Origin of the sequence: Anabaena sp. PCC 7108 (assembly GCF_000332135.1) — a bacterium.
In the GTDB taxonomy this organism is placed as follows: Bacteria; Cyanobacteriota; Cyanobacteriia; order Cyanobacteriales; family Nostocaceae; genus Anabaena.
Map to the genome: position 1 here is coordinate 1,089,465 of NZ_KB235896.1, position 57,671 is coordinate 1,147,135.

Consider the following 57,671-nt stretch of genomic DNA (forward strand, 5'->3'; position numbering starts at 1 on the left):
TCATCCCAACACTTCCCACCACATCCCAGCACTTCTCGCCATTCACCAATCCATCTGTCATCCTACACTCTGCGGTTCGTTTATTCAATTAAATTTAACTCAAAAAAATCGGAAAATTCACCAAATAACTGAATTATAAAATCCCATAATTATTTTATCTGCTGTAATTAAATCAGCCTGATATTTTTCAGCTAAAGCAACAATAAACCTGTCTGCTGGGTCTTTATGACTCCATTCTAAAGCAACACTTTCTAATCATCAATTTTTATCAATGGGAATTATTGTAATCACATCAGATTTTTGTAAAGTCTCCAGATAAGTTGTTAAGGAAACTCCTAAATCTAACTTTTGATTTTTAATTTTAATAGCTATTTCCCAAAGTGAAATAGAAGCAACAAAACCATTTTTTTCAACTTCCATCTTTTCACAAGCTGATTTTGCTAGAAGAGAAAGTTTATCTGGATCAAGACTCCACCAAATTAAGGCACAAGTATCTAAAACAACAGTCATATTTCGCCCCATTCGTCAGTTGTGGGGGTAGTTATATCTTCAAAATATTTAACCTTACCGCGAAGGGGACTAAATAATTCTGCTGTTGAACTTTTTACACCAATATTTTCCGGTGTTGTAGTTTCTATAAAAGTGATTAAAACTTGGCTTTCTAAGATATTGGGTGGAATTTCAGCTAACTCAATTGTTCCATTTTTGTAAATTCCTTTCACTGTTTGTAACATAATTAATTATTTCTTTTTTCGTGTTGTTTATATTATAACTCTCTGTGACTCTGCGTGAGAAATTGGGTGTTGTGGTTGTCAGAATCAGGATATCCAGGATTTGAGGATTTACAGGATTTTAATTGTAAATATCCTAAAAATTCTTCATTAAAGCTACTAAAATTTTCATTAAACTTTCTAAATCATTTGGTACACGATAAAGGTTTAAATCTTGAGTAATTTCTTTTGATTCACGATGTAAAATTACAAATTGCCAAATATTACCAATAGAAACTGCACCATAAAGGATAGGATTATCAATAGGAGACCAATTATCAAAGGCAATTAATTCTACAGCTAATTGGACAATTCCTCTTTCTAAATCGGCATTTTTAGCTTCAATAACTAATAATTGATTGTCAGCTTTAATATAATAATCAACAACTCCTTTTAATTGATTATTGATATTTAACCCATACTCTACTCTAACTTTAGCATGGGTATAGTGAATTAGTTCCATAATTACAGGAGCAATTAAAAATTCTCTCCTGGCGATTTCACTGGTTAAACTAATATAGGGTAAACTTTCTTCAATACGATTTTTTAGGTCTGTTAATCTTTCTAAGTTTTGTTGAGTTGTTGGTAAAGTTAGAGATTGTAATTGAAATTTATACCCAAAATATCCTATAATTTCATCTGGTTCATAATTCAATTTGAAATAATCAGCAAAGGTGTAGGATTGATTAGAGTCAATTATTGGCATTTTTCCCATAATTCCTACCTCAATAACAATTATATTGAAATGTTAGCGGGCAAGATGCCCGCACCACAAGATTGAGAATCTTAAAGGCTGTATTTCTTAACCTACCTTAGCAACATAAGGACTCGTCAATTTATCCAACTGCTGAGTTAACAGACTGAGGAACAAACCGACATCAGTCACCACACCTACAGATTCTATTGAACCGCGATCGCTCAATTTAGTCACTACCGCAGGGTTAATATCCACACAAACCATCTTCACACCCGCAGGAGTCATATTTCCCACCCCAATAGAATGCAGCATGGAAGACAGCATCAGAATCATATCCGCACCTTGGATGATTTGCGAATATTCCTGTTGTGCTAAAATCAGGTTCATTTGGGTATCAGGTAAAGGTCCATCATCCCGAATTGAACCAGCGAGGGAAAAGGGAATGTTATTTTTCACGCATTCATACATCACCCCACTTTTCACAACTCCCGCTTCTACAGCTTTAGCAATGCTACCAAACCGGCGAACGGTATTAATGACTTTTAAATGATGTCGGTGGCCACCTCTGACAGCTACACCCCGCTTCATGTCCACACCCAGGGATGTACCCAGCAGGTTTTGTTCCATATCATGGACAGCGATCGCATTTCCGCCTAAAAGTCCTTGTACGTAACCTTCTCGAACTAACCGTGATAAATGTTCACCGCCACCAGTATGAATTACCACAGGACCAGCAGTGACAACTACTTTACCACCGCTATCCTTAATTTTACGTAATTCCCAAGCCACTTGTTCAACGACTAATTCCACCCGTCTTTCACTGGAAACACCAGAAGACATAAAGCTGAACTCTTGGGAATTGCGTTGTTCTCGTGATTCAGCTTTGCGGATGGTGCGGATACCTAATACATCCACAACTACTTTGTCGCCTATTTCTAAATCACGCAATAGTTTACACTTAGCTACTATACCATTGGCAGTTTGAGAAATAGCGATCGCCCCATCCATGCGTTGATTCTGCACTTTCAGCCATTCCCCATTTACCCGGATTTCAGTGGGATAAATCGTGCTGACATAGAAATCATCAGGAGCAACACCCGCTTGGATCACAGGTTCTAATTTAGCATCCCGTTCGTCTTGGGGTAAATCAACCGCACCCAAATCAATCAACTGAGATATAATCTCTTCCATCACCTCATGGGATGGTGCAGATACCCTTACCTCAGCTGCAGATGTACTTTGACGTTGTTCTCCCAAGTTGAATTTGAGAACTTGGAAACTTCCCCCCATTTCCACAATTAAATCTAAAGCGCGGTTAATCAAACCTGCATCCAGTAAGTGTCCTTCCATGCGGATAACACGACTTTCTACAGATGCGATCGCGTGAATTTCCTCACCAATAGGTTCTGTTACCCGCAAAGTCAAGCATTTCGCCGCACCACCAGCTTTGAGAAATTCGGTTAAAGGTGTTTCAATGACTTGGAAACCAACTTCAGCCAAACGTGATTTTAAATTATCACTGGCTTTGTTCATAATCACGATGCTTTCCACATTCACCGCATTACAAGCGAAGTTGACAGCATCAGCTTCTTCAATAGCAATCCGCTTTTCCGGTGCAACGCGCATTTCAATCACACGGTTAGAGTAGGAATCAAACGCACCAGGGTAATACAGCAAATAACCATTTGCCAAAGGACAAAAGCAGGTATCAAGATGATAAAAACGCTCATCCATTAAGCGCAGAGAAATCACCTCAATGTCCAGCCATTTAGCCAGGTAGGGGTGAGAATCTAATTCTGACCGAAAACCGTATCCAGCCCATAACCAACGCCCTTCTCGGTCTAGGAGTGCGTCACCAGCACCTTCAAAGGGTAGGTCTTTGGGAAGTGTGTAAACATTAAAACCATTGTTTTCAAACCACTGTTGAAAATACGGTTCTTCACCTTGGCGTTCTTTATGTAAAAAGCGGCTGAGAACGACGTTCTCACCGAGAACTAAACCCGCATTGGCACTGAATACCATATCAGGCCAGCCTTTTTCTGGGGCGACTAAATCAACAATGGCATGATTTTTGATAACATTGTATAATTTATTCCATTGCTCCACTGCGCGATCGCGTGATGACTTGTGAATATTCCCTTCCATCCAAGGATTAATCACATAATCCACATCATAATGGTCAGGAGCGCACATCAAAAACCGAATTTGGGAAACCATAAAAATTTTTACTTCGCTTTTCAGTAATCTCTTCTGGATACAGAGTTTTGGTGTTCTACTTCTGTCAAATCTGCTACTTAATCGCTACCTTCTGTTTTTGGTAGGCTTTATAAGGCGATCGTTATTATTCTATTACTGCTGGGGACAATGTGAGGACATGAAGCAAAAAATGTGTTATGGGGGATGTTAGAGTGTGGCTAATAAGCGTGTAGGAAAGCATATTTTATGTAACAACCTAACTATAGCTTTTTACTCAGAATCATCAACTAAAACTTATTAAGTTTGTAAAATCAAACTTAGTGATATCGAAATTAGAGATAAAATGAAATAGCATATCCTCATATACTTTATCAGTAAACAACATCATTAATAGTATTTTCTATATTGGAATATAGGCGAAAAATGAAAATCAAATTCTCAAACTTAGGATGTATTAAAGAAACAGAGTTAGATTTGCGTCCTCTGACAGTAATTATTGGACCTAATAACTCAGGTAAAACTTATATTGCTTATTCTATTTATGGTTTATGGCAGCGTGTTGCTAGAAATATACGCATCAACGAAATTCAAAACTTAGACTTTAGGGAAGAACAAGAAGGTAATTGGTCAATACCGATAGATGAGAAACTATTTGAATTCTTCATAAAAGATGCTGAAGAAACAGCAAAAAAATTTCAAGGAAGTTTATTAGAATCATTTTTTCAGGATTCCAGTAATAAACTTTTTTCCCAAACATCATTTGAAATGATAATTGATCCACAAGACGTAAGAAAGGCTATAAATAAATTAATTCAACAAGAAGTTTTTTCTTTAGAACCTTTTTTTAGTACAGATGAAATTTCTCTAAAAATTAGTCAAAAAAATAATTTTTTATTGTTTCAAATGCAATCTAAAAATAAAGAGGAAAGCATAAATTTTAGGGAATTGTTTCTACCTTTTCATAACAGTCCAGAAATAGTATTTATTTATCTCTTTAAACAAGCACTTTTTTCTAATTCCTTACCATTGCCATTACCTGCTGAACGAAACGCATTTATAAATACATATAAAATGCTGGCAAATAGGCGCTACAAACTTCTTAAAGAAACTCAAAGGGAATTATTTAGTATTAGTAGTAGTTCTACAAGACAACTTGATCTACTAAAAGAACAAGGTGATATTCGTTATCCACAACCAGTAGAAGATTTTTTAGATTTTCTATCGGACATAGAACTTCAAAAAATACCGAAGATTAATCCAATAAATAAAAACGAATTTCAGAAATTAGCTGATGAAATTGAAAAACATCTACAAAACAAAAATAAAACTAATTTAAAACCTACTAAGCTGGGTGGAAAAGAAATAAAAGTTTTAGTTAAAAAAGGTTTAGAAATTGATATATATAATGCTTCATCTTCTATAAAACAACTTGCACCATTACTGTTATATTTAAGATATCGTGCAAGTAAAGGTGATTTTCTGGTAATAGATGAACCAGAGATGAACTTACACCCAGAATCACAAGCGAAGCTACTGGAAGCATTATCTATTCTTGTTAATCTTGGTGTGAGAATTTTACTCACAACCCATAGTCCATATATTATGGCACATCTGAATAATTTAGTTAATGGTAATTATGAAAATCCTGAAATATTAAAACGTCAATCTTCATCTTTATATCTTCAAGATGAAAGAGCATTTTTACCTATGGATAAAGTTAGTGCGTATGAAATGAAAGATAATAAATTAGTTTCATTAAATGATCCAGATTATGGTATAAGATGGGATACTTTAAGTGATGTTTCTGTAGATATTCAACAAAAGTTTTTTCAAATTTATGAAGCAGGACAAGAAAAAGCAGATGAAACAGAAGATTAATCCTGCTCAAATTCTCAAGGATAAAAAAGATAAACTCGACTGGCAAAATTTTAACTTTCTAGAAAATCTCCTAGTGTTCTGTACCGTACCAGGAAGAACTGTTCCTAAAGAAAGTGGTGTACATTTTCGGATAAGTTTAGATTCTCAAAATCAAGCTATATGTATTTTGTTTGAAATAGATAGAAGAAATGATCCTCTTATTAGAAATCAAGCATTAAAGCGTCCAGATTATATGTCTCTTTATATTGATTAAAATTCTTGCATTTGCACTATTATTGAAATGAAAGGTAAGAATCACAACTCTTTAGAAAATGGAATTGAACAAATTTTAAGATTGAAGGAAATTTTACAAACTGAGATATCTAATCATTTACCATATAAACTTAAATTTCAATTTCAAGGAATTTTATTGACTCCACATAATTCACAAATTCCATCAAAAAAAATAGCAGAGGTGGCTTCAAAAGGTTTTATTATTTTACCAATTCAATATGATAATAAAGCAGAATTATATCCTTATGTTGCAAAGAAAAACAAACTAACCGAAAAATATAATCATCAAGAAATTACTGAATCAACAGCTTTGTTTATTGAACAAATTTTAACAACAAGAGCATTACCAAAGCGTATACATGATGACTATTATTCTAGCAATTTTCTAGTTAGGAATGATAGAGAAGGGATTTATATCAACTATTTATTGCCAAATGACACCGATTATATAACTTTGTCATCGAATACCAAATATACTGAAATTAATATAGAGGAAAATGAAGATAAGGAAAAAATCAAAGCCGAATTAGAGTTACTCAATCTGATAAATAGATTAGCAATAAAGTTTTCAAATAACCAAATATCAGAGTCTAACGACTAATTTACCTATTCTCCAATAATATCATGATAAATTGTGACAGGGGTAAGCCATGATATTTCTATAAAAATATGCAAAACAGGAATAGTAGCTTTCTAGTTGGTAACACCAACGGCAATAATGTTCTCATCTTCGATGCTGCCACAGGCAACTATACAGGTGAATTTATCACGGCTACTCAGGGTAAACTTAATAGACCTGACACCTTACTATTTGGACCAGATGGAAACGGTGACGGTAAAAGCGACCTTTATATAGCCAGCGGTGTAGAAGCGGGAAGTTCCTCTATTTTGAGATTTGACGGTCAAAATGGGGAATTTATTGATGCTTTTGTGGGAGATGATGCAAATACAGATGAGGATGAAACCGGGGGTTTAATTCGTCCCTATGGTATAGCTTTTGGACCTGATGGTAATTTCTACGTTGCCAGTTTCTTCAGTGACCAAATATTACGATATAACGGTTCAAATGGCGCATTTATTGATGTTTTTGCTCAGGGAAATGGTCAAGCAGGTGGTTTAAATGGACCAAACGGGCTACTTTTTATCAATAACAGTCTCTATGTTACCACCCAAGGTAGTGTAGCCACAGTTAACCCTGATACTGGTGGAATTACCCTGAATTATACCCAACCTAGTCAAGTTTTACGCTACGACTCTTTAACTCCTGGAATAACACCAACAGTATTTGCTACACCTGAACCTTCACCAGATAGCTTTGGTTTTGTCAGTTTGCTCGGTTTAGCTGTTGGTAAAGATGGTGACTTGTATGTAAGTGATTTTGCTAATGACATTCGCCGCTATGACTTAAAAAATGGGGAATTAGTCGATACTCTTTCTACAAATTATACAACTGAAACTCCACCCAGCAATAATTTTATTGGTGGACTTGCTTTTGCTCCTAATGGTGATTTACTGACTGTGGGTTTTGATGTTAGCACTACAGAGGGCGCTATTCTTCAGTATGATACTGAGGGTGGTTCGCCTGTTAATCCAGTTCAGATTTTAGTTCCTACGAACCCAATTCTAGAACGTCCCATTGGTATAACTTTTTTCCCCACAGAAAGCAAATTGGTATTTGGAACTCCCGAACCAGATGATTTAAAAGCAGGTGTGGATTTAGAAGCTGTTGTAGATATTGTATTTACTGGTGCAGGTGATGACAAAGTTGACTTGGCTATCAAAAGCTATGCAAGTAATAACCGCGTCTTCTTAGGTAGTGGTAATGACATTATAGATGTGAGCAAGAGCGATCGCGCCTTTGGTGGTTCCGGTGATGACGTTTTCGATGCTACCGATGGTAAAGGTGATAGTCGGATGTCAGGTGGTGATGGTAATGATACCTTTTATCTGGGTAGTAATGACCGGGCTTTGGGTAGTGATGGTAATGATAAATTCATTGTGCAGACAGGTGGTAATAATTTAATCAGCGGAGGTGCTGGTGCTGACGAGTTCCAAATTGTTACAGTTGAACTACCAGAAACATACAACACAATTTTAGATTTTCAGGTTGGTATTGATGTTATCAGTATCGCTGGTGCAGCTGGACTTGGTATTTCTGCTGCGAGTTTGGTTTTAAATGAAATTGACGGTAATACTGAGATTAGCTTTGGTAATAAAAATATAGCTATTCTCAATAATGTTACAGGTTTAGATGTTAATCTTGTCAACTTTAAAAGCTAAAGCTACTGACATTTGAATAAAATACTCAACCTGAACAATTGTTTACATAAAGTTATGTAACAGTTTTGGCAATTTTCCCCCCATTAGTTAATTTCTATGACACCATGAAATCTGAGAAGTAATTCGGCGACCGCGTTTGTTTTTAATATTGATAGGCTTTCTCCTTTTGGTACTTACAGACTTTTCTCCGAAACCTAAATCTCTACACTCTTATGATTTCGGAGACAATCTATGTCAATTTATGTAGGCAACCTCTCTTATGAAGTTACCCAAGATACTTTATCTGCTGTATTTGCAGAATATGGTTCTGTAAAACGTGTTCAGCTACCTACTGACCGTGAAACAGGACAACTCAGAGGTTTTGGTTTTGTGGAAATGGGTACAGAAGCCGAAGAAACGGCTGCAATTGATGCCCTTGATGGTGCTGAATGGATGGGACGTGACTTGAAAGTAAACAAGGCTAAACCCAGAGAAGACAGAGGTTCTTCAGGTGGTGGAAGCCGTGGTGGTTACGGTGGTGGCGGCGGTTCTCGTAATCGCTACTAAAAATAAAAGACTTAAGTCTTTTAGCTAAAGCATAGGTTTTAGCAAGCTAATTGAATATAAAAACGGCTCAGGTATTAATACTTGAGCCTTTTTGATGAGTTTATTTTGATGAGTTATTGACTAGTTGATGATTAAGTAGCCATCATGAACTGCGTACACCAGGAGGGATGAAAAACTTCTTATTCCCCTCATCGCTTGCGGGGAGGGGTTAGGGGTGGGGTCTTATTTTCAAGTCAGGTAGACTGAATAAAACTAAACTGTGTAAAGAAAAGTAAACAAGGCTAAAACCCTTTTTCTCCCTGCCCCCTGCCCCCTGCCCCCTGCCCCCTGCCCCCTGCCTTATCCCAACGACAATTTTTAACGCCAACCTACTTATGGTTCGGGGGAAACTTGGACAATTAATTTTCCCATTTTATTCCCATCAAAAAGTTTGAGAATCGCCTTGGGTGCATTTTCCAATCCCTCGACAATCTCCTGATTATATTTTATTTTCCCCTGTTGTATCCATTGTCCGATTTCCCGAAAAGCAACATCCCATTGCTGAACATAATCAGAGACAATAAAACCTTTTACCAGTACACGCTTCATTAAAATCTGGCTGAAATTATAGGGGCCAGGTACAGGTTCTTGAGAATTATAAGTGGAAATCAAACCACATAAAGGAATGCGTGCATTTAAATTCACCTGTGTCAAAACAGCATCAAGAATTGCACCACCAACATTCTCGAAATAGACATCAATCCCATTGGGACATGATTTTGCTAAAGCTGGGATTAAATCTGCGGTTTGATAGTTAATTGCAGCATCAAAACCGAGTTCTTCTAACAACCATTGACATTTCTCGTCTGAACCAGTGATTCCCACCACACGACAACCTTTAATTTTGGCGATTTGTCCAACTAGAGAACCAACCGCACCAGAGGCCGCTGATACAACTACGGTTTCTCCAGCTTGGGGTTTTCCGATATCCAGCAAACCAAAATAAGCTGTACAGCCAATAAAGCTGAGGGGACCCATAAAGCCTATGAGAGGAACGGGTAAGGGTGTCGGTAGTTTGATAAGAGAAAGGAGGTTGGGAGGAGAAATTACGGCGTAATCTTGCCATCCTAGCAGTCCCGAAACTAAATCCCCTGGTTGAAAGTTGGGATTTTTGGATTCTTCGACTGCACCCACAACTAAACCACGCATCACTTCCCCAAGTTGAACTGGAGGCATATACTGTGGTCTATCACTCATCCAAATGCGATGGGTAGGATCTAGGGAAAGATAGATATTGCGTACCAGTACTTCACCATCTTGGAGGCTGGGAATTGGTTCTTCCCGATACTCAAAATCACTTTCTTTGATGTCACCTACAGGACGTGCAGCCAAGCGCCACTGACGATTTATTGATTTTTGCATAGGTTTGAGTTTGCGTGTTTTAAAAAACAAAAGCATCTATCACTGTGAATATTTTGGCAGATTGGCAGGTATGTTTGGAAAAACTCATCATAATAATGGGGCAGCGGATAATATCGTGTTCTTTTGAATACTTATGATTTGTATCAGGCATTTCGCTAAATTGTGTCAGCGCTAAATTGGTCACAAAATGCTAATTTAGGAAACTGTGAGTGATTTGTATTTTCCTAAATCTACCAATGCCTTATCTTACTGCTGCTGGAGAAATTCGTTCCCTAATTGCTGAATTTACCAAATCTAAGACTCTGTGGATAGATACAGAAGTTGCTGACTATAAAAGTCGTAATCCGAGATTATCGCTGATTCAGATATTGGATAATCCTCATGATATGACCGGCAATAGCGTTTATATTTTGGATGTCTTAGATCAGCCTGATGTAATTGCTGATTTTACTGTGCAAATTATGTTTAATTCGGCTATCGAAAAAGTTTTTCATAATGCTAGTTATGATCTGAGACTTTTAGGAAGTAAGAAGGCTCAAAATATTACTTGTACTTTAGAAATGGCTAAAAAAATTCCTTATCATTTGCTGCCATTACCTAATTATCAACTTAAAACTCTAGCTACTGCACTTTGTAATTTTCACAATATTGATAAACAAGAACAAAGCAGTGATTGGGGGATAAGACCTTTAACGGAAGACCAGATAGAGTATGCTTACTTTGATTGCATTTATTTAGCTCAAGTACACTTGCAGTTATTGGCTTTAAGTTCTCAAATTAGATCAGATCCGGCAACAGAAGATTTAGCAACACTTTCTGAAAAATATACAAAAATCGAACAGCAGCGAAAGCTGATAAATTCGGAATTTGATTATTTACAAGAACGTTTAAAGAAAGCAATGCAAGTTCAAAAAATTTCTGAGAATGAATATTGCCGACTCAGTAATTATGATCGTAAATCTGTAAAAGTGCAGTTTAGTGAATTATTGAGATTGGTAGAAAATCAAAATATTGATTTAGATTTTTCGATTACTCTGACTGAGAAATTGCAAAAGGATTTAGGGAGAAATTTGGAACAATTAGATGTAGATATTGAAAAAACTACTGTTTGGCGAATAATTGCTAAGAATCAGGAAGATGAAGTTAATAATGAGTAATATTTCAGAGGGAATAGGAAACGGGCAACAGGGAACAGAAAAAACTCATGTTTAGAAACATGAGATTGAAATAATGACACTGTTTTTTGACTGAGTTTACCCTGAGAACTAAAGTTTCTTATCTGTTCCCTGTTCCCTTTTTTTGTAATAATTTGTACTAGGAATAATTAAAGATGAATTTAATCATATAAAAAATGTAGTAAAATGCACAATTTATTAATTAAAAACTGAAAGTGTTTATACATTAAATCTACAATTTAATGGTTAAATTTTGAAAAAGCTTTTAATTAAAAACAAAAAAATCAGATGTTAAAATATTGTTGATTTTGTGAAAGCTTTTGGCAAAAGTTAAAATTGTATTGGAGTAACATAAATAGATTTTGGTCATGATTTTCTCCAGGTGTAAATGCGGTTTATAAAAATTTATGAAATGGCAGTTATTGACACAGAAAAAGCAAGTGTTAGTTAGAATATTCACTATAGCAATTGTTACTGGTTTAAGTGGAATTCTATGCAGTTCTTGCAGCAAAAATCAGGATGTATTGGTGACAGAAGTAGGAGTTAGTCCTCCCAATCGTCGTACAGCGAAAACAACCAAAGCCGGAGACTTTTATATTCAAGGACAGAATCAGCACGCTAAAGGCAATTCCCAAGCGGCTATTGCTGCCTATAGTAGGTCGATTAGCCTCAATTCCCAATATGCGCCGGCGTTCAAAAGTCGAGGATTGGCATATTTTGATATTGGTAACAAAGAAGGTGCGATCGCTGATTATAATAAAGCCTTGCGTCTCAATCCCAATGATGCGGAAACTTACAATAATCGCGCCAATGCCTTGGCATCTATGGGAGATCAACAAAAAGCGATCGCAGATTACAATGAAGCTATTCGTCTAGCCCCTAACTATGCGGAAGCCTACAATAATCGTGGAAATGCCCGCGCTACCCAAGGAAACACCAACGGGGCGCTGGAGGACTACACACAAGCCATTCGTCTGGATTCCAATTATTCTATTGCCTACAATAATCGGGGCAATACTTACGCTGCTAGGGGAGAACAACAGAAAGCGATCGCAGATTACAATGAAGCTATCCGCCTCAATCCCAATTTTGGCCCTGCTTTTAATAACCGAGGCAACGCTTTTGCCGCTACTGGAGACAAGCGAGGGGCGTTAAAAGATTTACAACGCGCAGCTACTATTTTTGATAAAGAAGGAAATAAGGACTTATATCAACAAGTAATGAAGAATATTCAAGAACTGGGGAAATAATTCGTAATTCGTAATTCGTAATTCGTAATTCGTAATTCGTAATTCGTAATTCGTAATTCGTAATTCGTAATTCGTAATTCGTAATTCGTAATTCCTCCGCATCTCCCCATCTCCGCGTCCCCGTGTCTACGCGTCCCCCCATCTCCCCATCTTCTTTTATTCTTCAATAATGGGGGTGCGTAAATCTTCTACCAAAGCCTGAATTTCTGTGGGTGGGGGTGGTGTTAATCGAGAAACTATCAGGGTGACAATAAAGTTAATAATCATCCCTAAAGTACCAATTCCTTCAGCAGAAACGCCAAAAAACCAGGGTGTCATCCCGGCAAATTTCACGCCGACAATGTAGATAATTGTAAATATCAAACCTGTTAACATTCCGGCAATTGCACCTTCAGAATTGGTGCGTTTATCAAAAATTCCCAAGAATATCACCGGGAAAAAACTAGCGGCAGCTAAACCAAAAGCAAAAGCTACCACTTCACTCACAAATCCTGGTGGATTTACCCCAAAATATCCAGCCAAAACCAGGGCAAAACCAACCACAATCCGCCCTACAAATACTCGTTTTTGTTCTGAAGCTGTGGGATCAAAAATGCGGTAATAAACATCATGGGCGACGGAACTGGAAATTACTAATAATAAACCAGATGCTGTGGATAAAGCCGCAGCTAAACCACCAGCCGCAACTAAAGCAATTATCCAAGGGGGAAGGTTAGCAACTTCTGGGGTAGAAAGAACTATGATATCTTTATCAATTGTAATTTCGTTGGTTTCTTTATTAGGAGTTAATTGCAAACGTCCATCTTTATTTTTGTCTTCAAAAGCTAGAAGTTTGGTTTTTTCCCATTTATTTACCCAATCTAATTGCTGTACTTCGGCAATTGTTTGATTATGCAAAGAAGTAATTAGATTATAACGAGAAAACATCCCGACTGCGGGGGCTGTGGTGTAGAGAATGGCGATAAATAATAATGCCCAACCAGCAGAATAACGGGCTGCACGGACACTTTTAACTGTGTAAAACCGGACGATAATATGAGGTAAACCGGCAGTTCCTACCATTAAAGCAATAGTAATGAATAGGATATCTAACATTGATTTGTTGGCAAAAGGCTGGGTATATTCTTTAAAGCCTAAATCCAGTTGAATGAGGTTGAGTTTATCGGCGATATCACTAGCAGTAAAAGCTAATTGGGGAATAGGATTACCAGTCAGTTTGTATGCGATCGCAATTGCCGGAATTAAGTATGCGAAAATCAATACACAATACTGGGCTACTTGTGTCCAGGTAATACCTTTCATTCCTCCCAAAACCGCAAAAAAGCCGACAATGATCATCCCGATAATCACGCCAGTATTCACGTCTACTTGTAAGAAGCGACTGAAGACAATTCCCACCCCGCGCATTTGTCCAGCGACGTAGGTAAGAGATACGAAAATGGCTGCAACTACCGCCACCAACCGAGCTATGTTAGAGTAATAGCGATCGCCCACAAAATCAGGTACAGTATATTTACCAAATTTTCGCAGATAAGGCGCTAATAATAATGCTAGTAAAACATAGCCACCAGTCCAACCCATCAAATAAATAGAACCGTCATATCCCAAAAACGAGATTAACCCCGCCATTGAAATAAACGAAGCCGCAGACATCCAATCAGCCGCCGTAGCCGCACCATTTGCAATTGAAGGTATTCCCTGACCGGCAATAAAAAAGTCTTTAGTATTTTCTACTCGTGATTGCCAACCAATGTAAATGTAAACTACAAAAGAAAGTCCAACTAAGATAATCGTCCAAAGTTCAACTGACACTGTTTCTCCTCACTTTTTGGTATTATATTTGCGGTCTAATTTATCCATTTGGAAAGCGTAAGTAAAAATCAATACCACAAAAACCAAAATTGATCCTTGTTGCGCCATCCAAAAGCCAAAGGGAACACCAAAAAACCGAATTGCATTTAATGGTTGAACTAATAAAATACTAAAAACTAGGGACACTAAAGCCCAAACAATTAAAAGATTTCTAATTAAGGTAGTGTTAGCACGCCAATAAGCGCGACGCTGATCTTCGTCCATTTTTCTTTTATCATCATTGCATCACAGATAATATCAGCAAGTTGAGATAATGCCGTTTTATTTTGGCGTTTTTTTTGTTAAGTTTTCTATACTTATTAAGTAGTTAGTTCTATTTTTTATGGTGATTTTTGGGTAAGTTAAATATTTTTTATCTCACGCAGAGACGCTCCAGGCGCAAAGGAAGAGAGAAGGAGAGAAGAAAATGAAACCCAACTTTGATTAATTTTATTTATTTTCCTAGAAATAAATCTTAATTCTGAAGAAGCCTAATTTGCTTACAAGCATATTCATAGTCTAGCTCTTTACCCTGGTATTTATAGATATTAGCTGCTGTCTTTAAATCCTCAATTGCCTCGTATTTGTATTCCAAACAATATTGAGCAATACCACGATTGTAGTAGCTATTGGCAGCGTTAGGATTTATTTTGATTGCTTGAGTGTAATCTGCAATTGCACTTTTGCTATTTCCTAGTTTAAAATAGGCAAGACCACGAACACTATAAGTGAGCGCATCATGGGGATTAATCTTAATTGCTTGCGTATAATCCTTAACCGCACTTTTGTTATTTCCTAGCTCAAAATAAGCAATACCCCGAACACTGTAAGTAAGGGCATCGTTAGGATTAATCTTAATTGCTTGAGTGTAATCCTCAATTGCACCAGGTTTATTTCCTAACTCATTACGAGTAATACCACGCCTTAAGTAAGCTTTAGCCACTTGAGGATTAAGTTCTAATGCTTTAGTATAGTTACCAATCGCACCTATATAATCTTTTTGTGTAAAACAATCATCACCAAGACGAATATAGTAGTTAGGTTGAGAAAATTTACAAATTTCTAAATAGCTGCGTAAACCCCCAGAATAAAGCAATTCATCTATTCCCACCAAGGCTTTACTAGCAGCCGATTTAATCATATTTGTTGGTAAAAATCCCGCCAAAATCAGATTGTATTCAGCCTGAGCTTCGCTAACTTCTTCTTGAATTAAAATACAAACTAGAACAGCATTTTTTTCAATTTCTTCTTGACTAATTGACCATTGAATTTTATCAAAGTTGCCATTACGGGCTTTAACCTGAATACCAATTGATGAGTCAGAAGTTAAGGTAAAATCAACTTTTCCATCACCACCAACGCGCTTTTCATAGTCAACTTCCGTGACAAAATCGGCTAAACGGGATTTGACAACTTCCTCACCCAACTTCCCCTTCATGTTGTTGATAAAGTAATTTTTTGGGTCGGTTGGTTTATACTTTCTCACCATCTCCCAGCAAAAATCCCGTAATTGGTCTAACCTTTTACCGGAAATGACAGTTAATTCACTATGCTGGCCTTTTTCGTCACAACGGAGTAAGTTAGCAGATTTAAGTCTTTGAATAAAATCAGTCTGTTGTGCCTTGAGTGGTGTTGTCCAGTCCATATTGGTATAAGTTTGCTCTGATGTGACAAGGTATCTAATTTTAGTATTCCCCATCAAGAGGCAAAAATCTCAAATATCTACTGAATTTGACTATGTGCTTGGGGGTTAGGCTTATTTTTAGGCTGCTTAATTTATCAATTCTTCCTAGTATTAAGACATCGCTAAACCTGCATTTATCACCCCACATTATTATTTTCATAGTAAGAGCATCATCTAATTATAGTGTTATTATAAAAATAATACGTAATTAACTTCTAGTAGTAAATTCTCATAATGGAAAATAAAAGCATGAAAAATAAAGAATTTTATGTAGTAATTGAAAGAGATGAAGATGGTATGTATATCGGTGAAGTTCCTCAACTTAAGGCTTGTTACAGTCAAGGAGAAACTATTGATGAACTGATGAAAAATATTAGAGAAGTTATTGAAATGTGTGTAGAAGAATTAGAAGAGGAATTAACCACAGAATTTATTGGCGTGCAAAAGGTAGTATTATCATGACAAAACTACCAACAATTACAGGAGAAGAACTAATTGCTGCACTAGAAAAAGCTGGTTTTTATATAGTGAGACAAAAGGGTAGTCATGTGAGAATGAAGCATGAAGATAATCGAGTTGTTTCTATTCCTTGTCATAGTGGTAAAACTATCGGAAAAGGTCTATTAGTAAAAATAATTCGGGATGCAGATTTGACTAAAGATGAATTGATAGAGCTTTTAAATTAACTTGCTGAAGCATGAAAAAATATTATTTTCAGCTATGAATTTACAGATATTGTCATACATGCTATTTTTTAAATAGCAAATATTGATATTTTAACATATTAAACACCAAAAAATCAGGGTTTAGCATTGCTAAACCCCTACGAAATCAATTAACTAACAACTTAACTAACAACAACTGACTTTTTACTGTAATATTCTGTTTGAGCATAAACACTAATTACAGTATCACCAATTAAGAAAAATGTCCCTTCCTGCTCAGATTTAGAAAACTGTAAATTGGGATATTGGCTAGCAAGTTCATCAGCAGTCATCGCTTTTGCAGACATTTCATCTGGTAACAAACCAGTCGCACCTATATAAAAGACTAAAGGAGAAATATTTTCTTGGTAAATTTTTTCTGTGTACTCTTCTAATTTACCTTGTGCTGATGTCATCGCATTAATCATTTCCTGTTTATTTACAGTTGTACCAGCGTGTTTTGCTTGTAATAACAACCCTAAACTACCAGCACCAATTTTGTTCAGAATTTCTGCAACTCTGCCATTTTGTTCAATTCCCAGAAAATCATCAAAAATCGGTTTCATCAAATCATCGACTTTGGTAAGTTTCATTCTCGCAGAAACTGCTTTAGCACGAACAGCGATATTTTCATTAAACGCTAGTTCAAAGGTAGGTTTAGGAAAAATTTCTCCCGTTTCTTTGTCATAAACTTCGTATCTTCTATCCAGAAACTGATTAGCAGAAGACAACTTACTAAAATTGATAATTTCCGTACCACCAATATCAATCTTATAACTCACTCTGGAGTCAACTGTACCGTCAGATAAAGCTGCTTTCAAGTCTGTATATTCGTTAGTAGTGGGAAAATTTAGATACAGACTTTTGGAGAGATAATGTTTTTTCAGTTCTTCTATTTGCGCGGGAATAAATACATCTGATGCTTCCCGTAAATGAGCAGCAAGAATACTAGACACAACTTTTATTTCTGCTAATTGGGAAAACAATCCATCAATAATGCTGTAAGTACCCTCAAAGCTAACCAAGGGTAAATTCTCTAACTCAATTGTGTATTCTTTTTGAAAATCAAATTCTTCTCCATCAATTACTCTCACTGCTTTTAAATCATCAAAGGCTTTTTTACTACTAATTTTTACTTTCAAAGCTTTGACATTAATTTCTCCATCACTGACAATAGTATAATTATTGAAAGTCGTTAAATCATTTAATAACACACCAGCCACTTCTGTAATTGCAGTTTTATCTTCAACTTTTACCAGCTTGACTTTTTGCTGAATTAGCATATTAATAGTCGCTGTGTTACGGTTAATATCAAAACTACCCATCTGCACATAATCACCTGGTTCAATATATTCTATTTCTAACCAAGGTTGAATTAACTCTCCATTTTCTCCCCGCACCCCATTAACACGCTTGACACCTTTTCTTTGGTAATTTGCTTGCAGATGTTTGAGGTTAATAATAATGTGTGAACGATGTTGTGATACAATATCAATCAATGCCAAAATCGAGATTTTATCATTAACTTTCACATGATCTAATATTTCATGTTCTGCTAAAACATGAGGATAAAAGATAGCAATATCTAAATCTTGGGTAAATTTAGCAATGTCTTCATTTGTTAAAGCTTTCGCGTGTCTCGCTGTTAAAGTTGCATTAAAGGTACTAGCAAGCGCATATTTAGCAGTATTGAGATTTCCATCTGCTAAATTAGCCTTAGCAAAAGCATAAACTGATTCATCATTTTGGACAACAGGAATATCTGTTAATTGAGTATAAGCATCTTTGGTAATTTGCTTATATTTATAGATATATGCCTCATCTTCCGGCTTCAGACCAAATATTTTCAAAGTTTGATTTGTGCCATTAATTTTCTTAGCACTGGGAGAGAAAAACACCTGATAACTATAGTCACTAGCTAACGGTTCTTCTATAACTATTCCTGTCGCTTCTTTTAACACATTTCCGGTATTATAAAGAGCGTCATAAACTTCCTTAATATTACCAGCTTGCAGACAAGAACCAGAAACAGAATTAGCAATTTTGGCTAGAAATTTAAAATCAGAATAGGGAGAATACGCGATAGTGTTAACAAACACATCCAATTTTTGCAAATCATTACAAATGGCTTCTATTGCTTTTGCTTCAGAATTAAAACTGCTATCATTAGCATAGCCGTCACTGTGTAAGGTAATTGCTGTTAATTCATTAGGACGAATCAATTCTTGAGCTAATTTCAAAGATTGAGAAATACAAGTTGCACAACCAGCCTGAATTGCTTTAATTTTGGCAACATACAATGAATCTGGCTGCATTACCTCTTTAATAGATATGCGCTGGAAATGACAAGTAACATCACCCTTAGAAGAATAAGAAATCAGACTAATCACTAATTCTGAATTACTGTATTCATCCAGAGTCAAAAGTTTAATTAAAGTTTCCTTTAAAGCCTCAATAGCGCCATACATTGAACCAGAACGATCAATAATAATGATACTATGAGCTATTATCTTTTTAGGAATAGCATCCGGCTTAATTTCCAAATTAATTTTTTCAGTTAAATAGAAAGCTTTTTCATTACCTGCTAAGTTGTAAACAGTGAATTTGCTTTTTTGATTTGTCATAGTTGAAAATAGGAATTTTATACAGAATATATTCTATTTTAAACCAATTTATACCTTTATTGTCTAATTGTAATATCTTGTAAAAGCAAGATTTGTGAATAATTTTTATCCTAAAAAGATCATATTATTAGAAAATATATCCCCAACTTATTAAAAAAGTCAGGGATATTCCTATAAACATCGAAGTTACTTTAGTTAGAATTAGGATTTTCTATCTCCTTTTGTAAAGCTTGAACTTGTTCCAGAGATAATTCAGTAACTTCAGAAATTTGTTCTAAACTCATACCAATTCGCAACAAATTTAAAGCTAATTTTTTGGTTGCTTCAGCTATTCCTTCAACTTTACCTTTGGTGATACCTTTAGCTTCACCTTCAGCGAAACCTTCTTCCAGAATTTCTTGATATATCACTGAGTCTCGCATAATTTCAACGAGTGTTTAATTATGAATTAATCCGCCCTTATCTTTCTTCATCCGCGTTTATCTGTGTTCATCTGCGTTCAATTATTCTTCAAACCGTGATTTTTAAGTACAAAAATACTACTCAAATATCAAGTTAAGATCAAGAAGACTTTACACTTCTTAATTCTTAGGGAACATGGCGCGAGATTTACGGGGATTCATCAAAATTTTGGAAGAAAGAGGACAATTAAAGCGAATTTCGGCTTTAGTTGACCCGGATATGGAAATTGCAGAGATTTCCAACCGAATGCTACAAAAAGGTGGACCGGGGTTGTTGTTTGAAAACGTCAAAGGTGCATCCTTTCCCGTTGCGGTAAATTTAATGGGGACGGTGGAAAGGATATGCTGGGCTATGAATATGGAAAAACCAGAGGAGTTGGAAACCCTGGGAAAGAAGCTGAGTATGCTTCAGCAACCCAAACCACCAAAAAAGATTTCCCAAGCCATAGATTTTGGTAAAGTGCTGTTTGATGTTGTCAAAGCCAAACCGGGAAGAGATTTTTTCCCCGCTTGTCAGCAGGTGGTTGTGGAAGGTGATGATTTAGATTTAAATAAGTTACCTTTAATACGTCCTTACCCGGGAGATGCCGGAAAGATAATCACACTGGGATTGGTAATTACTAGGGATTGTGAGACGGGTACGCCAAATGTAGGTGTGTATCGTTTACAACTGCAATCCAACAACACTATGACCGTACACTGGTTATCGGTGCGGGGGGGCGCGAGACATTTACGCAAAGCGGCAGAACGTGGTAAAAAATTAGAAGTGGCGATCGCTCTCGGTGTCGATCCTTTAATCATTATGGCAGCTGCCACACCTATTCCTGTAGATTTATCAGAATGGTTATTTGCGGGACTTTATGGCGGTTCTGGAGTCCAATTAGCCAAGTGTAAAACGGTAGATTTAGAAGTTCCCGCAGATTCAGAATTTGTTTTAGAGGGAACTATTACCCCTGGGGAAGTTTTACCCGATGGACCCTTTGGCGATCATATGGGATATTATGGCGGTGTGGAAGATTCGCCTTTGGTGCGGTTTCAGTGTATGACACACCGCAAAGATCCAATTTATCTTACCACCTTTAGCGGTCGTCCACCCAAAGAAGAGGCAATGATGGCGATCGCACTCAACCGCATCTATACCCCAATTTTACGCCAACAAGTATCGGAAATAGTCGATTTCTTCCTACCAATGGAAGCATTAAGTTATAAAGCGGCGATTATTTCTATTGATAAAGCATATCCCGGACAAGCAAGACGAGCAGCTTTAGCTTTTTGGAGTGCCTTACCGCAATTCACATATACTAAATTTGTGATTGTTGTGGATAAAGATATCAACATTCGTGATCCGCGTCAAGTCGTCTGGGCAATTAGTTCTAAAGTTGACCCTTCACGGGATGTATTCATATTACCAAATACCCCCTTTGACACCTTAGATTTTGCTAGTGAAAAACTCGGTTTAGGTGGGAGAATGGGAATTGATGCAACCACCAAAATTCCCCCAGAAACAGAACATGAATGGGGTGAACCTTTAGAGTCAGATGCTGATGTTTCCGCAATGGTAGAAAGACGTTGGGCTGAATACGGTTTAGGAGATTTAAAACTAGGAGAAGTTGATCCAAATTTGTTTGGTTATGATATGAAATAATATCGAAACTTACCCCTCCTTTACGGGAGGGAGATTTGATATTAATATTAAAAACCTGGAGAACATAACCGGATATAAATTTCTCGATTTTTATCGGTAAAAGCCCTTCTTCCGTGCATAATTCTCGTATTATCAATCATGAGAATATCACCTTTTTGCCAGGAAATATTGGTAGTAAGTCTTTCTGCTATTTCATTCAATTCATCCATAAGTTCATTAGAAATTTTTGAATCATCATCAAACTTCAAAACATCAGGATTTAACTGCATCGCTGGTAAAAGGCTATTAATAAAAACCTGATATTTTCCACATCTGCTAGGGATAACTACTGGACAAAGATATTCCAAGATAATTGATTGATCTTCATATATAGTCAAATGTGTATCATTGCTTTTACACATTTCTTCTAACTCATTCACATCATCAGTTTTATATTTTTTCTGCCATTCCTCTTTCTGCATTTTGGCAGTAAACTTGAGCTTTTTATGACGGAATAACTCCTTAGTTGAATTACTCAGTTCTGCAAAAAATTGCCTACCATCACACACAGTTGTTTCCCCATCTTTTGAAGCAGGATTAGCACAGAAAAACCATAACATCAAAGGAATATTTTTCTGATAGTACATTTCTCCATGCAACTTAATCTCTGTCTGGAAATCATTGACACTTAAAAGGGTATTATCTCCATTAATTACCCTTCTATTGAAAGCACCCCCAGCATAATCTAAAAAATCAGTACTGAATAAATTGCTAAATTCTCTAAAAATGTCAGCATCAGTTGCAAATCCTCTCAATAGAAGAACCCCATATTCCTGATATAGGCTAATAATTGTTTCTCTGTCTATTTCCCAGATGCTTGTATTATCTACGTTAACAATTTGTTGACCTATTCTTTCGGAGACTGGTTGTGTAGTGATATTCATACTAATTAACAAAGGTTTGTCAAAGTTAAAATTTACTGCTATCTGCAATTACAAGCTATAGCAAAAGCTTACACTCAATCTTATCATAGAGTTTCATTTACAAGTATCTACAATAAGTCTTACATGAAACAGATCAACCTACCAAATAAGGAAGATAGGGTGCTATGTATTTACGCAAATCACATATTTTCATACAATAAGTCAAACAAAGTAACGCAGAACTATAATAAATGGATTGGATTACCCTGCTGCGATCGCTACAGTCTGACTTTCTGAAAAGATTAACATCTGGTAGTTTACTTCACTGTGAAACCCCAAGTCAACATAGTGAATTAACTATCATATCTGGAGAAAGATTAAAAACATTAAGAGATTTTTGCTGGTTAATGGCGGAAAAATATAAGCGCACTTCACCAGTTCGTGATGTTTTTATTAATAATCTGAAAGGTAAATTAGGAGAAGAAGTAGTCAAAGAACGTTTAGCAGATTTTATTACTGAAATTGATTATGAAAAACGGTTAGGTGGTGATGGGAAAAGTGATTTTACTCTCACATCTGACTCTTCTATTGGCCTTGAAGTCAAATCTCGTCACGGTACTATTGAGAAAGTTAGATGGTCAGTTGGTTCAGAAGAAGTAGCCAAAAATGCGGTTATCATCTGTATTTTGATTCAAGAAGAAGTACATGAAGCCCAATCTAAATATCACCTTTTTTTAGCTGGATTTCTCCCTACTCAAATGATTAAATTGAAAACTGGAAAAATTTCTTTTGGCATAAGTCAATTGCTATATGCTGGAGGTTTATGGTACTATCTAGAACAATTACAGGCTTCTAACAAGCATGATAATCATGCACTTAAACCAGAAAAAACTCTATCTACTCAGCAATTATTTAAGCCAAATTTGCCACTAGAAATACATAAACTTTCAGCACCAGATTTACATATCAATTATATAAAAACAGGTGATCAATATTTCAGGAAAGGCGAGTATGCAGCCGCAATTAATAACTACAATCAAGCCTTAAAACTTAAACCTTATGATGCTGATATTTATTATAGACTGGGTTTAGTTTATTATCAATTAGGGGATTCTCAAGCAGCAATTGCAAATTACAATCAGGCTATTAATATTGACATTAATAATGGTAAAGCTTATCATAAAAGAGGTTTAGCTTATTATCAACTAAGTAAATATCAAGCGGCAATTGCAGATTATACCCAAGCAATCAGAATTAATCCTGATATTGCCACTAATTACAAAAACCGTGGTGATGCTCGTTCTCAGATTGGCGATAATCAAGGAGCAATTGAGGATTACACTCAGGCAATTAAAATTAATCCTCATTATGCCACTAATTACAAAAATGGAGGAATTGATCGCTATATTCTAGATAATCAGCAAAAATTAATTCATACTAAAATTGCTCCTGATGATGCCATTGCTTATAAAAATAGAGGTGATACTCGTTCTGATTTAGGAGACTTTGAAGGTGCAATTGCAGATTATACTCAGGCAATCCAAATTAATTCTCATGATGTTGATGCTTATTATAACCGAGGTAATGCCAATTCAGATTTAGGAAACTATGAGGCGGCTATAGATGACTTTAGCATAGTGATTAAAATCAATTTTAATTATACAGATGCTTATTATAATCGTGGTAATGCCAGATTGGGAATAGGAGAAAAGCAGGGAGCGATTGAGGATTTTCAGAAAGCAGCAGACTTATATTGGCAAGAAGGAAAGTTAGCAGAATATCAAGATACACGTGCTAGAATTTTAGATTTAGAAATAGAAAAATCTTTAGATATTTTAAATTTCTGAAAAATACCAATACTTTCCAGAAATAGTACTAAACTAGGACTTACGCATTGACAAGATTCCTCAAATATGTAATATGAATTATATTTCTTGTAGGGTGCGTCAGACACGATATTTTCACAAAAAACAGATTCTCTCTATCTGACGCACCTTACTCAATAAGTTATTCCCAAAGGCGAAAACGACGCAATTTCGTTCATTCACATCATGGCAGATTCGTACAGTGCGTAAGTCCTATAAACCTTTATTTTTTCTGAGTACGCGCAGAATTTTTGTCGTAGAGAGCGATTTATCCCTCTCTTACCAGGTTTGATAGGGCTTTAGCCCCTACTACTTAATTTACTACTTAATTACTTCTCAAAAAAAACTCAACCCATCTCTGCGTATCCGTATTAGCCCTAGTGATAATTATTCGGATGGATACTTTATGAGAGGTATACGCAATATGTGTGTATTAGTAGTGTGTAGTGATAAACAAACAATTAAAGTGTTTATACGGATTTTTATATTACTATAATGTATGCTATCGTTTATATTGCTTATATAAAGAGCAAACATCATTAAATTAACATTTTTTTATAAATTCATACTTAATTACCTAAACTTAAACTAAAGTTAATCTAAAAAGTATTTATACTTTAGAAATAAATGATACAAGTAAATAGTTCATGGATTAGCTAAAAAATCATGAAATTGGATACATTATTGCAAGAATTTAAAAAATGTAGTCTATTGCAATACAATGGAAAGCTATGTATTCAGGATTTACAGGGAACTAACTGGAATTTCTATTATCAATTAGGACAGATAGTTTGGGCAACAGGAGGATTACATCCTCGTAGACGTTGGCTAAGAAATATGAATTTAATTTGCCCAGAAATTAATATTAACAAAATTGAACTACGGGATGAAAATATCTTAGTTGATTATTGGGATTATCTACTGCTAGAAAATTTATATCACACACGTCAGATCAAGCAAGAACAATTTAATGATTTTGTTACAAATACTGTAGGGGAAATTTTATTTGATTTAGCACAACAAGCAAGTGTTGCTCATTTAAGTTGTGAAATCAACCAAGATACAATTTTCAAAGCACTGATGATTTCCACAAGTACAAATATGTTTATTAAGGAAATGCAAGATGCTTGGTATGATTGGTCAGAAGCTGGTTTAAAGAGAATTTCTCCTAATTTAGCACCAATTATAAAAAATCCTGAAAAACTCAGACAAGAAGTAAGTAAAGGTTTTTACACAAACTTTGAGAGATTAATAAATGGCCAACATACCCTATGGGATTTAGCTGTAAAAATGAATAAAAGTGTTTTGGCTGTCACTAATTCATTGAGGCTATTTATAGATAAAGGAATTGTTGAACTTATAGAAATACCTGATTTGCCATCATCAATAACAGCACTTCAAAACAGCCTTAATTATAAACATAATAAACAGCTAGATCAAAAAAATACTCCTCTCATTGCCTGTATTGATGATAGTATTTTAGTGTGTAAAATATTAGAGCGTATTATTGTATCTAACGGAATGAGATTTATTGGTATTCAAGATACTTTAGAAGCTCTACCGACATTAATTCAGCATAGACCAAACATGATATTTTTGGATTTGATTATGCCACTTAATAGTGGTTATCAAATTTGTGAACAATTGCGACGCTGTTCTTGTTTTGCTAATACACCAATTATTATCTTAACAGGTAGTGAAGGTGTTTTTGATAGATTTAGGTCTAAGGTATTTGGAGCGAATGGTTTTATGAACAAACCTATTTATAATGACAAAGTCATGCAGATAGTTCATAAGCATTTACAGATTAAATCACCAGAGATAAATATATCTGAGTTGGTCGTTCATGATTAAAATATTCTCTTAAACAAATTACCTGAATTTGAGTGGTAAACCATCCTGAAATACTAATAATTCTCCTGGTGGGATTGGTGTCCAAACTTCGTTATCAGTAAGGGGTGTAGTAGCGATAACAGCCACGCGATCACGCTGGGTTGTTAACTCACTAAAATCCACAGTCATATCTTCATCAATTAAGTGAGCATTTGCAAAAGGTGCTTGTCTGATAATGTAGCAGAGCTTGGTTGAGCAATGAGTAAAGAAATGTTCTCCATCTGATAATAGATAGTTGAAAACACCTATTGAGGATATTTGCTCGGTAATTTTACCCAGTATTTGGTAAAGTTCTTCTAAAGGTGGCTGTCCTTGAGGAAAATTTTCTCGTAAAGTGTTAAGCATCAAGCAAAATGCCTGTTCGCTATCTGTGTCACCTACAGGTTGAAAAAAACCATTATTTTCAACCGAAAAATCTGGCAAGTTACCATTGTGGGCAAATACCCAATACCTTCCCCACAGTTCTCGACGGAAAGGATGACAGTTTTCGAGAGTGACTTCACCTTGAGTAGCTTTACGGATATGGGCAATTACATGGGTAGAGTGGATGGGATAGCGCCGGACTAACTCCGCTAATGGAGAATCTATCGAGGGTTTGGCATCCAGAAATATCCGGCATCCTTTACCTTCAAAAAAAGCAATGCCCCAACCATCACTATGTTCATCGGTTTTGCCTCCCCGCGCAGAAAACCCTTCAAAGGAAAAGCAAATATCCGTTGGTACATTGCAGTTCATTCCCAGCAGTTGGCACATTAGTGTTGCAGTTCTGATGTTTAAGTTGATATAGCAATAGACTTTTCAGACTGTCGCCTGTCACTTCCTGTCACCTGCTATAACTGTAGACAAAGATACTTCAGAATAACTGATCTATGTTGATGCGATCGCTTCACTTTCTATATTTCTTACTGTTTTTTAGCAAATTTTAATTATTATCTCAGGTATTTCTCAGAGCGATCGCTGATGCTAGTGCAAGAAGCAGAAGGCAAGTGGCAAAAAAGTTTATCAGTTAGCTTTGTCCACTGAATAGTTATGTCAGCCAGCCTTAGGTAACTTTGGTTAAAGTTGGTTAACCCGATCAGGGAAAAATAGCAAATAATAGACATATGGACAAACGCCATTTTTTGCAAATTAGTGCCATCTTAGTTGGTACCGCCTTTTTTTCACGTTATATTAATTGGAGTTCAAAAACTATGGCATCTCAAACTGAGTTTGCAGTGACAAAACCTGAAAACGAGTGGAAATCGATTTTAACACCGGAACAGTTTCAGGTGTTGCGGAAACATGGCACAGAACGCGCCCACACTAGCCCCCTAGACAAAAATTATGCCCCCGGTACTTATGTTTGTGCTGGGTGTGGACAGGCTTTGTTTACCTCAGAAACCAAGTTTGACAGTGGTACGGGCTGGCCGAGCTTTTTTAAACCGATTGAGGGTGCGATCGCTACCACCACAGATCGGTCATTTTTTATGACTAGAATTGAAGTACATTGCAGTAATTGTGGTGGTCATTTAGGTCATGTCTTCAATGATGGACCTCAACCAACCGGTCTTCGCTACTGTATGAACGGTGTATCATTACAATTTACACCGGCGTAACTCACTAGTAAGCTGACGTGCTTTGAAATTACATAATCCGTAGTGTTATAAAAACGCACAAAGATACAGATGCAGTAATAGAGATTAAATGATAGTCAGCTTAAGCCTAAATTTTAAAATTCTTACAAGGGGTTCAAACCCCTTATTTTATTTTATTATAAGGAAGAAATTATCATAGAAACCTTGTCTAGCATGGAAAGCTGTAGTTTTTTCTGATGAGTGTTTAATGAAATTCTGGAACCACAAACGACAAGTAAGGATTAGATAATGCAAGTTCTCAAAAGAGCCATCAAACCAGAAAGTTATATATCGTTTCTCCACATCTACCAAACTACTTGGGGGACTGCTGGTGATATTTGTTTAGTTCGTGAATCTGTAGCTAAATCCAGTGCATCGAAGTTCATAGGACGTAAAATCCAACTAGCTCTCCCCAAAGGAATGGAACGTGATTATTTAGTAGGTGTTCCAGTCATAAAAGTTGCAGGTCATGTAGGTGATGGACATCCTAAAGATCCACAGTCTGAATGGGAGGCTTATGATGGAGTAGATCCAGAATTAGCCACTACTGTTTTAAAAATTTGGGGTTTTAAGTTAATTGAGTTGTAAGTAATTTTAGCACAGCTACACAGACAAAACCTGTCTCTACGGGTTTATCTGCAACATAAATAAGAAGAAATTTGCTGATATTTTATGAATGTTTCTCTAGAAGTCCTGATAGACGCTGCCAAAGTTGGAAAATTAATCAGCTTCCCCACAGATACTGTACCCGCACTAGCCACCATACCCACACAAGCAGAATTGATTTATGCTGCTAAACAAAGAAGTTTTGATAAACCTTTGATTTTAATGGCTGCTAAAGCTGAAGATTTATGGGATTATGTTCAAGGTAGCGATATTGAATATAAAATTTGGCAAGAAGTAGTTAGTAAATATTGGCCTGGTGCGTTAACTTTGGTTTTACCAGCTAGTAATAAAGTGCCTACAGTCATGAATCCTACTAATCCCAATACTATTGGAATTAGAGTCCCAAATCATCAAGTTGCTCAAACTATTTTGGCGCAAACTGGACTAATGGCTACAACTAGCGTCAATCTGTCAGGACAACCGGCTTTAGAAAATAGAGCCGAAATAGAAGTTAATTTTCCAGAAGTTTTAACTTTAGAATCGACAGAATATCAAGGTTTCGGAATACCTTCTACTGTTGCTAAATGGACAGGAAATGATTGGCAGATTTTGCGACAAGGTTCTATTAAATTGGATTTATATGAGAAATAGAATTAAAAAAAATTATGAATTTTATTAATTGGTTATATATGGGATTAGGAATAGGCATAGGCATAGGTTTTTGTAAATTCTTCCTACAGTCATCAAAATCTCCATCCAGCCCTGCACCAATTACCCCACAACAGCAGGAAACTAAAATTGCAGAAATTTTAGCAGAATTAAACAAAACTCAATTAGCCTACGAAATGGCTAGGGAAATGAGTCAGTTTAAAGCCGGTTTTTTAGCTAGAACTACCCATGAATTGCGATCGCCACTCAATGGTTTAATAGGACTACATCAGCTAATATTGCATGATTTATGCGAAAATCCAGCAGAGGAAAGGGAATTTGTCGCCCAAGCTTATGAGCGATCGCTAAAATTGCTGAAAATGATTGATGAAATTCTCAGCATTGCTAGAACAGAACATGGGACAAACAACTTAGAAATTCAGTCCATACAGCTAACTCAAGTTTTACAAGAAGTTCATAAATCAACTTATGTATTAGCAGCTAATCGTAATTATCCTTTTACTGTGTCACTTCCAGAATCGGAAATTTATGTTCTAGCAGATATGCGTTGGCTACGCCAAATATTGCTAAATTTAGTAGACACTACAATTTCTCAGATGGAAGAAGGTAATATTTGTCTTTCTACTAGTGTTGTACCTGAAAATAATTGTGTTTATATCTGGTTAGATGTGCCGACTCATGCTGTAATATCTAATGAGCCTATCGATTTGATTGCACTTGAAAAGACTACAGATCAGAAAAATACCGATTTGTCACCAGGAATGAAACTATTACTCAACCAAAGATTATTAGCAGTGATGGGAGGAAAACTAGAAGTGATCACATCTCCCATCACCCAAGAAATAACGCAAGATTGGACTAGGTTACAAGTCTCTATCCCCCTAGCGACTCCTGAAGCTGAATTTCTTCAGTCCCCCCAAGAACAGGAAAACTAGGCTGATTACATAACACCATTGTGGTTGTGCTATTAGTTTGAAAACCAATCTTTTCGTAAAATGCCTGTTGATGTGTAGTCATCAGATAAACACGTTCTACTTGCATTCGTGGATGACTCAAAACGGTTTCTACTAACTTAATTCCTAGTCCATTACCTTGATACTTTGGGTGGATGACAACATCCCAAATTGTAGCGCGATAGATGCCATCAGAAGTTGCTCTAGCAAAGCCAATTAATTGCTCTTTATCCCACACAGAAATCACTGGTTCACTATTGGCAATAGCTATACCTAAATCCTCAATACTACGCTCTGTTGCCCAAAAAGCTGCAATATTAAACAGGTTCTGAAGTTGGTAAAGATCAATTTCTGAAGCGTGTTTTCCTGTGGTGTAACTACGCTGCTCTCTAAAGTGAATATGAGAATAGTTCATGTTTAGACACCCAACTATAGCAGTATCTGGACTTTTGTTATGTCATATTTAGCTTGAAATAACTGAAGCTGTATATGTATATGCAACTCAAAAATTCAAAAAACTCCTTCCTTTTGCCTATTCACTGACAAACCCACTTCCAAAGCGGATGAGTAGTACCCTGCTGACGGATTCGACAAACTTGTATTTCTAAGCGTTGCTGTTCTTTTTGTGGTAGTCCCCAAAGAATATTCCGACTTTGCCAAACTAAAACAGAAACAGTTACCGCAATACAAAAGGATAAACCTAGAGTAGCTAGTGGATGAAAAAAGAGTCCATATCGCACTGCTACCCAAGTAAAATATTGTTGCCACAATGCAATTTCTGCACGTAAATTCCACAAGCAAGCCGGTGCTATCAAGAGCCAAGCACAGCCAGCAAATAACCATCTGCCATATACTGTTAATTGGTGTAACCTTTCTACTTGGCGAATAAAAGAAGCTTCAGATTTTTCAAAGCTTGAGTTATGAATTAGTGGTTCTTCCTGTTGAGCCATAGGACAATAAAACTACAATATAGCAAGAAGCTGGGAATGCAGGGAATTCACAAGAATTAGGGGAAATTTTCCTAATTTAAGAATTACGAATTATATTAATCCTATTTTGAACTAATTCCTGAGCTAACTATCTTGAGAACTAACGGTTGTATTAATTGCTTCAATTGTAGATGTTTCTGTGCGCTCTCGCCACCAAGTTAATAGTGTACTGGCGATGAAAATACTGGAATAAGCCCCCATAATAAAGCCAATAATTAGAGCCAAAGAGAAATAATGCAGTGTTTCTCCACCAAATAGGAAGATAGCAGATAATGTCAGTAAGGTTGTTAAAGTCGTGTTGATTGACCTAGATAAAGTTTGGTTAACAGCATCATCAACAATTTCCGCAATGGGACGTTCGGGATTGAGTTTGAGAGTTTCCCGAATCCGGTCATAAATTACCACAGTATCGTTAACTGAGAAACCTGTGATGGTCAGCAACGCGACAATAAAAAGACTATCTACTTCTATACCTGCAACTAATCCCAAAATTGAGAATATGCCAACTGTGATTAAAATATCGTGGAACAGAGCCACAATCGCAAACAGGGCATAGTCTAACTGGAAACGGAAACTCATATAGATAGTAATACCCACAAAGGAAACTATCAGAGCTAAGATTCCCGACCTAAATAACTCTTTTCCTAAAGTCGGTCCTACAGAGTCAATTTGGTTTTTTTGCGGGTCGAAAGTACCAACTTTTTCGCTTAAGGCGTTTTGCAACTTGCTACGCTGGTCAGTCTCCAAGTTTTTTGTGCGAATGGTAATGCCATTTTCTTTACCATTTTCGGAAATTAATTGGATGCTACTATCTCCAAGTCCTTGTGATTTAGCAACTTCCCGAACGGCGTTGATATCTATTGGTTGGTCACAGTTATTAGGTAGACTACAGTCTCGGACTAGCTGCAATCGTGTCCCACCGATAAAATCTAAACTGGGGCGTAGAGGTGCTTTGATACCTGGTGTTTGCCAAGAAATCACCATTGAGACGATACCGCTAAGAATGATAGCAGCCGAAATACTCCACCAGAGCGATCGCGCTTTGTTAATACTTAGTTTCATTGAGCTACCTCTGCTTTATTCACTTTTGGCACATTAGGACAATAAAGTTCTGTTTTCCGCCAAGCAGGAATGGAAATAGCCAAAAACATTAATGTGCGACTACAGGTAATGGCTGTAAACATACTCACTGCTACCCCTAAAGCTAAAGTGAGAGCAAAGCCTTTTACTAATCCTGAACCTAACCAAAACAGTGCTGCACAAGCAATCCAGGTAGTAACATTACTGTCTAAAATACTGGAAAATGCCCTGTAAAAACCAGATTCTACAGAACGATATAAAGATTTACCTGCTTGCAATTCTTCCCTTGTCCGTTCAAAAATTAACACGTTAGCATCTACAGCCATACCAATACTGAGAATAAAACCAGCAATTCCCGGTAAGGTCAGGGTGATACCCAATAAACAAAAAGCAGCCCAAGTCAGAAGCGAGTAGATCACGAGCGATAAATCAGCAATAAGTCCTGGTAGTCTATAGTACAAAACCATAAAAATAAATACTAAAGTCAGACCACCGATACCAGCGTAAATGCTGCGCTGAATACTGTCTTTACCTAAAGTTGCTCCTACTGTCCGTCTTTCAGCAATTTCTACAGGTACAGGTAACGCGCCACCTCGTAACTGCACACCTAAGTTGTTAGCTTCTTGGGCTTGAAACCGACCTGTAATCACCGCAGAACCGCCTGTAATTCCTGCTGTAGCAAACTCTGCACCCACGGTAGGAGAACTAATGAGTTCATTGTCCAGAAAAATACCGATACCGCGTCCAGTTCCCGCTAGGGTTTTAGTCAAATCCGCAAAAAGTTTACCACCCTGTTCATCAAAACGAATAGCAACATTCCAACTGCCACCCTGTTGAGTGGGTTCACCGTAGGCATCTTTGAGGTATTTACCTGTAAGTGGTGGGTTGGTACTTTCAAATAATTCTACAAGGGCTTGATTGCTTTTCTTGATATCTTCCTGATTTTTAGCAATTGCCTCTTTGTCACCACTCTTTCTCAACTCTTCTTGTTTAGCTTTGAGTTCGGAGCGTGATACTTGCAGGGCTAAAACTTGAGTTTCTGTATTTGGTTTTTGAGTCTTAAATTCTAACTGAGCTGTACCCCCTAGTACCCTTTCTGCTTGTTCTGGGTCATTCACACCCGGCAGTTGTACTAATATTTTATCTAAACCTACAGTTTGAATTACTGGTTCCGAAACACCTAAACCATTAATTCGTCCTTCCACCACCTTCTTCACGGCCTCCAATTCTCTTTCGGTGATTTGCTTAATTTCCGCTGTTGGTTTCACCTGAATTGTAAGCTGTGAGCCGCCCCGCAAGTCCAGCCCCAATGGTACGGGAATTGTCGCAATCACCGCAATAGCGGCAATGACCAAAACTATAATCAACGCTAATAGCGATCGCTGTCTTTGCATACTATCACTCACAACTGACAAATGCTATAATAGCGTTCTTTGATCCCGTTGTGAGTAGAAGTTTTGATAGGGAACAGGGAACAGGTGACAGGTAACAGGCAAGAGAAAGAATTTTCAAAATTGCATTACCCATCACCAATTACCTAAACTCGCAAAGCTACCATTTTTTGGACTGCTTCGACGATTTGCTCTGGTTGGATAATTGTTAAACGCTCAAGATTACCGTTGTAAGGTGTGGGTATATCTTGGGAAGAAAGCCGCAGTACCGGGGCATCTAATTCGTCAAATAAGCGATCATTGATAGAAGCGGTTAATTCTGCGCCAATACCTCCAGTTCTCATGCACTCTTCGACAATAATCACACGGTGGGTTTTCCGTATTGATGCGCCAATGGTATCAAAATCTAGAGGTTTGAGAGATATCAAATCAATAACTTCTGGATCGTATCCTTGTTTTTCCAAAGTTTTTACGGCTTGCAGTACATGATACCGCATCCGAGAATAGGTCAAAATCGTCACATCTTTCCCTTGACGGACTACTTCTGCTTTATCCAGTGGTAGTACATATTCTGTTTCTGGCAGATTTTCTTTTAAGTTATAAAGCAAAACGTGTTCAAAAAATAACACGGGATTATCATCGCGGATTGCGGCTTTGAGTAGTCCTTTGGCGTTGTAAGGTGTGGAACAAGCAACAATCTTTAACCCTGGAACGGCTTGGAAATAAGCTTCTAGTCGCTGAGAATGTTCTGCACCTAGCTGTCTACCTACACCACCTGGACCACGAATGACCATAGGAATTTTAAAGTTACCGCCAGAAGTGTAGCGCAACATACCAGCGTTGTTAGAGATTTGGTTGAAGGCTAATAGCAAAAAGCCCATATTCATACCTTCAATGATAGGTCTTAACCCCGTCATTGCGGCTCCTACAGCCAACCCTGTAAAGCTATTTTCGGCAATAGGGGTGTCTAAAACTCTGAGTTCGCCATACTTTTGATATAGGTCTTTGGTTACTTTATAGGAACCTCCGTACTGTCCTACGTCTTCACCAAGAACGAATACGCTAGAGTCACGCGCCATTTCTTCATCAATGGCTTCCCGTAGGGCGTTAAAAAATAGTGTTTCTGCCATTTAGACCTTGAGTACAATTTATTGTTTTAGAATTTTATCGTGTGATTGTCCCCAATACCGTCAGCGATCGCACTCTTATTGGAGACTAGGAACTGGGGACATATCCTAATCTTCTACCACTTCATATAAATCTTCAATCAAAACTTCAAACGTCCGTGCCAACTTGTCTAAAGCTGTAACGTCAACAGTTGCCAAGCCAGGAGAACGGGCATAAACCTTCAGCGCACTGTAGCCTACCCCGGAACGGTCAGACAATTCTTTCAGCGTCCAGCCTTTTTCCGAGGCAAACTCACGAATTCGCAACCTTACCAAACCCATACTTGACAAAAGGTATATATGTACCCTTTAATATCCATTGTCATAATAAAAAGCGATCCTGTCCACTCTACCAAATAAAAGTGTGATCGGCAAGATGAAGTGAGACAATTACGGTTAAAACCTTTTTTGGGGAATTATTTATCAGCTATTTCTGTCCATTCTAGAAATTTATTTAAGGCTTCATCACTGGTTATTTAACTGTCAAATATATCGCAAATTTCTTCTTTGATTCGATACATATCTCTTCAAAAAAGAGCGATTTTTTTAACTGCTTGGTTTTTTCTTTAACTAATCAACTTATTGTTATTTATAAGAATATTTCTACAAATACCATACACTCACAAAAAATAATTTATAGTGTTTTTACAATCAATAAAACAGGAAATATTAATAGCATAAATTATGAAAAATATAGTAACAAAAGTATCAAAATAGCCAACAAATATTTTGTTGTTTAGATTTAGATTATATAGATATAAATTAAGCATTTATGGATTTTGTCAAGATATCAATAAATTTTCATAAATATCTAAAAAAAATTAGTGCAAAATCTAAGTTTATCTGTTAATAATTAAGGTTATTAATTGCTTTTTCACAAAATAAAAGTAATTAATAATACCGAGGTATAATAGCCTATAAAGTGCTTTTGCCTTGAGCATACAAACAAATTTAGAAATTAATTTCCTAACTTAGACTTATGAATATCCTCTCCAATCAGAAATTTCAAATCACAGCAGGTATTGTCAGTTTAGTACTGGTTAATTTAGCTAATAACTATCTAGCTTCACAGTCTGTTAATAAGCCGCTAATTCAGCAACAACAAGTTACACCTAATTTAGCTTTTATTCAGCCTTTAAATACTCCTCAATCTCAAACTTACCTGACTAAAGCGCCGAGTAGTAATTTTATCAATCAGCAAATATCGGATCTAAATATCACCCAAAAATCTAAAAACACATCCGTATTCTATTCTGTTGTTGATGAGTGGAAAAAATATCAATATAGTGTAAATGGTAATCATGTTTTAAAAGCTGTCAACTTACCAACTACCAAAGTTAATTTTAATCAAACAGATTTATTAACAGTTCTGACAAATACTAGAAAATATTTCCAAGATTATGCCCAAAAAGACCCTGATATTTCTCGAAATGGACTCCTACTAAGTCAAGGAGTCACGTTAGAAGATATTCTCAAGACTTTAGATTTTATGATTACGGTTTTACAGGAAGATATTAGTAATAATCGTGTCACTCGGTTACAAGATCCAAATTTTATTAATGCCAATTTTCGAGTAATTAAATGGTCTGCTTATAACCCTGAAAAGCCAAAACAGACAAAGTTAAGAATTACAAAATATGCTGTTTTTACTCATCCTGGCTCTCGCAGTAAAACTTCTAACTATAATGTACCAATCTATAGTCTAAAAGAAAATTTACCTAATAATAATTTTTATATGAAATATACAAAACAAGATGTTTTGTCAGGTATTTATGAACCTGGAGGTAAAGAATTTGGTAAAGTTGAACCTTTAGCATATTTAACTCGTGAAGGTTTAGAAGAAGCATTAATGCAAGGAACCATTTTGATTAATTTTACAGATGGTTCTAAAGCATTTTTTAATGTCGATAGAAATAATGGCATATCCTATATTAAAGGCTTAAAACCTACAGCACAAAAACGTTATTGGTATTTTAGAAAAGTTGATGAAATCAAAGGTTACGGACACAAAATAGATGCAAAAATTTCTATCAAACCAGGAGTAACTTTTGCAGGAGATGTGTTAAATATGGGATTAGGAAGGGTAATTATTATGGAGTATAATCAAGCTGGACGTAAACGTTTACAAATGGGAGTAATTGCAGATACTGGTGGGGCATTTTTGCCAAATCTTGCTCAACTCGATTTTTTGGCAGGTATTTTTCAAAATCAACAAGAATTTAGGCAGCATATTCAGGAATTACCAGAGTATGCTACTGCATATATTTTAGTGAAAAAGTAAAAATGTCCTCAGAATAAAGTTTTGGGACTATACAGACAAAGCCCGCTTCGGTGGGCTAATTATATTATCTCCGGTTGAATACCTGTTATTAGAAAACCACACGGAAACACGGAGATTTTTTTTGATCAGCTTCATAAAATGGTATAGATTATTGCTTAAGTCAAAATAACGCCATCACCGCAGCAGGAGAACCGGAACCGCCCCGCAAGCGAAGAATACCAATCACTAGAGTAGCACCCTGAGGTGGTAATTGATCTAAATTAGTCAAGTTTTCTAACACTATAAGCGATTGGTTTTGGGACTGTATTCTCTGTAATTTCTCTAGTAACAACCGATTAGTAGTAAAATTAGTATCTTGTCCTGAATCTACGCCGTGGGTATCAATTCCCACTCCAGCAATTTGCCTTTCCGTTATTAAGAACTGAGTTGCATCACTCCCAAAGCCTGGAAAATGCATATTTCCTTGTTCATCTTGGTTTAAGAAGGCGATTTTATTCAGCCATTTAGCTTGCCATCCTGTATAAAGTAGCACGGCACTGCCAGCGGAAATAGTTCCATATTCTGCTTCCCAAGTCAAAATATCAGCAATAGTGAGAAGATAATCAGCATTAACTGCTGCTTGTTCACAGATATCTATAACTACCGCAGGTACTACCAGAGATTGGGCTGGGTATTCATGAATACTCGTACCATTAGTGTAAAAACTATTAGGGGCATTAATATGAGTAGCGCTATGTTCACCCAGAGAAAAACGTCGGAGATAGTAGCCATCATCTTGCAGTTCAGCAACAGTAGTAAATATTACAGGTGGATCACCTGGCCATTGAGGGATACGTGTATCGATTACGTGACTCAGGTGAATGACGCAGGAGTAGAGAATACTATTTTGCTGGTGAGTGTGTGTAATAGCGTTCCTCTCTTATTTAGCTACTGCTATCATCTTTAACAATTCAAAATAAGAATTGTAGATACTTGTCTATTTTACATTTAATTATACACACCTACTTACTTAATTGCTCATAAATAATCCCCCAATTTCTGTAATTAACAGGTTTTCGGGGGTTTAAAATGTTGCAGCAAAAAATGAATTCAATATCAGTGAACAATCAAAATGTTAATTTATGAGCAAGAAAAGGTTAATTTTAGCTAAAATTCTCCTTTTGATACTGGCTTACTTTTAGGTTGATATAAATAGGCAGCAGGAGAAAAGAATCAGAGACTAATAATTTGGATTAGGCAGTTCGTGAAATGGTATGATGATGATTTGAAAAAATTAGATAAAATAAATAAAATTTGATAGTATATTTACCTGCAATATACTATATATAAGTCAACCTATTTTTTATCCCTATGAACCGTTCAGCCTGCCTGATCTTTAATCCTGTTGCAGGTCAGGGTAATTCAGAATTAGAATTAGAGCAAATCAGGACAATATTAGAGCCAGAAATTGACTTAGATATTTATTTCACAACCGCAGAAATAGATGCTGATGAACTAGCAAAGGCAGCAGTAGCTAGGGGAGTGGAGGAGATTATTGTTTCTGGGGGAGATGGAACTTTATCCGCTGCTGCGGCGGCTGTAATTAATACAAGTATTCCCTTTGGCATTATTTCACGGGGAACAGCAAATGCTTTTGCCTCAGCTTTAAATATTCCTAATACAATCGTCGCAGCTTGTGAAACAATTTTACAAGGTAAAACCCGCACAGTAGATATAGCCTATTGTAATGATCAACCGATGGTTTTATTGGTAGGTATTGGCTTTGAAGCGGGAGCAGTCGAGAAAGCAGATAGGGAAGCTAAAAATCGGTTTGGGATGGTAGCTTATATTTTAGCAGGCATCCAAGAACTACAAAATTTACAGAAATTTGCCGTCGAAATTGAAACAGAAAATAAGATAATTAGAACTATTGCATCAGCAGTGACAGTTGCAAATGCTGCACCTCCCACATCAGTTTTAGCTCAGGGGCCAGCGGGGATTATTTTTGATGATGGATTGCTAGATTTAACAATTGTAGCTCCAGAGAGTAAAGCAGGTGCGATCGCTGCCACGTTCCATTTATTTCAAACAGCTTCCACAGGTATTGCAGCGGAACGGGATGATATTGGCTATCTGCGAAGTAAACAGTTTAAAATCACAACTGACCCACCACAAAAGATAGTTATAGATGGGGAAATAGTGGGTACAACTCCTGTGGAAATTAAATGTATACCAGGTGGATTAAAGATTTTTGTCCCATCAGTAGCAGAAGAAATACTCACTGAAAAATTAGAAGGATTGCCCGATTTGAATGTGGAAATGAAATACTCCTGTGAATAATGAGTGCAATTACTTGATTGCACCCAGAACAGCGAATATTTACTAAATCATTCCAGTTCCTTTACGTCGTTGGTCATTATTTTCTGTCAATTCACCGGGGTTATGTTCATTAATTTCTCGAAGTTCCTTAAGGCGTTCTGCTGCATCTCTGGTTAGTTCTTCTCGCGCATCACCTGGAACTTGATAATACATTTCCGGTTCTACCGGATAGTTGTTCAACAGACCTTCTTGATCAACTGTGTAACCATCGGTGGTGCGGACGCTTTCATCATTACTTTGGTCATCTGTAGGCGCACTTGAGAGTTTTTCTTCCGTGGGAATTTTTTTATAATTTTCTCCTTCTCTGGCTATGCGTGCTGCTGTTTCTGCCGGAATGATGCCTCGATCATATGTATCTGAATCAACCCGATGAGCAGAATCAATTGTTTTTTTACCTGCTTCATTAGCCATCAATTTAGTCCTCGTTATCTTTGTATAACTTCGAGACTAGATTATAATTTTGGAGATAGTAAATATACTATCTAAAGAAGTATATATATTAAGAATATTTACTAAACTTCTCTGTCTAAAGATTTATTCATCATATAAAAAATAGTCAATGACTCAATAAGTTATTCCCAAAGCCTAAAACGAGGCAATTTCGTTCATTCAGATCATGGTAAGTTTGTATAAGTAGGTAAACAGAAAAATTTAAAGGTATGTGAAGAAAAGTAAATAGGGCTGAAACCCTCTTTCCCTCTGCTCCCTGCCCCCTGCTCCCTGCCTTACCCCAACGACAATTTTTAACGCCCACCTACTTAGTGCGTAAGTCCTAAACTCTTCCAAACTCTTATTCCTCCGTGTCCTCTGCGCTGATTTTATTCATGATTTTACGTAAGTCATGACTACAGAAGATGGCAAATTGCTGGAGTTAAAAACTGAAAACTAAAGCATGGCTTACGCCAAGCTGTGCTATCAACTATTTTTAGTTGAATTAAATAAAAAATTTAGGGTAGAAACTGCCTACCCTAACTTCAATTAGCTAATGAATTTATCTTCAAAAGCACTGAAAAATTTAATCTCAAAGTTGCTGTTTCAGCAAACTAACTTTCTGCGATAATTCCTGCCGTGTTTCAGCTTTGATGAGATAACGGAAAGTAAACCAGATGGCATAAACTAAACCAATTATCTCAAAAATAGGTGCTAACAACGGTACATCATCAATAGCATCTAGGATTGCTAGAGCTACTTTGACGGTCACAAGGGCAGATAAGATTAAAACAACAGTTAGTAAAGCCTGCTTGTTTTGGTTCAAAAAACTACCTAAATAATCAGGTAGCTGCGCTAAGAAGTCGAAAATTTGTCTGTTAATTCGCTGCCATTGAGCTTCTGGTTCCTTAGCTGGCGGAAGCTTTGGCAAATTTGCAGCTTCTGCACCCTCAAGAGCTAAAAAATCTTGAGAAGAAACGGAATTAGCTGATCCTGGTTGCTGTTGTTGAGTTTCCATAATGTTTGCCATTTGGCGGCCACAACAGTTTTGATAAGTAACTGGACTTAAATTAATATACCAGTCTAGACTGAAAATACCCCAGTCAAAAAAATTTCTCTTTTAACAGAGAAGTCTCTTCAGGTTCGCTTATTTTTAGGTTGTGAGCAGAGTATCGCCCTACTGTGATTGTCAATGGTGCAAGATATCAGCAGACTTAGTAGTGATAACTGTTAATAGTTTCAGCTTTTTGGTGGTATGGTCTTAGCTTTGACAATTACTTTTTTCACTCCCTTAATTTCTTTTGTTAAAGGTTCAATCTTTGCTAACTGATCTTCCTGACTCACAGTTCCTGTTACTGTAACTGTACCATCTTTAGTCGCATTAACTGTTAATGCACTACCAGGAATATTCGCCTCTAATTTAGAGCGGACTTCACTTGCTAAGTCGGCTGCGGCTCTATCAGTATCACCACCAGTAATTAAATTTCGTTCTTCACGAGCGCGAATATCAGAATTGAGTTGTCTTCTACGGAGTTCACTTTGGGCATCTTCCTTAGCTGCTTGTGTGGTTTGTGCAGCCGGACTTGCTGGAACTTCTCCAGCATCAGGTGCAGTGACGGCTGTCTTGGAAGTATTATCACAAGCAGCGCTAAAAAGTAAAATTGAACTAATTAAGAATGAAGTTAGTCTTTTCATTAGTGTAGGTCTTGATATCAAGATAAAATGTCGGTTCTTGGATAAGAGATAAGAGCAAAATTTTCATGATCTTGCTCTTAAAATAAGGATCTGGAGAATAAGAATTAAACTGTTTTTTCTCGATGATCAACAACAATGATTGGAGGTTCTTCAGGGTGATGCATAGGAACTGTTTCAGCTTGTTTGATTCGCTCGACACTGGGTTGATCTTTATTAAGATCACGAGCATCATAGACTTCAAAGTCTTCAACGCCCCGATTATGGAGAATTTCTCTTACTCTAGTCAGTTCCGCGTCTGTACCATCGATTATGACTAAATAAGCTCCTTGTTCGACTCTTTCGTTGTAAATTCTGGCTCGTTCTTCGGGAATTCCTAAGCCAATCAAACCACCAATTAAACTACCTGCTACTGCACCAATACCAGCACCTGCAACAGTTGTAGCTAAGGCGGTGGCTACTCCTCCTGCCAGCATAATTGGACCAACGCCGGGAATTGCTAAAGTCCCCAAACCAATTAATAAGCCAGTCAATCCACCTACCGTACCACCAGAAATTCCCCCAACTTTTGCTCCTTCTTCAGACTTATCTCCAACTTTTTCTGTTACTTGTGTACCAGCAATATCTTCTTTGTTATCTCTATCCTTGGCAATAATAGAAACTTTTTCCATTGGAAAGCCTGAATTTTTTAAGTCATGCAGCGCTTGTTCAGCATCACGACGATGAGAAAATACGCCTACAGCACGCCTATTTACACCTATAACCATATTTATATTCCTCCAGAAATATAAAAGTATTATTCTCGAACTATTCCCGAATTTATTCCAGGCAATAACTTAATTACTACATGGTTTAATTAAGTTTCCATCAATCTTTTGGAGGAAGTTAATGTTCTACCATTAGGTATAAATAAACTCCCTATCATGCCTTTTTAAGGCATTAAAAATAAGAAATAAGTAAAAAATGTAGGTGATACAGATCACAATAGCCTTGGTTTTCAATCATTGATAAATGATTAAATTATCACCTATATTTTAGATGGGATAGTAAACTATATTTCAATAAGAAAATCAACATTTAAGTGATGATTGACTGATTGAGGGAGAATTAAGTTGATGATGGTAGAAAAATTATTACTAGCAATTATTTCAACATTTAGTTTCAGCTTATTTACTGATATAGGTTGGTCTAATTCTAACTATAGGCTCGCCAAAACTATTTCACATCACCAAGAGGCTTTTACTCTGACTCAACGTCGCCAAACCAAGTCTAAGACAAATACGGTGGTCGATTGATTTAGATTACTCATATTATCATTAAGTATAAATCTCAATCAGCTACCATTGAGTTTTGATTAAGATATACTGTGACACTGATTATGAAAAACTCCATTCTGGCTACAGCATCACTTTTGCTAACTATCAGCTTACCCGCAACCGCCCAAACGTCAAATTATGAAGCCATAAAACAGTTATTAGCAACTAAAGAATGTCAAAATTGTAACCTCCGTAATGCAGGTTTGGTCATGGCTGACTTATCAGGAGCCAATTTAAGCGGTGCAAATCTTGCAGGTGCTAACCTCAGCCGTGCAAACTTGAGTGGTGCTGATTTGCGTGGTGCTGATTTGCGTGGTGCTAGTTTATTTGGTGTTAACTTGAGTGACGCTAAACTCAGCGGAGCGAATCTCACGGGTGCTAATTTGGGAAACACCTATTTAATGAATGTAGAATTGACTGATGCTAACCTTAATGCGGTTAACTTCCAAGGTGCTATTGGTATACCTTCGCAAATTGCTAAACCAGAAGAATTTTATGCTTGGGGTGTAGCAGCTGCAGAAAAAGGCAACCTTAAACCAGCTATTGATTATTTTAGTCAAGCGATCGCACTAAAACCAGACTATGCAGGTGCATATTTATCCCGTGGTGTAGCTAGTTACCAAGGCTTAGACCGAAAAAGCGCCTTAGAAGATGCCGAAATGGCAGCAAAATTGTTTGAAGAACAAAAAAATCCTAAAGGAGCGCTAACAGCACAAGCTTTTATTCTGGAAGTGAAAACACCTTATGGTGAAAAAGTAAGTGCTGGTAAACCCAGCTTCATGGATTTTGTCGGTAGTCTGGGTTCAGTGTTGTTGCAATTTCTGCCTTTTTAGAGGTGTAAGACTATAGGGGAAGAAAAAAGGTTCAGAATCAGGATTTCCAGGATTCCAGGATAAACACCATGAAAACTGGGATTCTATCACCAATCAACAATTACCAATTACCAATTACAAAAGAAGGGAACAGGGAACAGGGAACAGGGAACAGGGAACAGGGAACAAATAAAAAACTAAAGTTTAAGAGTTTAAAGCTCAGTCAAAAAAAAGGATGTTTTTACAAGGAGAGTGACACGAAAAAAACAGTGTCATTATTTCAATCTCATGTTTTTAAACATGAGTTTTTTCTGTTAAGAGTTGCTTCCTGTTCCCTCTGAACAATTACCAATTACCAATTACCAATTACCAATTACCAATTACCAATTACCAATTACCAATTACCAATCACCAATTACCAATCACCAATTACCAATCACCAATTACCAATCACCAAATTACCAGCCATAAACTCTTGAGTACATTTTAAAAAATTCTCGACAATAGGCGTTAAACTGCCTTGCTGCCAGATCATAGCAGTTTCTATTAAGGGTACTTCTTCCAAAATCGGACGATAAACTACACCAGACCTTTGCAGGTTCTGTAAAGAAGATGGTGTAATGGCCACACCCATTCCAGCCGATACCAGGCCAATAATTGTTTGCATTTGAATCGCTTCTTGAGTAATGTTAGGGCTAAAATTTGCCTGGTGAAAAAGGCTCATAATGCGATCATAAAGTCCTGGTGCTAAATAACGAGGAAACATGATCAAAGATTCATTTAGGAGCGATCGCACTGAGATATAATCTTTTTGAGCCAATGAATGAGTTGACGACAAAGCCACCACTAAGGTCTCCTTGTGAATACACTCATAAGATAGTGTGTCATCTTCTAAAGGAGGATGACCAAAACCTACTTGAATCAGAGAATCTCTCAGTGCTTCTTCTTGTTGGCTTGTAGTTAATTCCAGTAATTCTATTTCTACTTCTCGAAATTGCTCGCGGAATTTTCGCAAAATCAAGGGTAATAGGTCGTAAATTACCAAACTAGTAAATCCTATTCGCAGTTGACCTGTTTCACCTCTGCCAGTTCTTTGAGTCAATGCCACTGCGCTTTTTAGTTGCACCAGTAGTTGATAAGCTTCTTGTAAAAATACCTTTCCAGCTTCTGTTAGCTGTACTTGTCGCTTCGTTTTGCGATCAAAAAGTTTTACGCCTAATTCTGCTTCTAGCTGCTGGATTTGTTGACTGAGAGGCGGTTGAGCTATGTGCAGTTTTTCTGCGGCTTTACTGAAATGCAATTCCTCAGCTACAGCGATAAAGTAGCGCAGGTGTCGTAGTTCCATATTTATGATATTTTATAAGTCTTAATTTTACATAAATATATATTGGACATCTCAAAAAAGTATACATATCATACTCGTACAGAGATTTAATTGAGTAATGATAATGAGTGAAAAAACAATGCCGGAAAATTTAAAAAGTAAAGTTGTTACCCAAGGTGTACAGCGATCGCCTAATCGGGCTATGCTACGAGCAGTTGGTTTCAAAGATGAAGATTTCAACAAAGCCATTGTCGGTATTGCCAATGGTTACAGTACCATCACTCCCTGTAATATGGGGATTAATCAACTGGCACAAAGGGCAGAAAGTAGCGTCAAAAATGCCGGCGCAATGCCTCAAATTTTCGGTACGATTACCATTAGTGATGGGATTTCGATGGGAACCGAAGGGATGAAATATTCCCTAGTGTCACGGGAAGTAATTGCAGATGCCATTGAAACTGCCTGTACAGGTCAAAGTATGGATGGTGTGCTGGCCATTGGTGGTTGTGATAAAAATATGCCAGGGGCAATGTTAGCGATCGCTCGCATGAATATCCCTGCTATCTTTGTTTATGGTGGCACAATCAAACCCGGACACTACAATGGTAAAGACTTAACCGTTGTGAGTTCATTTGAAGCAGTTGGTCAACACAGCGCCGGCAAAATTGACGAAGCGGAACTTTTAGCAATTGAAAGTCGTGCTTGTCCTGGTGCTGGTTCCTGTGGGGGAATGTTCACAGCTAACACCATGTCTTCAGCCTTTGAAGCATTGGGAATGAGTTTACCCTACTCTTCCACCATGGCCGCAGAAGATGCCGAAAAAGCCGACAGTACGGAAAAATCTGCCTTTGTTTTAGTCGAAGCTATTCGTAAGCAGATATTACCTCTGCAAATTATCACCCGCAAATCTATCGAAAATGCCATTTCGGTAATTATGGCCGTTGGTGGTTCTACCAATGCAGTTTTACATTTTTTAGCGATCGCTCGTGCAGCTGGTGTAGAACTAAATTTAGATGACTTTGAAACTATTCGCGGACGTGTCCCCGTATTGTGTGATTTGAAACCCAGTGGTAAATATGTCGCCACAGATTTACACAAAGCTGGTGGTATTCCCCAAGTTATGAAAATGTTACTAGAACATAACTTATTACATGGTGATTGTCTCACTATTTCCGGGCAAACTGTAGCTGAAGTCCTAGCCGATATCCCCGCAGAACCACGCACAGACCAAGATGTAATTCGTCCTTGGGATAACCCTATGTACGCACAAGGACATCTAGCCATTCTCAAAGGTAACTTAGCCACAGAAGGTGCAGTTGCCAAAATTACAGGTGTGAAAAAGCCCGTAATTACAGGACCAGCAAGAGTATTTGAATCTGAAGAATCTTGCTTAGATGCGATTTTGGCAGGGAAAATCAAAGCCGGTGATGTGATTATTATTCGTTACGAAGGACCCAAAGGTGGCCCCGGAATGCGAGAAATGCTTGCTCCCACTTCCGCCATTATCGGTGCTGGTTTAGGTGATTCAGTGGGATTAATTACCGACGGACGCTTTTCCGGTGGTACTTATGGTATGGTAGTTGGACACGTCGCCCCAGAAGCAGCCGTAGGTGGAAATATTGGACTTGTAGAAGAAGGTGATAGCGTCACCATAGATGCCAATGCTCGTCTATTACAAGTTAATGTATCAGATGCAGAATTAGACAGTCGTCGTGCTAAGTGGCAACCCCCAGCACCCCGTTATACTAAAGGCGTTTTGGCGAAATATGCCAAATTAGTAGCTTCTAGTAGTGTCGGTGCTGTTACAGATTTAGACTTGTTTGCTAATTAGAAATAGGGAAGGAAAAAGAGACCTTTCCCCTATTCTTCTGTTCACAACCTCTCTTCCTGTGGGGGAGAGGTTTTTTAGGTAAACATAATTTTTTTTATTTTCCAAAAATAGACCTAAAGATAGATTGCAAGCTAGGCTTAAACTTAAGCTACATTTGCTATTACATATAATGTAGAATTATAAGCACTTGTTGTATAGTAAAAAAAAGATCAAGTTCTTATAAACTTGCTGATATGACCATTTCCTCAGCAGGATAAGATTAACCTGATATCAGCTTCACTTAATTACTTAATTATAAATCTTGAACCGAACACGATATGACTGGTTCATCTATGAAGCTTAATTCATTAACTCGTAACCTTTCAGTAAAACTGGGAATCATCACAGCTTTGATTGGTTTTGTTGTTTTACTAGGATGGATTTTTGATTTGCCAGTTTTCAAGAGTGTGTTACCGGGACTGGTGACAATGAAAGTCAACACGGCTTTGGGGTTTCTGTTGAGTGGAATTTCCTTGTGGTTGTGGCATCAGCCTCGTCAACGGAAATTATTTGTTCCTCAATTACTGTCCCAGATTTTAGCAGTTATTGTGGCGTTAATTGGTTTATTGACACTCATTCAGTATGGCTTCAACATTAATTTAAGAATTGATCAATTACTGATTCAGGAATCAATAAATGCTGTTGCTACTTCTAGTCCAGGAAGGATGGCACCAAATACAGCCCTTTGCTTTTTTTGGCTGGGTTTAGCCCTAATTCTTTTGTCAAAACGAACGATTAGTATTGCCCAAAGTCTAGCTTTAGGAAGTTCTTTAATAGCCATGTTAGGACTTTTAGGCTACGGATTGGGGATTCGTAAATTCTATTATCTGATGCCGTTTACTAGTATGGCACTGCATACAAGTGTGGCTTTTATATTACTAGGGATAGCAGTTTTGTTAGCTTGTCCTCAAGGGGGTTGGATGAAGGTAGCAATGAGTCCTTACTTAGGTGGAGTCATTATTCGTAGCCTCTTGCCCGTAATTATTGGCACTCCTATTTTGAATACAGCATTATTTGTATTAGCCAATCGCAATAATATATTTCCCCCAGAGGTGGGATTTGTAATTAGAGCAATTGTGAATATCTTTGTGTTAGGTGGAATAGTTTGGTGGAATGCTAAATATCTTAATGCAATTGATTACCAACAAAAGGAATATCAACAGGCGCTGAAAGAAGCTAATGAAAATTTAGAAGCACGAGTTGAGAAACGCACAGCCCAGTTAGAGGCTGTAAATAATGCTTTAAATGAAAACCGTCTTAAATTATCCAATCTCATTAATACTTTGCCAGGAATTGTTTTTTCTCGTTATGTGGATGTAAATTGGACAATTCAAGATGTGAGTGATGGTTGTTTGGCTATAACTGGTTATAGCAAAGCAGAATTATGTGGTGTTGAGGCTGACAAGTTTCAAGATTTGATTGTGGCAGAGGATTTGCCTAAAATTTTAGCGGCTATTGAAAGAGCGATCGCAGACAATATTTTCTACCAAGTAGAGTACCGCATTCATAGTAAATTAGGTGAGCAAAAATGGTTATGGGAAAAAGGTAAAGGAATAGCCATTGATGGACAAATCCAAATAATTCAAGGGTTTATCACTGAAATCACATCCCTCAAACAAACACAAAACGCTCTGAGTATCAGTGAAGAACGCTGGCGACTGGCAACAAATGCCGCCCTAGATGCTATATGGGAATGGGACGCTGCCAGCAATATGACCACATTCTCTGAACGTTGGTTTAGCTTATTAGGAGAAACTCCCCAGAGTCTCACCATTCCTAAATCAGAGTGGGCTAATCGTCTTCATCCCGATGATTGTGAACGGGTGATCAAGTCTGTAGAAAATCATTTGACTAACAAAACTCCTAAATATCACAGTGAATATCGTTTGCGCCATCAAGATGGTAGTTACAAATGGGTGGCATCTCAAGCAATTGCCCAATGGGATAAACAGGGTAATCCCATTCGCATGATAGGGTCAATCGCAGATATTACTGAACGCAAGCAGACAGAACAAGCCCTGCGTGAGAGTGAGTCCAAGTTTCGGGAATTAGCCGAAAATATTCATGAGGTCTTTCATATCAACTCAGCAGACCTAAGTGAGATGTTATATGTCAATCCTGGCTATGAAGAAATATGGGGGCGAAGTTGTGAAAGCTTATACCAAAACCCAGAGTCTTGGAATGAGTCTATTCACCCAGAAGATAGCGATCGCATTTTCGCGGCTTGCACTCGTCTAATTCAAGGTGAACCCCTACACGAGGAATATCGAATTATTCGTCCCAGTGGTGAAGTTCGTTGGATTTCTGCTCGTGTTTTCCCAATTTACAACCAATCTGGGGATATCTTACGTCATGCGGGGATTGCTGCGGATATCACAAATCGCAAACTCACAGAAATTGCCCTTCAACATAGTCAAGAACGCTATCGTTCTTTGGTAGAAGTTACTGCCCAAGTGACTTGGACAACCGATGCAACTGGACAATTCACCACTCCTCAGGAAAGTTGGGAGGCTTTTACAGGAAAATCCTTTGCTGAATATCAAGGGTGGAATTGGAGCAAAAGTATTCATCCCGATGATCAAGAAACTACAAAGGAAATTTGGTTACAAGCTCTTGAAAGTGGGGATTTATATGAAAACGAATCTCGTATTTTAGATCGCTATGGAGAATATAAGTATTTTTGGGTGCGGGCTATGCCGATTGTGGAAACTGACGGTTCCATTCGTGAGTGGGTGGGAGCTTGTACGGATATCACAAATCGCAAACAGGCTGAACTGGAAATTCGGGAACTGAATGAACAACTAGAGATGCGAGTGCAGCAACGCACCACGGAACTCACAGCTGCCAATAAAGAACTAGAATCATTTTCTTACTCTGTTTCCCATGATTTACGTTCTCCCCTGCGCGGTATTGATGGTTTTAGTAAAGCATTACTAGAGCGATACCAAGATCAATTAGATGATAAAGGTAAGCATTATTTAACTCGTATCCGTAAAGGAACCCAGCGCATGGGAGAATTAATTGATGATTTGCTGCAACTCTCACGGGTAACTCGTAGTCAAATGCGACTTACTCAAGTTAATCTAAGTGCGATCGCTCAAGAAATTGCCCAAGAACTCAACGACCGTAATCCAGAACGCCAAGTCAATTGGCTCATTTCCCCTGACCTAATTGTTAGCGGTGATCAGCAACTTTTGAGGATTGTTCTAGAAAATCTTCTCAACAATGCCTGGAAATTTACATCAGTTAAAATACAGGCAAATATTGAATTAGGCTGTATGAATTCTCGCAGAAATAATGATTCTTGTTTGGCTTACTTTGTCCGTGATAATGGAGTTGGCTTTGATGCAACTTATGCACACAAGCTATTTCAACCTTTTCAACGTCTGCATACGGTGGAAGAATTTCCTGGTACAGGTATCGGTTTAGCAACTGTGCAAAGAATAGTTCGCCGCCATGGAGGTGATGTATGGGCAGAAGGATGGGTTGGAGAAGGTGCAGCCTTCTATTTTAAACTCTCAGTACCCATACATAATTAATTGAATACTTTCAAATTTGGCAGCGCAATAACATAAATAATTTTATGTTATTATTCTGCATTATTACTTATCCTTAACCTTGATGTTTTAAAATCTTGAGAAAAAGTTTGCTAGTTATGGATCTGCAATCTTTGCCTCCTTAGTTAGTACATTCTAAAAATAATTGGTACATTTTGAAGATTAATAGCAAAAGTAAGGTATGATCCACGAGAAATGACTGTAACTAATACACTACTTATTGTTGAGGATAATCCTGATGATGTAGAGTTAACACTATTAGCATTTGAGAAATCAGTGCTGCAAGAAAACATTGTCATTGCTAGAGATGGAGTTGAAGCCATCAACTACCTATTTGCAAATAACTCTACTTTAGCTCCCTTACCAGATTTGATTTTGTTAGATTTGCAGTTACCCCGAATCAATGGTTTGGAAGTTCTGCGGCAAATTCGATCTCATACTCGCACTCGATTGTTACCTATTGTGATTTTGACGACCTCTCATGAAGAGAGTGATCGGCTTCAAGGCTATGGTTTGGGTTGCAACAGTTATATCCGCAAACCTGTTGATTATGACGAATTTGTCAATGTCATACAACAGATAGGAGTCTACTGGTTAGTTTTAAACAGTCCTCCTCCCAATACTTAATAACCCAATTATTTATGAATGATAAGATTAAAGCTCTGATTATTGAAGACAATCGAGATGATGCTGAATTGCTTATATTAGAGTTAGAATGTGCAAATTATGAAGTAATTTATCATCAGGTTGATACAGCCCAAGCAATGATAGAAGCTCTTGATCATCAAGAATGGGATGTAATTTTAACAGATTATTCCATGCCCCATTTTAGTGCCAACCAGGCACTGGAGATAGTCAAACAGCGTCAACTTGATATTCCTTTTATTGTTGTTTCTGGTTCTATTGGTGATGAAACAGCCATTGATTTAATGATATCTGGAGCGCACGATTATTTACTCAAGCAAAATCTGACTCGACTAGTTCCAGCTATTACTCGTGAGTTGCGAGAAGCCCAGATGCGATCTGAACACAGACAGGCAATAGAAAGGGTAAAATTTTTAGCTTTTTGTGATGAATTAACCAACTTACCTAATCGGAATGCTTTCTTAACTACCTTACAAGAATATATCCAGAATAACCATATATTTGCAGTCATTTTTTTGGATATTGACCAATATAGAAAGATTAAATATGGCTTTGGACATAATAAAAGTGAACAACTACTCATTCAAGTAGGAGAACGCCTACAAAAGACCTTACGTCCAGGTGATTATTTAGCACGCATAGGAAATGACGAATTTGCCCTACTACTAAACAATATCAGTTATGTTAGTGAGGCAGAAGATATAGGATATGAAGTACATCAAATAATTGATCCGCCCTTCGAGTTAGAAGGCTTATTAATTTATGCCTCTATTACTATTGGTATAGTTACTTCCTCTAGAGAATTTAAAGAAGCAGAAGAGTTTTTGCGGGCAGCAGAAATTGCTAATCACACTGCGAAGCAACAGGGATTAAAATATCCTACAGTTGTGTATAATCAAAGTATGCAAAAGGATGCATCGAATCGTTTACAGATGGAAACTGATTTGAGAAAAGCGATTAGTAATGAAGAGTTACAACTTTTTTACCAGCCAATCTTTTCCTTAAATTCTTACAAAATAGTCGGTTTTGAAGCACTAATTCGCTGGCAACACCCTGAAAAAGGATGGATAGCACCTGATCAGTTTATTCCCTTAGCAGAACAAACAGGGTTAATTATTCCCCTGGGTGATTGGATTTTAGAAGCAGCTTGTCGGCAGTTGACTATCTGGCAAGTTCAGTTAGCAGATTATCTACCTCTGAGTGTGGCAGTGAATTTATCAGGAGTGCAATTAAATGAACCAGAATTAGTACCAAAAATTATCCATCAATATCAATCACTGAATCTGCATCAAATCAAGCTGAAATTGGAAATTACAGAAAGTATACTGATGCATAATACACAAACCATTATTAGCAATTTAGAAGCATTTCAAGCCGCAGGTATTCAGATTAGTCTTGATGATTTTGGTACTGGTTATTCTTCATTATCTTATTTGCATGGTTTACCCATCGATACCGTAAAAATTGATCGTTCTTTTGTATCTCGTATCCAAAAAAATGAGCGAAACTTGGGAATATTACAAGCAATAATTACCTTAGCCCATACTCTGGACTTAGATATAGTTGCCGAAGGGATCGAGACAGTTGAACAACGTGATAAATTGCGATCGCTAGGATGTAATTATGGACAAGGCTATCTATTATCTAAACCCATGCCAGCATCCTTAATCAAGGACTGGCTTCAAAAAATCACCAGAGAATTCAGTGTTTCTTTAGTACCTATTGTCCCTAATAATCATCATAGATTTAGCCTTAACGTCTAAAATAACCGCAGTCTCATCTTTATATGTTCTGTATGTATAGTTGGCTAACTGCTGAACATCTTGAAAATACAACATCGGAGGCAATTAAAAATAGTATTGCCTCTTATTTACATAATTTGGTCGCACAACAACCTATATTTTTACAACTTTTACAAATACTAGGTTGGGTAGTTAATCATCCAATTATCAGTGTAGTAGTCCTACTGTTTTTGATTGCTATCCTTTGGAGTGTCATTAAAGGAATTGTGCATTTAATTGAAACCGCTAGTTGGTCAATAGCAAAATTGCCATTAAAGTTAATTCAATCTTTAATAAAAGTTAGTTTTTTTACAGTTAAAACAATTACAGATAACAGCAATAATTCAAAATTAATTTCTGCAAATTCTAGAAAAATTAATCAAGATAAACAACAAAGATTAACCGAAATTTCTCATCGTTTAGAAACTATTCAAAAAGAACAACAGCAATTATTACAAGAAGCCACCGAAATCATTAATTCACAAACAATAGATATAAAAATTGAAGAGTTACAATTGAATCATATCATTGCTAATTCCAGCGATTCGGAGATAACTGGTTAATAATTTCATCTTCCTGACCAGATACAGATTTAGCAAACCTTTCTGCTAGGGGCAGTACCAGCACCAAGGGACTACTAAAACCGGAAAAAATATGAATTCCCTCAAATTCAGGAATAGCACCAATTAAGGGCAATTTATCCTTACTAAATGCCACTAAACAATGATGCCAAATTCCTGGTAAATTTCCTAAAGCTGGTAAGATTTGTGTGATACTTGTTCGTAACCATTTTTCACTTGCTTCTGAGTTAACTTGGGCATCAGGATCTGTGAGAACACGACTAATTTGACCTAATCGTAAACTACCATCAAGAAACTGGACTGCACCTGCATCTAAAATAGGTGCTACTATCTCATTACCAACTTCATCCCACAATTCATCAACTTGAGTTGATTCCGTATCTAATTGAAATCTTTTGATATTAGCTGGCATTACTAAAGTATTTAATCGTAGTTCTATGGGTGGTATTTCCATGATTTCTGCATGAGAAAAATACAGCTTGATAGGAATACCAGATGATTTCAGTAATTTTCGGCTAAGTCCACCGGCACAGATAGCAATATTAGCACCGTGGAAGATTTCAGTAGTAGTATTTACACCTGTAAATTTTCCTGTATTTGTAGTTATAAATTCTAATACTTGGGAAACTTCTATTTCTCCCCCAAGACGTAACATAGCTTGAATATATGCTTGTGCTGTTTTTTCTGGGTGAATATGTCCATGTTTAACAGTTAAAGCGCCAGATATTGCATCCTTATTTAGTAGTGGTTCTAATTCACAAGCTTCTTGAATACTTAGTAACCGTGGTGGAATGGCAACTTCTGCATAGGATATGGCTGTTATTTCCGGGTTTGTATTAGTATCAATAGTTAGTAATAAATCTAATTCATGAAATTGAGTATCAGCATCTAATTCTTGAGATAAAATACGGTGACGGGCTATACTTTCTTGATATAGTTGGCGTGTAATTGGTGTAGTTCCTGCCCAATAAGAAACCCCACCATAACTATAGCGGGTTGCATTCTCTGGTGTTGTCTGTTGTTCTAGCAAAAGTACAGAAAATCCTGTTTTTGCTAATTCATAAGCAAGTGCAGCACCTGTAATACCTGCACCAACAACAATCCAATCGTAAGTTTTCATAGGTTTTTAAATCTAATATTTGAATCTAATATTTGAATCTAAAACTTTCAACTTGGTAATTATATGATCAATATTCGTTGTGAAACTCCGTCAGACTATCCAGCAATAGCCGAGGTAAATACCCTAGCTTTTCAGGGTGAAACTGAAGCTAAACTTATTGAAAAAATTCGCCTTTCCGACCGATATATTCCAGAATTATCGTTAGTTGCAGAAATTAAAGGTAAAATAATTGGTCATATTCTCTACAGCTATATTGATTTAGTGGGTAAAGAAACTCTATCGGTTCTAGGTTTAGCACCTCTAGCAGTTCATCCAGAATTTCAAAAACAGGGAATTGGTAGCACATTAGTAAAAGCCAGTTTAGAAATAGCAGATACTAGAGGAGACGCTATAGTTATTGTACTTGGTCATCCTGCTTTTTATACTCGTTTTGGTTTTCTACCATCAGTTAATTATCAAATTGAGTCTCCTTTTCCAGTACCAAATGATGTTTTTATGGTTAAAATATTAACGAGTGACGATAAAAAATATCAAGGTAAAGTTGTTTATCCACCTGCTTTTAATGGGGTTTGATATTGAAATTTAACCAAGGTAAGTAATTAAAAAAACAACTATGACACAACAACCGATACAAGTAATTGGCGGTGGACTCGCAGGAACAGAAGCAGCATGGCAAATAGCCCAAGCCGGTGTTCCTGTAATCCTCCACGAGATGCGCCCTAAATGCTTCAGCCCTGCCCATCATACCGAAAATTTGGCAGAATTGGTCTGTAGTAACTCCTTCGGGGCTATGGCCAGCGATCGCGCTGCCGGTCTCTTACACGAAGAATTACGCCAACTTGGTTCTATTATTATTGCTAAAGCAGATGAACACGCAGTCCCCGCTGGTGGGGCTTTAGCAGTAGATAGGGGACAATTTGGCGAAGATTTAACCCAAACTTTAGCAAATCATCCATTAATTGATTTTCGACGCGGTGAAGTTAAAGAAATTCCTGAAGGTATTGTTGTTTTAGCTTCTGGACCCTTAACTAGTCCTGATTTATCGGCAGATTTACAGCGTTTTACTGGGATGGAATATCTCAACTTTTTTGATGCTGCAAGTCCGATTATTTTAGGAGATTCTATTAATAAAGATATTGCTTTTATGGCTTCCCGTTATGACAAAGGTGAAGCAGCATATCTGAATTGTCCCATGAATAAAGAGCAGTATTTACATTTTTGGTCAGAATTACGTCAAGCAGAACAAACTGAATTAAAAGACTTTGAAAAGGAAACGGCGAAATTTTTTGAAGCTTGTTTACCGATTGAAGAAATGGCACGACGGGGAGAAGATACCATGCGCTATGGTCCCCTGAAACCCGTGGGTTTATCAGATCCTCGCACAGGAGAACGTAACTATGCGGTAATTCAATTGCGACAAGAAGATAAAGCTGGTCAACTTTGGAATATGGTAGGATTTCAAACCAATTTACGTTGGGGTGAACAAAAACGAGTTTTTCAAATGATTCCTGGTTTGGAAAAAGCCGAATTTGTCAGATTAGGAGTAATGCACCGCAATACTTTTTTAAATGCACCGCAGTTGATGTCTGCAAGTTTGCAATTTAAAGAACGTCCGACTTTATTAGCAGCAGGACAATTAATAGGAACAGAAGGTTATACTGCTGCATCTGCGGGAGGTTGGTTAGCAGGAACAAATGCAGCTAGATTGGCGTTAGGAAAAGAACCGCTAATTTTGCCCGTCACAACGATGATGGGGGCTTTGTTTGAGTTTATCAGATCCGCTGCACCTAAGCATTTTCAACCGATGGCTCCTAATTTTGGCATTGTCCCAGATTTGGGTGTGAGAATCAAGAGTAAACCGGAAAAATATGGACGTTATCGAGATAGATCCTTAGCAGATTTAGCAAGTTGGAAATCAGCATTTTATAGTTAAATATTCTGTTGTGCGGGCATCTTGCCCGCTATTAAATCTAAATTAATATACAAATTTTAATCTTGTCAGAATCAGGATGTCCAGGATTTAAGGATTTACAGGATTTTAATTGACTGCGTAACTCCTACACTATTAAATATAGCAATGGATAGGGTGATTAGAATATCTTTTGTTAGCGCAGCTTGGCGTAAGCTATTCATAAAACTAGGACTAAAAGAGACTTTCAACCCTATTCCCTATTCCCTATTCCCTATTCCCTGTTCTATGTGTTAGGTTTTCCAAGATTTTGGGCATAATACTGTTTAGGTTGGCACTGCTTTGGCTGAATGTAACTAGATGAAAACGGTATTTTTCCCAAAAATTAGATTGTGGTGGTTATTGCTGATCTGTTGCTACATTTTCTGGACTCTGATCATACTGTCACCAGTAACAGCAAATTCCATTAACAACCTGAAACAACAACAGCAGCAAGTTCAGCAACAACGTCAAAATATCATTCAAGAACAAAATCGCTTAACTAATTTGCAAATAGAAGCGCAAAAACACCTAAATGGTGTCAAGCAAAATATCCAAATTACTAATAGCTATATTCAAGAAAGCGAGCTAAGATTACAACAAGCTAACCAACGTCTTCAGGAATTAGAAACTGGTTTAGCTATTGCAGAACGTGATTATGAAAATCGGCAAGTTGCGACAGTTGCAAGATTGCGATATATTCAGCGTTCCCCGACTTCTCAAGGATTAGCCGTTTTACTACAAAGTCAAAATATTAGCGATTTTATCAGTCGTCGTTATCAGTTGAAGTTAGTTTATAAAGCAGATCAGCAAATTCTAGAACGACTAGCAAATCAAGCAAATTTATTAATTCAACAAAGAACAGAAGTAGAAGGACAAAAAAATCAAATTGCTTTAATTAGAGAACAACTATTAGCCCAAAAAGCTGATTATCAAAATCAAGCCCAGTCACAAACAGAATTAGTTCAACGTTTAAATACTGATCGCTTGGCTTTAGAAGCTGCACAAAATCAACTAGAAAAAGATTCTCAAAGTCTAGAAGCTTTAATTCAACAAAAAGTAGCTGAACAACAAGCCAGAGAAGCGAGGGAAGCTGCACTAGCAAAAGCTAATAGTAAAATTTGGATTCGTGGTACAGGTATCTTTGCATTTCCCAGCGACGCACCCACCAGCAGTTCTTTTGGTTGGAGGATACATCCAATTCTGGGTTATCGTCGCTTTCATGCAGGTTTGGATTTTGCTGCTGGTTATGGTAGTACAATTCGCGCCGCAGATTCAGGTACAGTGATTTTTGCAGGCTGGTATGGTGGTTATGGTAAAGCCATTATTATCAGTCATAGTAAAGGAATTACCACACTATATGGACACACCAGCGAGTTATATGTCAGTGAAGGA

52 protein-coding genes and 1 pseudogene (1 of these 53 only partly in view) are annotated in these 57,671 nt (G+C 37.1%); 28 read left to right on the top strand and 25 right to left on the bottom strand.

Annotated features, from left to right (window positions below; genetic code table 11):
• Positions 1-117 precede the first annotated feature (117 nt).
• The 4 genes and pseudogenes from ANA7108_RS31345 to ANA7108_RS0105725 form a co-directional block, all read right to left on the bottom strand.
• A pseudogene (locus ANA7108_RS31345) lies at positions 118-522 on the bottom strand (type II toxin-antitoxin system VapC family toxin).
• On the bottom strand, positions 507-734 hold the full coding sequence (locus ANA7108_RS30835; protein ID WP_016949809.1) for a hypothetical protein: 228 nt from the start codon (positions 732-734) through the stop codon (positions 507-509). Before ANA7108_RS30835 ends, ANA7108_RS31345 begins: the two are co-directional and overlap by 16 nt.
• 133 nt (positions 735-867) lie before the next feature.
• Positions 868-1,476 (bottom strand): hypothetical protein, encoded by a 609-nt coding sequence (locus ANA7108_RS0105720; protein ID WP_237741486.1) that lies wholly within the window; start codon positions 1,474-1,476, stop codon positions 868-870.
• 96 nt (positions 1,477-1,572) lie between these two features.
• A complete protein-coding gene (locus tag ANA7108_RS0105725; protein WP_016949811.1) occupies positions 1,573-3,684 on the bottom strand; it encodes a TIGR00300 family protein in 2,112 nt (703 codons plus the stop codon).
• 402 nt (positions 3,685-4,086) lie between these two features.
• Here ANA7108_RS0105725 and ANA7108_RS0105730 point away from each other — a divergent pair, with 402 nt between their 5' ends.
• From ANA7108_RS0105730 to ANA7108_RS0105745, 5 genes are all read left to right on the top strand, one after another.
• Positions 4,087-5,541, top strand: coding sequence for an AAA family ATPase (locus ANA7108_RS0105730; RefSeq protein WP_016949812.1), 1,455 nt, complete (start codon positions 4,087-4,089; stop codon positions 5,539-5,541).
• Positions 5,525-5,794, top strand: coding sequence for a hypothetical protein (locus tag ANA7108_RS30840; protein ID WP_016949813.1), 270 nt, complete (start codon positions 5,525-5,527; stop codon positions 5,792-5,794). Before ANA7108_RS0105730 ends, ANA7108_RS30840 begins: the two co-directional genes overlap by 17 nt.
• Positions 5,795-5,821: 27 nt before the next feature.
• Positions 5,822-6,415, top strand: a complete 594-nt coding sequence (locus tag ANA7108_RS26890; protein WP_016949814.1) for a hypothetical protein — start codon at positions 5,822-5,824, stop codon at positions 6,413-6,415.
• A 68-nt stretch (positions 6,416-6,483) separates the two neighbouring features.
• Positions 6,484-8,094 (top strand): hypothetical protein, encoded by a 1,611-nt coding sequence (locus ANA7108_RS0105740; protein ID WP_016949815.1) that lies wholly within the window; start codon positions 6,484-6,486, stop codon positions 8,092-8,094.
• Between the two features lie 231 nt (positions 8,095-8,325).
• Positions 8,326-8,640, top strand: coding sequence for an RNA-binding protein (locus ANA7108_RS0105745; RefSeq protein WP_016949816.1), 315 nt, complete (start codon positions 8,326-8,328; stop codon positions 8,638-8,640).
• Between the two features lie 372 nt (positions 8,641-9,012).
• On the opposite strand, the gene ANA7108_RS0105750 is transcribed toward ANA7108_RS0105745, so the two are convergent.
• Positions 9,013-10,041: an NADP-dependent oxidoreductase gene (locus ANA7108_RS0105750; protein ID WP_026104001.1), complete on the bottom strand. Its 1,029-nt coding sequence runs from the start codon at positions 10,039-10,041 to the stop codon at positions 9,013-9,015.
• Positions 10,042-10,277: 236 nt separating this feature from the next.
• On the opposite strand from ANA7108_RS0105750, the gene ANA7108_RS0105755 reads away from it, so the two are divergent.
• Both ANA7108_RS0105755 and ANA7108_RS0105760 read left to right on the top strand, forming a co-directional pair.
• The gene (locus ANA7108_RS0105755) at positions 10,278-11,198 is read left to right on the top strand and encodes a ribonuclease D (RefSeq protein ID WP_016949818.1); all 921 of its coding nucleotides are present in this window, start codon (positions 10,278-10,280) and stop codon (positions 11,196-11,198) included.
• 425 nt (positions 11,199-11,623) lie between these two features.
• Positions 11,624-12,466 carry a tetratricopeptide repeat protein gene (locus ANA7108_RS0105760; protein WP_016949819.1) on the top strand — a complete coding sequence of 281 codons (843 nt, stop codon included), beginning with the start codon at positions 11,624-11,626 and terminating at the stop codon, positions 12,464-12,466.
• Positions 12,467-12,622: 156 nt separating this feature from the next.
• On the opposite strand, the gene ANA7108_RS0105765 is transcribed toward ANA7108_RS0105760, so the two are convergent.
• The 3 genes from ANA7108_RS0105765 to ANA7108_RS0105775 form a co-directional block, all read right to left on the bottom strand.
• The gene (locus ANA7108_RS0105765; RefSeq protein WP_016949820.1) at positions 12,623-14,278 is read right to left on the bottom strand and encodes a sodium:solute symporter family protein; all 1,656 of its coding nucleotides are present in this window, start codon (positions 14,276-14,278) and stop codon (positions 12,623-12,625) included.
• Positions 14,279-14,287: 9 nt separating this feature from the next.
• A complete protein-coding gene (locus tag ANA7108_RS0105770) occupies positions 14,288-14,542 on the bottom strand; it encodes a DUF4212 domain-containing protein (RefSeq protein WP_016949821.1) in 255 nt (84 codons plus the stop codon).
• Between the two features lie 250 nt (positions 14,543-14,792).
• Positions 14,793-15,962, bottom strand: a complete 1,170-nt coding sequence (locus ANA7108_RS0105775; protein WP_026104002.1) for a tetratricopeptide repeat protein — start codon at positions 15,960-15,962, stop codon at positions 14,793-14,795.
• 288 nt (positions 15,963-16,250) lie between these two features.
• On the opposite strand from ANA7108_RS0105775, the gene ANA7108_RS0105780 reads away from it, so the two are divergent.
• Positions 16,251-16,463 carry a type II toxin-antitoxin system HicB family antitoxin gene (locus ANA7108_RS0105780; RefSeq protein ID WP_016949823.1) on the top strand — a complete coding sequence of 71 codons (213 nt, stop codon included), beginning with the start codon at positions 16,251-16,253 and terminating at the stop codon, positions 16,461-16,463.
• Positions 16,460-16,687 carry a type II toxin-antitoxin system HicA family toxin gene (locus ANA7108_RS0105785; protein WP_016949824.1) on the top strand — a complete coding sequence of 76 codons (228 nt, stop codon included), beginning with the start codon at positions 16,460-16,462 and terminating at the stop codon, positions 16,685-16,687. The genes ANA7108_RS0105780 and ANA7108_RS0105785 overlap by 4 nt, the downstream gene beginning before the upstream one ends.
• Positions 16,688-16,848: 161 nt before the next feature.
• Here ANA7108_RS0105785 and ANA7108_RS0105790 read toward each other — a convergent pair whose 3' ends face one another.
• Entirely contained in the window at positions 16,849-19,329 is a 2,481-nt protein-coding gene (locus ANA7108_RS0105790) for a vWA domain-containing protein (protein WP_016949825.1), read from the bottom strand.
• A 191-nt stretch (positions 19,330-19,520) separates the two neighbouring features.
• A complete protein-coding gene (locus tag ANA7108_RS0105795; protein ID WP_016949826.1) occupies positions 19,521-19,751 on the bottom strand; it encodes a hypothetical protein in 231 nt (76 codons plus the stop codon).
• Between the two features lie 175 nt (positions 19,752-19,926).
• Between ANA7108_RS0105795 and ANA7108_RS0105800 the strand changes: the two genes are divergently transcribed.
• Positions 19,927-21,435 (top strand): UbiD family decarboxylase, encoded by a 1,509-nt coding sequence (locus tag ANA7108_RS0105800; protein ID WP_016949827.1) that lies wholly within the window; start codon positions 19,927-19,929, stop codon positions 21,433-21,435.
• A 47-nt stretch (positions 21,436-21,482) separates the two neighbouring features.
• Here the strand turns inward: ANA7108_RS0105800 and ANA7108_RS0105805 are convergent, their stop codons facing one another.
• Positions 21,483-22,358, bottom strand: coding sequence for a TauD/TfdA family dioxygenase (locus tag ANA7108_RS0105805; RefSeq protein ID WP_016949828.1), 876 nt, complete (start codon positions 22,356-22,358; stop codon positions 21,483-21,485).
• Between the two features lie 230 nt (positions 22,359-22,588).
• On the opposite strand from ANA7108_RS0105805, the gene ANA7108_RS0105810 reads away from it, so the two are divergent.
• Both ANA7108_RS0105810 and ANA7108_RS26895 read left to right on the top strand, forming a co-directional pair.
• Entirely contained in the window at positions 22,589-24,184 is a 1,596-nt protein-coding gene (locus ANA7108_RS0105810) for a tetratricopeptide repeat protein (RefSeq protein WP_016949829.1), read from the top strand.
• Between the two features lie 684 nt (positions 24,185-24,868).
• Positions 24,869-26,056, top strand: a complete 1,188-nt coding sequence (locus tag ANA7108_RS26895) for a response regulator (RefSeq protein WP_016949830.1) — start codon at positions 24,869-24,871, stop codon at positions 26,054-26,056.
• A gap of 18 nt (positions 26,057-26,074) precedes the next feature.
• Here ANA7108_RS26895 and ANA7108_RS0105820 read toward each other — a convergent pair whose 3' ends face one another.
• On the bottom strand, positions 26,075-26,848 hold the full coding sequence (locus tag ANA7108_RS0105820; protein ID WP_016949831.1) for a class II glutamine amidotransferase: 774 nt from the start codon (positions 26,846-26,848) through the stop codon (positions 26,075-26,077).
• A gap of 350 nt (positions 26,849-27,198) precedes the next feature.
• Between ANA7108_RS0105820 and msrB the strand changes: the two genes are divergently transcribed.
• The 4 genes from msrB to ANA7108_RS0105840 all read left to right on the top strand — a co-directional run bounded on the left by msrB (position 27,199) and on the right by ANA7108_RS0105840 (position 29,918).
• Entirely contained in the window at positions 27,199-27,690 is a 492-nt protein-coding gene (gene msrB / locus ANA7108_RS0105825; RefSeq protein WP_016949832.1) for a peptide-methionine (R)-S-oxide reductase MsrB, read from the top strand.
• A 267-nt stretch (positions 27,691-27,957) separates the two neighbouring features.
• The gene (locus tag ANA7108_RS0105830; RefSeq protein ID WP_016949833.1) at positions 27,958-28,296 is read left to right on the top strand and encodes a hypothetical protein; all 339 of its coding nucleotides are present in this window, start codon (positions 27,958-27,960) and stop codon (positions 28,294-28,296) included.
• An 84-nt stretch (positions 28,297-28,380) separates the two neighbouring features.
• Complete coding sequence (locus ANA7108_RS0105835) at positions 28,381-28,965, top strand: L-threonylcarbamoyladenylate synthase (protein WP_016949834.1); 585 nt, start codon at positions 28,381-28,383, stop codon at positions 28,963-28,965.
• 14 nt (positions 28,966-28,979) lie between these two features.
• Positions 28,980-29,918 (top strand): sensor histidine kinase KdpD, encoded by a 939-nt coding sequence (locus tag ANA7108_RS0105840; protein ID WP_016949835.1) that lies wholly within the window; start codon positions 28,980-28,982, stop codon positions 29,916-29,918.
• Here the strand turns inward: ANA7108_RS0105840 and ANA7108_RS0105845 are convergent.
• The 6 genes from ANA7108_RS0105845 to ANA7108_RS0105870 form a co-directional block, all read right to left on the bottom strand.
• On the bottom strand, positions 29,857-30,351 hold the full coding sequence (locus ANA7108_RS0105845; protein ID WP_016949836.1) for a GNAT family N-acetyltransferase: 495 nt from the start codon (positions 30,349-30,351) through the stop codon (positions 29,857-29,859). The two genes, ANA7108_RS0105840 and ANA7108_RS0105845, sit on opposite strands and share 62 nt — an antisense overlap.
• Before the next feature lie 121 nt (positions 30,352-30,472).
• The gene (locus tag ANA7108_RS0105850) at positions 30,473-30,886 is read right to left on the bottom strand and encodes a hypothetical protein (protein ID WP_016949837.1); all 414 of its coding nucleotides are present in this window, start codon (positions 30,884-30,886) and stop codon (positions 30,473-30,475) included.
• A gap of 123 nt (positions 30,887-31,009) precedes the next feature.
• Positions 31,010-31,987 carry a protein translocase subunit SecF gene (gene secF, locus ANA7108_RS0105855; RefSeq protein WP_016949838.1) on the bottom strand — a complete coding sequence of 326 codons (978 nt, stop codon included), beginning with the start codon at positions 31,985-31,987 and terminating at the stop codon, positions 31,010-31,012.
• Positions 31,984-33,399 carry a protein translocase subunit SecD gene (gene secD / locus ANA7108_RS0105860; RefSeq protein WP_016949839.1) on the bottom strand — a complete coding sequence of 472 codons (1,416 nt, stop codon included), beginning with the start codon at positions 33,397-33,399 and terminating at the stop codon, positions 31,984-31,986. The genes secF and secD overlap by 4 nt, the downstream gene beginning before the upstream one ends.
• A gap of 143 nt (positions 33,400-33,542) precedes the next feature.
• Positions 33,543-34,526, bottom strand: a complete 984-nt coding sequence (locus tag ANA7108_RS0105865; protein ID WP_016949840.1) for an alpha-ketoacid dehydrogenase subunit beta — start codon at positions 34,524-34,526, stop codon at positions 33,543-33,545.
• A 105-nt stretch (positions 34,527-34,631) separates the two neighbouring features.
• Positions 34,632-34,844 carry a helix-turn-helix transcriptional regulator gene (locus ANA7108_RS0105870; protein ID WP_016949841.1) on the bottom strand — a complete coding sequence of 71 codons (213 nt, stop codon included), beginning with the start codon at positions 34,842-34,844 and terminating at the stop codon, positions 34,632-34,634.
• Between the two features lie 697 nt (positions 34,845-35,541).
• Here ANA7108_RS0105870 and ANA7108_RS0105875 point away from each other — a divergent pair.
• Complete coding sequence (locus ANA7108_RS0105875; protein ID WP_016949842.1) at positions 35,542-36,843, top strand: hypothetical protein; 1,302 nt, start codon at positions 35,542-35,544, stop codon at positions 36,841-36,843.
• Between the two features lie 160 nt (positions 36,844-37,003).
• Here the strand turns inward: ANA7108_RS0105875 and ANA7108_RS0105880 are convergent, their stop codons facing one another.
• On the bottom strand, positions 37,004-37,750 hold the full coding sequence (locus ANA7108_RS0105880; protein WP_026104004.1) for a cyclase family protein: 747 nt from the start codon (positions 37,748-37,750) through the stop codon (positions 37,004-37,006).
• Between the two features lie 443 nt (positions 37,751-38,193).
• Here ANA7108_RS0105880 and ANA7108_RS0105885 point away from each other — a divergent pair, with 443 nt between their 5' ends.
• Positions 38,194-39,162: a YegS/Rv2252/BmrU family lipid kinase gene (locus ANA7108_RS0105885; protein WP_016949844.1), complete on the top strand. Its 969-nt coding sequence runs from the start codon at positions 38,194-38,196 to the stop codon at positions 39,160-39,162.
• A gap of 42 nt (positions 39,163-39,204) precedes the next feature.
• Here ANA7108_RS0105885 and ANA7108_RS0105890 read toward each other — a convergent pair whose 3' ends face one another.
• The 4 genes from ANA7108_RS0105890 to ANA7108_RS0105905 form a co-directional block, all read right to left on the bottom strand.
• Positions 39,205-39,612, bottom strand: coding sequence for a hypothetical protein (locus ANA7108_RS0105890; RefSeq protein ID WP_016949845.1), 408 nt, complete (start codon positions 39,610-39,612; stop codon positions 39,205-39,207).
• A 610-nt stretch (positions 39,613-40,222) separates the two neighbouring features.
• The gene (locus tag ANA7108_RS0105895) at positions 40,223-40,660 is read right to left on the bottom strand and encodes a CAAD domain-containing protein (protein WP_237741487.1); all 438 of its coding nucleotides are present in this window, start codon (positions 40,658-40,660) and stop codon (positions 40,223-40,225) included.
• Positions 40,661-40,869: 209 nt separating this feature from the next.
• Positions 40,870-41,325, bottom strand: coding sequence for a BON domain-containing protein (locus ANA7108_RS0105900; protein WP_016949847.1), 456 nt, complete (start codon positions 41,323-41,325; stop codon positions 40,870-40,872).
• 104 nt (positions 41,326-41,429) lie between these two features.
• Positions 41,430-42,089, bottom strand: a complete 660-nt coding sequence (locus tag ANA7108_RS0105905; protein WP_016949848.1) for a general stress protein — start codon at positions 42,087-42,089, stop codon at positions 41,430-41,432.
• Between the two features lie 348 nt (positions 42,090-42,437).
• Between ANA7108_RS0105905 and ANA7108_RS0105910 the strand changes: the two genes are divergently transcribed.
• Complete coding sequence (locus ANA7108_RS0105910; protein WP_016949849.1) at positions 42,438-42,617, top strand: hypothetical protein; 180 nt, start codon at positions 42,438-42,440, stop codon at positions 42,615-42,617.
• Positions 42,618-42,700: 83 nt separating this feature from the next.
• On the top strand, positions 42,701-43,471 hold the full coding sequence (locus ANA7108_RS0105915) for a pentapeptide repeat-containing protein (protein WP_016949850.1): 771 nt from the start codon (positions 42,701-42,703) through the stop codon (positions 43,469-43,471).
• A gap of 415 nt (positions 43,472-43,886) precedes the next feature.
• Here the strand turns inward: ANA7108_RS0105915 and ANA7108_RS0105925 are convergent, their stop codons facing one another.
• Positions 43,887-44,795: a LysR family transcriptional regulator gene (locus tag ANA7108_RS0105925; RefSeq protein WP_016949852.1), complete on the bottom strand. Its 909-nt coding sequence runs from the start codon at positions 44,793-44,795 to the stop codon at positions 43,887-43,889.
• 118 nt (positions 44,796-44,913) lie between these two features.
• Here ANA7108_RS0105925 and ilvD point away from each other — a divergent pair, with 118 nt between their 5' ends.
• From ilvD to ANA7108_RS26905, 5 genes are all read left to right on the top strand, one after another.
• Positions 44,914-46,605, top strand: coding sequence for a dihydroxy-acid dehydratase (gene ilvD / locus ANA7108_RS0105930; protein ID WP_026104005.1), 1,692 nt, complete (start codon positions 44,914-44,916; stop codon positions 46,603-46,605).
• 317 nt (positions 46,606-46,922) lie between these two features.
• Positions 46,923-50,183, top strand: coding sequence for a PAS domain-containing protein (locus ANA7108_RS28120; RefSeq protein ID WP_084776870.1), 3,261 nt, complete (start codon positions 46,923-46,925; stop codon positions 50,181-50,183).
• A 213-nt stretch (positions 50,184-50,396) separates the two neighbouring features.
• A complete protein-coding gene (locus ANA7108_RS0105940) occupies positions 50,397-50,828 on the top strand; it encodes a response regulator (protein ID WP_016949855.1) in 432 nt (143 codons plus the stop codon).
• Positions 50,829-50,842: 14 nt separating this feature from the next.
• Positions 50,843-52,609 carry an EAL domain-containing protein gene (locus tag ANA7108_RS0105945; RefSeq protein ID WP_016949856.1) on the top strand — a complete coding sequence of 589 codons (1,767 nt, stop codon included), beginning with the start codon at positions 50,843-50,845 and terminating at the stop codon, positions 52,607-52,609.
• Between the two features lie 32 nt (positions 52,610-52,641).
• Complete coding sequence (locus ANA7108_RS26905) at positions 52,642-53,190, top strand: hypothetical protein (protein WP_016949857.1); 549 nt, start codon at positions 52,642-52,644, stop codon at positions 53,188-53,190.
• On the opposite strand, the gene ANA7108_RS0105955 is transcribed toward ANA7108_RS26905, so the two are convergent.
• A complete protein-coding gene (locus ANA7108_RS0105955) occupies positions 53,159-54,328 on the bottom strand; it encodes an FAD-binding oxidoreductase (RefSeq protein ID WP_016949858.1) in 1,170 nt (389 codons plus the stop codon). The two genes, ANA7108_RS26905 and ANA7108_RS0105955, sit on opposite strands and share 32 nt — an antisense overlap.
• 63 nt (positions 54,329-54,391) lie before the next feature.
• On the opposite strand from ANA7108_RS0105955, the gene ANA7108_RS0105960 reads away from it, so the two are divergent.
• From ANA7108_RS0105960 to ANA7108_RS0105970, 3 genes are all read left to right on the top strand, one after another.
• Positions 54,392-54,901: a GNAT family N-acetyltransferase gene (locus tag ANA7108_RS0105960; RefSeq protein ID WP_016949859.1), complete on the top strand. Its 510-nt coding sequence runs from the start codon at positions 54,392-54,394 to the stop codon at positions 54,899-54,901.
• Positions 54,902-54,941: 40 nt separating this feature from the next.
• Positions 54,942-56,261, top strand: a complete 1,320-nt coding sequence (gene trmFO / locus ANA7108_RS0105965; protein WP_016949860.1) for an FADH(2)-oxidizing methylenetetrahydrofolate--tRNA-(uracil(54)-C(5))-methyltransferase TrmFO — start codon at positions 54,942-54,944, stop codon at positions 56,259-56,261.
• A gap of 336 nt (positions 56,262-56,597) precedes the next feature.
• Positions 56,598-57,671, top strand: partial view of a murein hydrolase activator EnvC gene (locus ANA7108_RS0105970; RefSeq protein WP_016949861.1) — the 5' portion only. The gene runs 123 nt beyond the window's last position; 1,074 of the gene's 1,197 nt are visible here — the first part of the coding sequence; the start codon lies at positions 56,598-56,600; its stop codon lies off the right edge, out of view.

Coding starts and splice junctions, on each gene's coding strand:
- ANA7108_RS0105915 (WP_016949850.1), top strand. CDS start 42,701: ATGAAAAACTCCATTCTGGCTACAGCATCACTTTTGCTAACTATCAGC.
- ANA7108_RS0105740 (WP_016949815.1), top strand. CDS start 6,484: ATGCAAAACAGGAATAGTAGCTTTCTAGTTGGTAACACCAACGGCAAT.
- ANA7108_RS0105910 (WP_016949849.1), top strand. CDS start 42,438: ATGATGGTAGAAAAATTATTACTAGCAATTATTTCAACATTTAGTTTC.
- ANA7108_RS0105820 (WP_016949831.1), bottom strand. CDS start 26,848: ATGTGCCAACTGCTGGGAATGAACTGCAATGTACCAACGGATATTTGC.
- ANA7108_RS0105900 (WP_016949847.1), bottom strand. CDS start 41,325: ATGAAAAGACTAACTTCATTCTTAATTAGTTCAATTTTACTTTTTAGC.
- ilvD (WP_026104005.1), top strand. CDS start 44,914: ATGCCGGAAAATTTAAAAAGTAAAGTTGTTACCCAAGGTGTACAGCGA.
- ANA7108_RS0105790 (WP_016949825.1), bottom strand. CDS start 19,329: ATGACAAATCAAAAAAGCAAATTCACTGTTTACAACTTAGCAGGTAAT.
- ANA7108_RS0105725 (WP_016949811.1), bottom strand. CDS start 3,684: ATGGTTTCCCAAATTCGGTTTTTGATGTGCGCTCCTGACCATTATGAT.
- ANA7108_RS0105845 (WP_016949836.1), bottom strand. CDS start 30,351: ATGAACTATTCTCATATTCACTTTAGAGAGCAGCGTAGTTACACCACA.
- ANA7108_RS0105770 (WP_016949821.1), bottom strand. CDS start 14,542: ATGGACGAAGATCAGCGTCGCGCTTATTGGCGTGCTAACACTACCTTA.
- ANA7108_RS0105720 (WP_237741486.1), bottom strand. CDS start 1,476: ATGCCAATAATTGACTCTAATCAATCCTACACCTTTGCTGATTATTTC.
- ANA7108_RS0105865 (WP_016949840.1), bottom strand. CDS start 34,526: ATGGCAGAAACACTATTTTTTAACGCCCTACGGGAAGCCATTGATGAA.
- ANA7108_RS30840 (WP_016949813.1), top strand. CDS start 5,525: ATGAAACAGAAGATTAATCCTGCTCAAATTCTCAAGGATAAAAAAGAT.
- msrB (WP_016949832.1), top strand. CDS start 27,199: ATGGACAAACGCCATTTTTTGCAAATTAGTGCCATCTTAGTTGGTACC.
- ANA7108_RS0105795 (WP_016949826.1), bottom strand. CDS start 19,751: ATGCGAGACTCAGTGATATATCAAGAAATTCTGGAAGAAGGTTTCGCT.
- secD (WP_016949839.1), bottom strand. CDS start 33,399: ATGCAAAGACAGCGATCGCTATTAGCGTTGATTATAGTTTTGGTCATT.
- ANA7108_RS0105830 (WP_016949833.1), top strand. CDS start 27,958: ATGCAAGTTCTCAAAAGAGCCATCAAACCAGAAAGTTATATATCGTTT.
- ANA7108_RS0105730 (WP_016949812.1), top strand. CDS start 4,087: ATGAAAATCAAATTCTCAAACTTAGGATGTATTAAAGAAACAGAGTTA.
- ANA7108_RS0105775 (WP_026104002.1), bottom strand. CDS start 15,962: ATGGACTGGACAACACCACTCAAGGCACAACAGACTGATTTTATTCAA.
- ANA7108_RS0105870 (WP_016949841.1), bottom strand. CDS start 34,844: ATGGGTTTGGTAAGGTTGCGAATTCGTGAGTTTGCCTCGGAAAAAGGC.
- ANA7108_RS0105875 (WP_016949842.1), top strand. CDS start 35,542: ATGAATATCCTCTCCAATCAGAAATTTCAAATCACAGCAGGTATTGTC.
- ANA7108_RS0105840 (WP_016949835.1), top strand. CDS start 28,980: ATGAATTTTATTAATTGGTTATATATGGGATTAGGAATAGGCATAGGC.
- ANA7108_RS0105850 (WP_016949837.1), bottom strand. CDS start 30,886: ATGGCTCAACAGGAAGAACCACTAATTCATAACTCAAGCTTTGAAAAA.
- ANA7108_RS0105885 (WP_016949844.1), top strand. CDS start 38,194: ATGAACCGTTCAGCCTGCCTGATCTTTAATCCTGTTGCAGGTCAGGGT.
- ANA7108_RS0105800 (WP_016949827.1), top strand. CDS start 19,927: ATGGCGCGAGATTTACGGGGATTCATCAAAATTTTGGAAGAAAGAGGA.
- ANA7108_RS0105750 (WP_026104001.1), bottom strand. CDS start 10,041: ATGCAAAAATCAATAAATCGTCAGTGGCGCTTGGCTGCACGTCCTGTA.
- ANA7108_RS30835 (WP_016949809.1), bottom strand. CDS start 734: ATGTTACAAACAGTGAAAGGAATTTACAAAAATGGAACAATTGAGTTA.
- ANA7108_RS26890 (WP_016949814.1), top strand. CDS start 5,822: ATGAAAGGTAAGAATCACAACTCTTTAGAAAATGGAATTGAACAAATT.
- ANA7108_RS0105780 (WP_016949823.1), top strand. CDS start 16,251: ATGAAAAATAAAGAATTTTATGTAGTAATTGAAAGAGATGAAGATGGT.
- ANA7108_RS0105905 (WP_016949848.1), bottom strand. CDS start 42,089: ATGGTTATAGGTGTAAATAGGCGTGCTGTAGGCGTATTTTCTCATCGT.
- ANA7108_RS0105745 (WP_016949816.1), top strand. CDS start 8,326: ATGTCAATTTATGTAGGCAACCTCTCTTATGAAGTTACCCAAGATACT.
- ANA7108_RS26905 (WP_016949857.1), top strand. CDS start 52,642: ATGTATAGTTGGCTAACTGCTGAACATCTTGAAAATACAACATCGGAG.
- ANA7108_RS0105810 (WP_016949829.1), top strand. CDS start 22,589: ATGGATTGGATTACCCTGCTGCGATCGCTACAGTCTGACTTTCTGAAA.
- ANA7108_RS0105755 (WP_016949818.1), top strand. CDS start 10,278: ATGCCTTATCTTACTGCTGCTGGAGAAATTCGTTCCCTAATTGCTGAA.
- ANA7108_RS0105805 (WP_016949828.1), bottom strand. CDS start 22,358: ATGAATATCACTACACAACCAGTCTCCGAAAGAATAGGTCAACAAATT.
- ANA7108_RS0105955 (WP_016949858.1), bottom strand. CDS start 54,328: ATGAAAACTTACGATTGGATTGTTGTTGGTGCAGGTATTACAGGTGCT.
- secF (WP_016949838.1), bottom strand. CDS start 31,987: ATGAAACTAAGTATTAACAAAGCGCGATCGCTCTGGTGGAGTATTTCG.
- ANA7108_RS0105785 (WP_016949824.1), top strand. CDS start 16,460: ATGACAAAACTACCAACAATTACAGGAGAAGAACTAATTGCTGCACTA.
- ANA7108_RS0105925 (WP_016949852.1), bottom strand. CDS start 44,795: ATGGAACTACGACACCTGCGCTACTTTATCGCTGTAGCTGAGGAATTG.
- ANA7108_RS0105890 (WP_016949845.1), bottom strand. CDS start 39,612: ATGGCTAATGAAGCAGGTAAAAAAACAATTGATTCTGCTCATCGGGTT.
- ANA7108_RS0105945 (WP_016949856.1), top strand. CDS start 50,843: ATGAATGATAAGATTAAAGCTCTGATTATTGAAGACAATCGAGATGAT.
- ANA7108_RS28120 (WP_084776870.1), top strand. CDS start 46,923: ATGACTGGTTCATCTATGAAGCTTAATTCATTAACTCGTAACCTTTCA.
- ANA7108_RS0105895 (WP_237741487.1), bottom strand. CDS start 40,660: ATGGCAAACATTATGGAAACTCAACAACAGCAACCAGGATCAGCTAAT.
- ANA7108_RS0105760 (WP_016949819.1), top strand. CDS start 11,624: ATGAAATGGCAGTTATTGACACAGAAAAAGCAAGTGTTAGTTAGAATA.
- ANA7108_RS0105835 (WP_016949834.1), top strand. CDS start 28,381: ATGAATGTTTCTCTAGAAGTCCTGATAGACGCTGCCAAAGTTGGAAAA.
- trmFO (WP_016949860.1), top strand. CDS start 54,942: ATGACACAACAACCGATACAAGTAATTGGCGGTGGACTCGCAGGAACA.
- ANA7108_RS26895 (WP_016949830.1), top strand. CDS start 24,869: ATGAAATTGGATACATTATTGCAAGAATTTAAAAAATGTAGTCTATTG.
- ANA7108_RS0105960 (WP_016949859.1), top strand. CDS start 54,392: ATGATCAATATTCGTTGTGAAACTCCGTCAGACTATCCAGCAATAGCC.
- ANA7108_RS0105940 (WP_016949855.1), top strand. CDS start 50,397: ATGACTGTAACTAATACACTACTTATTGTTGAGGATAATCCTGATGAT.